The organism is Sphingomonas benefaciens, assembly GCF_052907485.1.
In genome coordinates this window covers 220,477-278,147 of the sequence record NZ_JBREIC010000002.1, presented here as the reverse complement: position 1 = coordinate 278,147, position 57,671 = coordinate 220,477, and the positions used below count along the sequence as shown (strand labels likewise).

Below are 57,671 nucleotides of genomic sequence, written 5' to 3'. Positions count from 1 at the left end.
CCTGGTTCGCCGAAAGCCGCGCCAGCCGCGACAATCCCAAGGCGGACTGGTACGTGTGGCGCGACGCCAGGCCGGAAGGCTCGCCGCCCAACAACTGGCAATCGGTGTTCGGCGGGCCGGCCTGGACCTGGGACGCGCGCCGCGGCCAATATTACATGCACAATTTCCTGAAGGAGCAGCCGCAGGTCAACGGCCATCATCCGGACGTGCAGCAGGCCTTCCTCGACATCGCGCGCTTCTGGCTGGAGCGCGGCGTCGACGGCTTCCGCCTCGACGCGATCAACTTCATGATGTTCGACCCCGACCTGCGCGACAATCCGCCGGCGCCCGACGACGGCAAGGTCCGCACCCGTCCGTTCGACTTCCAGCTCCACGTCTACAACCAGAGCCACGACGCCATCCCCGGCTTTCTCGAACGGATCCGGGCGCTGTTCGACAGCTATGACGCGCGCTTCACCGTGGCCGAGGTCGGCGGCGCCGACAGCGATCGCGAGATGAAGCTGTTCACCGCGGAGGGACGCCGGCTCAACAGCGCCTATGGCTTCGACTTCCTCTATGCCGAGGCGCTGACCCCGACGGTCGTCGCCGAGGCGGTGGCGAAATGGCCGGAGGCCGACGGCCAGGGCTGGCCGAGCTGGGCGTTCGAGAACCACGACGCGCCGCGCGCCATCTCGCGCTGGACGGCGCCGGAGCAGGCGCATGCCTTCGCGCGCATGAAGATGCTGCTGCTCGCCTCGCTACGCGGCAACATCTTCCTCTATTACGGCGAAGAGCTCGGCCTGACCCAGGTCGACGTGCCGTTCGAGCAGCTGCAGGACCCGGAAGCGATCGCCAACTGGCCGCGCACCCTGTCGCGCGACGGCGCGCGCACGCCGATGCCCTGGGCCGCCGATGCCCCGGGCCTCGGCTTTTCCACCGCGACGCCGTGGCTGCCGATCGGTTCGGATCACGCCAGCCTCGCGGTCGACCGGCAGGAGCGCGACCCACATGCGCTGCTGCACTGGACGCGGGACGTGCTCGCCTTCCGCAAGGCGCATCCCGCGCTGCTCACCGGTGACATCCGCGTCGTCGAGGCGGGCGAGGCGATGCTCGCGCTGGAGCGGCGCGGCGAGGGCGAGTCCTTGCTCTGCGTCTTCAACCTGTCGCCCGAGCCGCAGCGCTGGGCGCCGGCCGACCCCAATCGCTGGCGCCCGCTGCGCGAGTCGGCGACACAGGGCTGGCATTTCGACGGATATGGCGCATTGATCGCGCAAAGCATTGGAGAGGCACGATGAACCCCTGGACACTCGGCGCCGCGATGGCGCTGGCACTGGCCACCACGGCGGGTCATGCCCAGACCGATACCAGCGTCGTTGCGCAGAATCCGAATGGCCAACTGAAGCCGGTCGCCACCGCCACTTCGCCGAACGGTCGCATCGCGCTGGCCATCGCCTTCGACAATGACGGGCGCCCGACCTATGCCGTGACCCGCAACGGCAAGCCGATCCTCAATCCCAGCCGTCTCGGCATCATGTTCACCGACGCGCCGAAGATCGAGCGCAACGTCGAACTGATCGGCCAGTCCAAGGCGTCGTCCGACAGCAGCTGGAACCAGCCCTATGGCGAGTGGAAGACGATCCGCGACCGCCACAACGAGCTGACTTTGCGTTTCCGCGAGAAGACCGGCCTCAAGCGTGAAATGGACGTCGTCTTCCGCCTGTTCGATGACGGCATCGGCTTTCGCTACAGCTTCCCCGACCAGCCCAATTTGCACATTGCCAACATCGCCGACGAACTGACCGAATTCGCCTTCGCGCAGCGCGGCACGGCGTGGTGGAAGCCGGCCTATCAGTGGAACCGCGAGGAATATCTCTACAACAAGACGCCGCTCGATGCGGTCGGCACCGCGCAGACGGTGATGACGGTCAAGCTCGCCGACGGCACCCATGCCGCGCTGCACGAGGCGGCGCTGGTCGACTATGCGGCGATGAATCTCGCCCGGTCGGAAGGGAATACGCTGAAGGCGTCGCTGACCCCCGGCGCCGGTGCGCCCAAGGTGACTCGCACCGCGCCCTTCGCCTCGCCATGGCGGACGATGATCCTGTCGGACGACGCGCCCGGCCTGTACATGAGCCACATCGAACTCAACCTCAACGAGCCCAACAAGCTCGGCGACGTCAGCTGGATCAAGCCGGCCAAGTTCGTCGGCGTGTGGTGGAAGATGATCAAGGGCGACTGGACCTGGGCGACCGGACCCAAGCACGGCGCGACCACCGCCAACGTCAAGACGTACATCGACTTCGCCGCCGCCAACAAGATTCCTGGCGTGCTGGTCGAGGGCTGGAACGTCGGCTGGGACGGCGATTGGCTGGGCAACGGCAACGACATGCAGTTCGACACGCCGACGCCGGATTTCGATGCGGCGGAGCTGACCCGCTACGCCAAGGCGAAGGGCGTCCACCTGGTCGGCCACAACGAGACCGGCGGTTCGGTGAGCCATTATGACGCGCAGCTCGACCGCGCCTTTGCCTTCGCGCGCGACCACGACATCCCGGTGGTGAAGACCGGCTACGTCACCGACGCCGGCCAGATTGAGCGCGTCGATGCGGACGGCACCAAGAAGCGCGAATGGCACGAGGGCCAGTGGATGGTGAACCACTATCTGCGCGTCGTGCAGACCGCCGCCAAGTACAAGGTCGGCATCGACAGCCACGAGCCGGTCAAGGACACCGGCCTGCGCCGCACCTATCCCAATTGGCTGAGCCGCGAGGGCGGCCGCGGCATGGAATATAACGCCTGGCCGGGCAAGAACCCGCCCAACCACGAAGCCAATATGTTCTTCACGCAATGGCTCGGCGGGCCGATGGACTTCACCCCCGGCATGCTCAGCCTGACCGGCCAAGGCGGCAGCACGCTGATGTCGACCGAGGCGAAGCAGCTGGCGCTCTACGTCGTCATCTATTCGCCGGTGCAGATGGCGGCCGACACGCCGGAGAATTACGCGCAGCACATGGATGCCTTCCAGTTCATCCGCGACGTGCCGGTCGACTGGTCGGACACGCGCGTGCTGAACGGCGAGGTCGGCGACTATGTCACGGTGGCGCGCAAGGATGCGGCGAGCAACGACTGGTATCTCGGCAGCATCACCAACGAGGCCGGCCGGACGCTGACCGTGCCGCTCGACTTCCTCGACGGCGGCAGGAGCTACACCGCAGAAATCTATCGCGACGGCGACGGTGCGGACTATCGCACCGAGGCGCGCCACGCGATCGCCATCGAGAAGCGGCCGGTGAAGAAGGGCGACACGCTGACCCTCACCCTCGCCCCCGGCGGCGGCCAGGCGATCCGCTTCGTCGCGGCCGGCAAGGGGAAGAGGTGAGCGGGAGGCATCCCGTGCCTCTTCCTCGAGCGCGGCGGAGAATCGCGCTCGGCTGCCGCATGTTCTTTCGTCATGCCGGACTCGTTCCGGCATCCACCCCGCCACGCTCGCAACGCGCGTGGCGTCTGCGGCACGGTGGACCCCGGAACGAGCCCGGGGTGACGAAGGCAGGGGACCTACCGGCACCGTCGTCCCGGCGCAGGCGGGGATCCAGACACGCGGAGGTCACGGCTGGAAGCGCAACCGCAGCCTCTCTGGATTTTCGCCTGCATGGGCATGACTTGGGAGGGCAGGGGTGACCGACGCGGCCGCCACTTCCGCGCCCACCATCGCGATCGTCGGCGGCGGCACCGCCGGGTGGATGGCGGCCTGCCTGATGGCCACGGCCTGGCCCGACGCCGCGATCACCCTGGTCGAATCCCCCGACGTCGGCATAGTCGGCGTCGGCGAGGGCTCGACGCCGCAACTCAAAGCATTGTTCGACGGGCTCGGCATCGCAGAGGCCGACTGGATGCCGGCCGCCGATGCGACCTACAAGGTCGGCATCGCCTTCCACGGCTGGGGCGAGCCGGGCAGTGCCTACTTCCACCCCTTCGCCGGCGCGGTCGACCTCCACACCCAGCCCGCCTTCCACGCCAGCGCGCACGCCCGCCGCACCGGTGCCGACGTGCCTGCGCATCCGGATCGCTTCTTCCTCAACAGCCGCCTCGCCGCCGCGGGCCGTGCGCCCGTCGCACCGCCGAACTTCCCGTTCCCGGTCGGCTACGGCTACCATTTCGACGCGCACAAGGTCGGCGAGGTGCTGCGCGCCGAGGCGATCCGCCGTGGCGTCCGCCATGTCCGCGCGCATGTGGAAGCGGTGGTCGTCGCCGACACGGGCGACATCGCCAGCCTGACCCTGCGCGACCAAGATCCGCTCGCCGCCGATCTGTTCGTCGACGCCAGCGGCTTTCGCAGCCTGTTGCTGCAGCAGGCCTTGGGCGTGCCCTTCCGCCCCTTCGCCGAGAATCTGTTCAACGACCGTGCCGTGGTCATGCCGACCCCACGCGGCGCAACGCTCGACGCCCATACCAGCGCCACCGCGCTGTCGGCCGGCTGGGCCTGGGCGATCCCGCTGACCGCGCGCACCGGCAACGGCTATGTCTATGCCTCCTCCTACCTGTCGCCGGACGAGGCGGAGACGGAACTGCGCCGTCACCTCGGCCGGCTCGACGATCCGACGCCGGCGCGCCATCTGATGATGAAGGTCGGCCGCGTCGAACGCAGCTGGGCGGGCAATTGCCTCGCCATCGGCCTCGCGCAGGGGTTCATCGAGCCGCTCGAGGCGACCGCGCTGCACCTCGTCCAGGCGACGGTGGAGGGCTTCCTCCGCGCCTATGAGGCGGGCGGCCGCTCGCCGCGCGACCGCGATGGCTTCAACGCGCGCATCGCCCGCCGCTACGAGGGGATCCGCGACTATATCGTCGCGCATTATCGGCTCAACCGCCGCATTGACACGCCCTATTGGCGCGACAATGCCGGGCATGACCGATTGTCCGACGATCTCAAGGCGATCATGACCGCCTGGTTCACCGGTCGCGATGTCGCCGCCCTGGTCGAGAGCCGCGATCTCGCCGGCTATTATGCGCCGATGTCGTGGGAGGTGCTGTTCGCCGGTTACGGCACCTTCCCGCCCGCCGGCCGCCTGCGCGCCGCGGCGCCGGTCGCCGACCTCGCCGCGATCGACGCGCTGCTCGACGGCTGCCTGCTCAATTTCCCGCCGCATGCGGCGGCGCTGAAGGACCTTGCATGACCGATACGTTCGCCCGCCGTCCGCGCCAGAGCTGGGCGGGGCTGTTCAACATCTCGTTCGGCTTCTTCGGCATCCAGATCGGCTTCGCGCTGCAGAACGCCAACATGAGCCGCATCTTCCAGTCGCTCGGCACCAGCCTCGACGATCTGCCGGCGCTGTGGATCGCCGCGCCGCTGACCGGCCTGCTCGTCCAGCCGATCATCGGCCATATGAGCGATCGGACTTGGCTCGGCCGGCTCGGCCGGCGGCGGCCCTATTTCCTCGCCGGCGCGCTGCTCGCCGGCCTCGCGCTGTTCGTCATGCCGGAAAGCCCGTCGCTGCTCGTCGCGGCGCTGATGCTGTGGGTGCTCGACGCCTCGCTCAACATCTCGATGGAGCCGTTCCGCGCCTTCGTCGGCGACATGCTCGACCGCGACCAGCACGCCGCCGGCTATGCGGTGCAGACCGCCTTCATCGGCGCCGGCGCGGTGTTCGGCTCGATCTTCCCCTGGTTGCTCGAACATCTCGGCGTCTCCAACCAGGCGGCGGCGGGCGGCATCCCCGACACGGTGCGCTTCGCCTTCTGGTTCGGCGGCGCGGCGCTGGTCCTGGCGGTGCTGTGGACGGTGCTGACCACCCGCGAATATGCGCCGGACGAGATGGCGCGCTTCCATGGCGCCGCCGATCCCGACGAGGCGGATCATGTCGTCCGCATCCTCGCCGCGCGCAATCCGCTCGCCAGCCTGCGCTGGATCGCCGCCGGCGTCCTGATCGTCGCGATCGTCGCGACGCAGCGGCTCGAGAAGGAGGTCTATGTCCTCGGCGGCCTGTTCGTCGCCTACGGCCTTGCCGGCATGATCGCGGTGGCGCGCGCGAAGGCGGGGCGCAGCCCCGGCCTGCTCGGCCATATCGTCGGCGATTTCGCCGGCATGCCGGTGCTGATGAAGCGGCTGGCGGTGGCGCAGTTCTTCAGCTGGTCGGCGCTGTTCATCATGTGGATCAACACCACGCCGATCGTCGCCGGCCGCTTCTTCGGCGCGCCCGATGCGGCGAGCCCGCTCTATCAGGAAGGCGCCAATTGGGTCGACGTGCTGTTCGCCGCCTATAACGGCATCGCCGCGGTCGCCGCGCTGACCCTGCTGCCGCTGCTGTCGCGGCGGATCGGCCAGGCGCGCACCCATATCGTCGGCCTCCTGTGCGGGGCCGCCGGCTTCGCCAGCTTCTTTCTGGTGACCGACCCCAAATGGCTGCTGGCCAGCGAGATCGGCATCGGCATCGCCTGGGCGTCGATCCTCGCCATGCCCTATGCGATCCTCGCCTCCAGCCTGCCGCAGCGCAAGCTCGGCATCTACATGGGCCTGTTCAACGTCTTCGTCGTCGTGCCGCAATTGCTCGTCGCGACGGTGATGGGCTCGATCACCAAGCACTTCTTCCCGACCGCGCCGATCTGGACCCTGGTCTTCGCCGCCGGCGCGCTGCTGCTCGCCGCGCTGGCGATGACGCGGGTGCAGCCCGGGCGGGATTGAGCATCCTGCCGCTGGTTCAGCGCGGCGGAGATCGGTTCGCGCGGAGGCGCGGAGGCGTGGCGAAGGACACCCTCGGCGGGCGTGCAACGTAACCGGCCGTACGCTCTCCTGCACGGACCCTGCACATCATCCCCATCGACCGGTGACGCCGTCACCGGCACGCCCTGAACGCTGCGCCTTCATCACCGCACGATCCCGCCCCTTTGACGGAGCCTCGTGCCTTGCCCCAATCCCGTCCCATCGCCGCGCGCGGCGGCTTCCTCGCCAAGATCGCCGCCGCCGGCGCGCTGGCGCTCGTCTTCGACCTTGTGTTCTTCGATCGCGGCTTCGGTGCGACGCTCGGCGGCTTCGCGCTCGCCTGGTGCCTGCTCGCCGCCGCCTGCGTCCCGGCGCTGCGACGCGGCGCGCCGTTGATGGCGCTGGCGCTTGCCGGCACGATGGCGCTGGTGCTGGTCGACGCACCGGGGCCGATCGCCTGGTGCCTGTTCTGGACCGCGCTCGCCAGCGCGGCGCTGCTGCCGCGTCATCGCTTCGACGATGCCGCGCGCTGGGCGACCCGGCTCGCCAGCCAGCTCGTCTTCGCCGTCCCGGCGCCGCTGCACGATGCGGCGCGGGCGCAGGCGGGGCGTAGCGGCCGCGCGCCGCTGCCGATGTCGCTGATCGTCCTGCCGCTGGCCGGCGGCGCCGTCTTCCTGCTGCTCTTCGCGCTCGCCAATCCGCTGATCGGTGCCGCACTCGAGGCGATCCAGCCGCCCGCGATAGACCGGCTGGTCGGCCATGCGGTGACGCTAGCCGCGATCGCGACGCTCGCCTGGGCGACGCTGCGCCCGCGCAGCCTGCGCTGGGTCGGCAGCGGCCGCGCGCGCCCTCTGGACCTGGCATTGCCGCTGGCCACGCTCACCGTCTCGCTGGCGGTGTTCAACCTGGTCTTCGCGATCCAGAATGCGCTCGACCTGCTGTTCCTGTGGAGCGGGGCGCCGCTGCCGGCCGGCGTCACCCTGGCCGGCTATGCGCATCAGGGCGCCTATACGCTGATCCTCGTCGCGCTGCTCGCCGCCGCCTTCGTCACCGGCGCGCTGCGGCCGGGCAGCGCCGCCGCGGCCAGCCCCGCGATCCGGCGGCTGGTGCTGCTCTGGCTCGCCCAGACCCTGCTGCTCGTCGCGTCCAGCATCCTGCGCCTGCTCGACTATGTCGATGCCTATATGCTCACCACGCTGCGCCTCGCCGCCTTGGTGTGGATGGCGCTGGTCGCCTGCGGCGTCGGCCTGATCGCCTGGCAGTGGCTGGCGCGACGCTCGCTCGGCTGGCTGGTCAATGCCAATGCGCTCGCCGCGCTGCTCGTGCTCGCCGCCTCCACCCTGGTCGACTACGGCGAGCTCGCCGCCGGCTGGACCGTCCGCCACGCCACCCGCGCCGACCAGGTCGACCTCGCCTATCTCCACGATCTCGGCCCCTCGGCATTGGCGCCACTTCTTGTCCTCGAACGGCGCGCCGGTCCGCGGCTGCGGCCGCAGGTGACCGCCCTGCGCGACCGGGCGGTGGCGACGCTGGCCTGCCGCCAGGCCGACTGGCATCGTTGGACCTGGCGCGGCGCCCGCCGCCTCGCCGCCGCGCGCGCCGCGATCGGTCGCGATGCGCCGCCGGCGCCGCTCGGCCGCGATTGCGGCAATTGACGGAAAGGAGCGTTCGGATGATCCCCTGTCCCATGCCCCGTACCATCCTGGTCGTCGATGACGATCCGCACATCCGTCACCTGCTGGTCTTCGCGCTCGCCAAGGCGGGGCTCGACACGGTCGAGGCGGCGGATGGCGAGGCGGCGCTCGCCGCCGCGGTGTCGGTGCCCGCGCCCGATCTCGTCGTGCTCGACATCAACATGCCGCGCCTCGACGGACTGGAGGTGTGCCGCCGCCTGCGCAGCACCGGGGGCGAGGTGCCGATCCTGTTCCTGTCGAGCCGCGACGACGAGATCGACCGCATCCTCGGCATCGAGCTCGGCGCCGACGATTATGTCGTCAAACCCTTTTCCCCGCGCGAAGTGGTGGCGCGCGTCATGGCGATCCTGCGCCGCACCGCCGCGCGTCCCCCCGCCGTGGCGGGCGCCGCCGGACCGATCCGCCACGGCCGGCTCAGCCTCGATCTCGACGGCTGGCGCGCCTGCTGGGACGGGATTGAGGTGCCGCTGACCGTCAGCGAATTCTCGATCCTGCGCACGCTCGCCGCGATGCCGGCTAAGGTGTTCGGCCGCGACGCGATCATCGACCGGCTGCACGGCCCCGGCTTTGCGATCACCGACCGCACGATCGACAGCCACGTCCGCAACCTGCGCGCCAAGTTCGCCGGCGTCGGCGGCGGCGACGTGGTCGAGACGCGGCCCGGCATCGGCTATCGCCTTGGGCCGTGCGCCGGTGCGCCCGGATGATCGCCGCGCTCAAGGACAGGGTGAAGCGCCATTGGCCGCGCCTGCACCTGCGCACCATCCTGTTCGCGACCCTGTTCCTGGTCGCGGCGCTGCCCGGGTTCGGCGCGATCTTCCTGCGCGTCTACGAGAACACGCTGGTCCGCCAGACCGAGGCGGAGCTGGTCGCGCAGGGCGCCGCGCTGGCGGCGGCCGCGGCGGTGGACTGGCCGGCCGCACCCGCCGCGTCGCCGTGCTCCTGCGGACGCAGCAGCCCAGAGTCACAGAAGGTGCCGCCCGAGGCTCTTGGTTCCTGCCTGCGTAGGACCGCATGCGGGACAATGGTCGCCGATCCGCCCGACCCCGCCGAAGTCGACCTGTCCACCGCAACGATCCTCCCCGAACGGCCCTCCCCCGCGCCGGCCCCGCCGCCGGCCGCCGATGCACAGGCCGCCGCCGGCCGTCTCACGCCCGTCCTCGCACAGACCGGCGCGACCACGCTGGCGTCGATCCTGCTGCTCGACCGCAACGGCCGCCTCGTCGCCGGCCGTGCCCCGGCGGGCAGTTATGCCGCCCTGCCGGAGGTCGCCGCGGCGCGGGCCGGAATCCCACGCACCGTGCTGCGCCGCAACGGTGGCTATCAGGCGGTCTATCGCTTCGAATGGCTGTCGCGCGCCGCGGCGATCCGCATCCACCATGCCCGGCCGATCGTCGTCGACGGCCGCGTCGTCGGCGTGCTGCTGCTGTCGCGCTCGGCGCGTGCCTTGTTCAAGGGGCTGTACGAGGATCGCGGCAAGATCGCGTTCGGCATCCTCGTCATCTTCGGTCTGCTCGTGCTGCTCAGCGGCGTCATCTCGCGCGGCATCACGCGGCCAATCGAGCGGCTCGGCGCCGCCACCCGCGCGGTCGCCGGCGGCCATGGCAGCGTGCCGGAGGTGCCGCCAACCGCGGCGATCGAGATCCAGGGCCTCTACGCCGATTTCGCCACCATGGCCGCCGCGATCGAGCGTCGCTCGCGCTACCTGCGCGACGTCGCCTATGCGGTCAGCCACGAATTCAAGACGCCGCTCGCCGGCATCCGCGGCGCGATCGAGCTGCTGCAGGACCATGGGCCGACGATGACCGCGGCGGAGCGCGCCCGTTTCCTCGCCCATATCGATGGCGATGCCGGGCGGCTGGCGCAGCTCGTCACCCGCCTGCTCGATCTCGCCCGTGCCGACATGACCGCCGCGACGCCCAGCGCGGCGGCGGCGATCGGGCCCATCCTCGGCCGTATCGCCGATGCGCAGCAGCGGATCGTGGTGGAGGTCGGTCTTGCCCGCGCACTGCCACCGGTCGCCCTGCCGGCCGCCGCGCTCGAGACGGTGATCGCGACCTTGCTCGACAACAGCCGCCGTGCCGGTGCCGGCCGGGTGACGATCGGTGGCGAGGCTGCGAACGGCCGTGTGCTGCTCCGCGTCGCCGACGACGGACCCGGCATCGCCGAGGCGGATGCGGCGCGGCTGTTCGAGCCGTTCTTCACCACCCGTCGCGCGGAGGGCGGCACCGGCCTCGGCCTGACGATCGCCCGCTCGCTGCTCGACGCCCATGGCGCGACGATCGCCCTCGCCGCCGCGGAAGGGGGGGCGAGCTTCGTCCTCGACCTGCCCGCCACGGGCTGACCCGGCCGAGGCGGTTTCCGCTGTCCTACAACGGCTGTCACGCTTAGCCTTGCTACGGGGCGCCGCTCGATCGCCGCGTCGCGCCCCGCGGGATGAACAGGTGCGATGAGTGCGACCTTTGCGACTTTCCGGATCGGTTCAGCCGCCGACGCGCGCAACGCTAGGCCGTTCGATCAGGGCATAGGGCAATTCGATGCACGGCGCCTCGCCATCGCGGGCCGCACCCGGACCGATCAGCAGGTCGACCGCCGCCGCCGCCATTTCCGCGTTGGGCTGGCGGATCGTCATCAGCGGCGGCCAGGCCATACGCGCGATCGCGGCATCGTCGAAGCCGACCAGCGACAGGTCGCCCGGCACCGTCAGCCCGTGTCGCATCGCCACGACCAGCACCGCGAAGGCCATTTCGTCGTTGCTGGCGAACACCGCGCTCGGCCGATGCGCCGCCGCCAGGATCGCCTCCGCCGCGGCGAGGCCGGACCGGAAGGTGAAGTCGCCCTGCAGCACGCGCGCCGTCGGCACCGCGATCCCCGCTGCCGCCATCGCATCGCTGAACCCGTGCCAGCGTCGCGCGCTCGCCTCGTGCATCGGATTGCCCTTGATAAAGGCGATGTCGCGATGGCCGAGCGCGATCAACCGCTCGGTCAGTTCGCGTGCAGCAGCGCGGTCGTCCATTCGCACCTGTGGCGTGCGATCCAGCGCCTCGCCGGGCGCGATCCGCACGACGCGCACGTCATGCGCGGCGAACAGATCGAGCAATTCGGGCCAGTCGCCGATCGGCGGGGTCAGGATCGCGCCCGCCAGCCGCACCGCGCGCAGCGCCGAGTCGAGTCGTGCCATCCAATCCGGCTGCGCGCGGTCGACCTGTTCGATCAGCAGGTGGTGCGCGACCTCGCGACATCGTTCCAGCGCACCGCGTTGCACATCGCCGGCATAGCTGGACGCGGGATCGTCGAAGAACAGCCCGACCAGAAACGACCGGGCGCTCGACAGCCCGCGCGCGAAGGCATTGGGGCGGTAGCCGAGCTCGGCGACGACGCGCAGCACCGCCTCGCGCACCTCGGCACGGACATGCGCCTCGTCGTTGATCACCCGCGACACCGTCTTGGGCGAGACGCCGGCCCGCGTCGCGACGTCCTTGATCGTGATGATCGTCATGCCGTTCCTCGTCGTCGAGTCGGCACGGCAGGCGGCCGGGCTGCGGCGACCGGATAACGGGGCGGCGCAACAGGCTCCGCGCGCAGCGACCGGCGCCGGGTCGACCGCCGGAACAGACGGCGCGCGCGTAAGGAATCGGCGTTAGGCAGGGTCTGCGTCACCACCCGACCTTAACCGCTTGCCCTGCCTGCGCAACGGCGGGTCGGTCAGCGGCAGTCGACCAGCCCCTCACCCGGCGAACCGAAGCGCATGGCGGAAATCGTCACGTCCAGCGTCCCCGCGGTGGTCAGCGCGAACGGCGCCGTCACCTTGCCGAGATCCGTCTTTCCGAGGCAGCGCAGTGGCACGGCGATTTCACCCCACGTCTTGGCGTTCGCCAAAGCGGCGAGGCGCGGTGTGACCGCGACGCCGTCCAGCGTCACCGGCGCCGCCGGCCCGGCATCGACGCGAAGCTCGATGATCAGCGCGACATCGCCATTCGCCTCGCGGGTCAGGTCGATCGGCGGACCGACCAGTGCCGCCGTCGCCTCGCCCGCACCAGTCCAGGCAAGGCGGACCGAATCCTCCTGCGCGCGCCGGTCGGCGGGACGCTGGCTGATCCGTTCGGGACCGGGATTGGCGGCGAGCTGGCCGGGCGCGCCGATCAGCAGCCGCCGCCCGCCGGTGGCCTTGCCGCGCGCGAACAGCGTGTTGCGATCGCCTCCCCCATCAGCCCGCCGCTCGTCGAGCCGCGGCAGCTCGCCCGGCTGCCCGGTCTTCAGGCCGAAGCCGTAGGCGAAGAGCGGGTCGTAGCCGGCGTCGCCGACGTTGAGCGGGCTCTGGTCGGAGCGCTTCGGCCAGCTATAGGGCAGGGTGCCACGGAAGGGCCGCGCGCCGAACAGCGCGTCGGCGACCCCCGCGCCTTCCGACCCCGGCAACCAGGCGGCGACAAAGGCGTCGGCGGCGTTGAGATAGGGGTTCACCCACAGGGGCCGCCCCGACAGGAAGACCGCGACCACCGGCACGCCGGCCGCGCGCAGCCGCTTCATCGTCGCCAGATTGTCCGTCGTGGCGGGATCGTCGAAAGCGACGTCGCTACGGTCGCCCTGGAACTCGGCATAGGGATTCTCGCCGAACACCACGATCGCGGCGTCGGGTCGGGCGGAGAAGGCGCCGTCGGCCGCGAGGGTCGCGGTGCCGCCGGCGGCGCGCACCGCCGCGTCGATCCCCTGCCAGATCGTCGTCGCGCCGGGGAAATCGGCAGGCTTCGTCCCCGTGCCCTGCCACGACAGGGTCCAACCGCCGGATTGTTTGGCGACGTCGTCCGCGCCGTCGCCGGCGACCAGGATGCGCGCGCCCGGCTTCAGCGGCAGCAGGCCGCCCGCATTCTTGAGCAGCACCAGCGATTCGGCGACCGCCTGGCGTGCAATAGCGCGATGCTCCGGCGATCCGAGCATGTCGTAGCGGCCGGCAAAGGGACGCGACGACGGCCGCCCGGCCTCGAAGATGCCGGCCCGGAACTTCACCCGCAGCACCCGCCGCACCGCATCGTCGAGCCGGGCCATTGGGATCGCGCCCGACTGCACCTCGCGCAGCGTCGACTGCCAGATCCCCTTCCAACTGTCTGGCGCCATATAGATGTCGAGACCGGCGTTGATCGCCTGCGGGCAGTCGGTGGTCGAGCAGCCCTCGACTTGGCCATGGGCGTTCCAGTCGCCGACCAGGAATCCATCGAAGCCCCAACGCCGCTTGACGACCCCGGTCAGCAGGCTGTCGTTGCCCGTCATCTTGCGGCCGTTCCAACTCGAGAAGCTGACCATGATCGACTGCACGCCGGCGTTGATCGCGGCTCCATAGGGCGGCGCGAAGAGGTCGCGCAGCTGGTCCTCGCCGATCTGCGCATCGCCCTGGTCGCGGCCGTTCCTGGTGCCGCCGTCGCCCAGGAAGTGCTTGGCGGTGGCGATGACATGCGGCCCTTTCAGCCAGTCACGGTCGCCGATCCGGCCCTGCAGCCCCTCGATCAGCGGACCGGCGTAGCTCGCGGCGATCGCGGGCGTCTCGCCGAATCCTTCATAGGTGCGGCCCCAGCGGTCGTCGCGCACCACCGCGATCGTCGGCGCAAAGGTCCAGTCGATGCCGGTGACGCGCATCTCCACCGCCGTCGCCGCGCCGATCCGCCGCATCAGCTCGGGATCGCGCATCGCGGCGAGACCGACATTGTGCGGGAACAGCGTCGCGCCGACGATATTGCTGTGGCCGTGCACCGCGTCGATTCCCCAGATCGCCGGAATGCGCGGCAGCTTGGGATCGTCGCTGGTCGATGCGTCCCAGAAGGCATCGGCCAGCGCCAGCCAGTCCTTCGCCGGGGCGTTGTAGCGACCGCCCGGATCCGAATTGCCGCCATTGAACACCGAACCGAGATGGTAGCGGCGCACGTCGTCGGGGGTGATCGAGGCGATGTCGCCCTGCACGACCTGGCCGACCTTCTGCTCCACCGACATGCGGGCGATCAGCTGGTCGATCTTGCGCTCCATCGCCGGATTGGGGCGGACGGGCGAGCGAAGCGCCGGCCAACGATCGGGATGGGCAGTATTCGCCGGCGTCGACGGGGTCGGGGGAGCCACTTGCGCGACTCCGACCGTCGCCGTGCCGACCGTCGCAACCGCAAGAATCGCCATCATCCGAGACCGACGCATAACCCCTCCCTTTCGATTCCGGTCGCGCCGGTGTTGACACCGTTGTCGGAATTGATGATCCTTTGTCAAGCGCGGGCGCACTGCGACAGCGATGGGAAGCGGCAGGCTGACCATCCACCACCTCGTGGTCGCAGCTCGTCCGGTTCGTACCGTTCCCCAACCGGCCGGCGGTGCCGACCGGTCTCACGGCTGCCGCGTAAGGCGCGGCAGCCGTTCTTTTTGCCGAACGCGGCCCTGAGCGGCGCTGCCATCCGATCGTGCTTTCGCGACCCAAACCTCCGCCGTCGCCGCGACCGTCAGCATGACTGCCATTGACATCGTTGTCGGCTACGGTAGAACCACATCATGGCGAGACGACATCGCCAGGTTCAGGTTGGCCGGCCTTCCGCCGGCAGTGGAGGAGGATGATATGAGGGGGATCGATCTCGCCCGTGTGCTGGCGCGTTCCGCGTCGACGCTGGCTCTGGCCGGCGCCATGGCGATGCCGGTGGCGGCCTTGGCACAGACCGCGCCCGCGGCAGATCCGCAGGCGGGCACGCCGCAGGCCGATACGGCACGCGGCGCACCGGTGACCGAAGGCGGCGCCACCGCGACCAATCCCTTGCCCGACACGCAGGCGGGCGACGACATCGTCGTCACCGGCGTCCGTGCCTCGCTGGAACGGTCGATCGCGATCAAGCGCGATTCGAGCGGCATCGTCGATGCGATCAGCGCCGAGGATATCGGCAAATTCCCCAACACCAACCTTGCCGAGTCGCTGCAGCGGATCACCGGCGTGTCGATCGACCGGGTCAATGGCGAAGGCTCGACCGTCACGGTCCGCGGCTTCGGCGCGCAATACAATCTCGTCACGCTCAACGGCCGCCAGCTGGCGACGTCGGACATCGTCGCGGTCGGCGGCGATCAGGGTGGCGATGGCGCGGGCGGCTTCGGCCGCTCGTTCGATTTCGCCAATCTCGCCTCCGAAGGCGTCAAGACGCTGGAGGTCTACAAGACCGGTCGCGCCGCGGTGCCGTCGGGCGGCATCGGCGCAACCGTCAACATCGTCAGCCGCCGCCCGCTCGACGCGCGGCAAAGCGGTTTGACCGGCTCGATCGGCGCCAAGGCGAGCTATGACAATGGCGCCGACGCCTGCATCAGCTGCGGCAGCCATGTGACGCCGGAAGTGTCGGGCGTCGCCAGCTGGAGCGATCCCGACCAGAAGTTCGGCGTGTCGCTGTTCGGCAGCTACCAGAAGCGCAACTACAGCTATGCCAGCCAGGCCAACGACGATTGGAATATCCGGACGCTGTCGGATTTCCTCAATCCCGCCAATGGCTTCGTGAATCAGGCGACCAAGATCAACAACGCGCCGGCGAACGGCAGCACCCTGGTTTCGGTACCCAACGACAGCCGCTACCATTTCTCCGAGGCGAGCCGCGAGCGGCTCAATGGCCAGGGCATCATCCAGTTCAGGCCGGTCGACAATCTAACCATCACCGCCGACGCGCTCTACGCGCAGCTGCGTGAATCCGAGCGCCGCTCGACCCAGTCCAACTGGTTTAACCGGCCGTTCGACGAGGTGACCTTCGACAGCGCCGCCGACGGCATCGCGACGACGCGCTACCTGCACGAAACGATCAACGGCGTGAAGGACGAGGCCTTCGAACAGGCCTATCGCGCGCAGAAGAACCGCCTGTACGACTTCGGCGGCAACATCGCCTGGCAGGTGACCGACCGGTTCAAGCTCGCCCTCGACGGCCATATCGGCAAGGCGGAGAGCCTGCCCGACAATCCGAACGGCCAGACGTCGACCACGGTGGCGTTCAACGCGCCGGTGGTCACCGCCCATTCGGTGGATTGGGGCACCGACGGCTTCCCGCGTCAGACGCTGTCGATCAACGACGGCACGCGCAGCGTGACGCCGACGGGCCAGTCCTTCATCAAGGGCAACAACAACGGCATCATCGACGTCGGCGACCTGTCGGGCGCGGTGCAGCGCCAGTTCGCCTCAACGCAGACGCAGCGGATCAAGGAATTGCGGCTCGATGGCGGCTACGATCTCGGCGGCGGCAGCCGCTTCGACTTCGGCGGCGACTATCGCGAGACCGATACCCGCCAGACGCAGTATAATACGCGGCAGGTACTCGGCGACTGGGGCAATTCGCTGCCGCCGGAGATCGCCACGGTCGCACCGGGCCAGGTCTTCCAGTTCTGCACCGTCTGCCAGTTCACCCACAACAGCCCGAACCCGGACGCCAACACCAAGATCGCCTTCCGCACCGAGGATGCGACCAAGCTCTACAACTCGCTGTACAATTACTACATCGGCATCACCAACGACGGGGTGAACCACCAGAACAACATCGACGCGAACAACGACAATCGCGTCCAGGAAAAGATCTGGGCGGTCTATGGCCAGGTCACCTGGAACGGCCAGCTCGGCGACATGAACGCGCAATTGGTCGCCGGGGCGCGGTTCGAGAGCACCCGCGTCAACGCGACCTCGCTGCAGCCGATCCCGCTGGCGATCGTCTGGCAGGCGGACAACGACTTTACGGTCCTCAACTCGACCGATCGTCAGGCGGTGACCTCGAAGGGGCGCTACAACAATCTGCTGCCGGCGATGGACTTCTCGGTCGACCTGACGCGGACACTGAAGGGGCGCCTGTCGTACAGCAAGACGATCGCGCGCGCGCCCTATGGCAGCCTGTTCGCGTCCAGCGGCGTCAGCCAGGCGCCGCCGCGTCCGACCGCGATCGGCGGCGTCGCCACCGGCTACGCCAACAACACCGATCTCGATCCGCTCAATTCCGACAATTTCGACGTGTCGCTGGAATGGTATCCGCGCAAGGACGTCTATCTGTCGCTCGGCTTCTTCGACAAGCGGGTGAAGAACTTCATCGGCAACACGTTGGTCAATCGCCAGCTGTTCGGCCTGCGCGATCCGACCTCGGGCCAGGCGGGGACGCGGTCGGGGACGGCGAAGACGCAGCTGACCAACACGTTCGCGGCGGACATCACCGACGTCAATCTGTTCACCTATACCGCGCTGTTGCAGCAGAACAGCGGCAACGTCGCCGCCGCCAATGCGCAGTTCGCCGCCCATTACAACACGCAGACGCGATCCCTCGATCAGGGCTTCGTCGACCAGACGCTGGCTGCCGTCGACATTACTGCGGACGCCAATGATCCCTTGTTCAATTTCTCGGTCAACACGCCGATCAACAACAAGGAAGCGGAGATCTACGGCTTCGAGGTCGCGGGCCAGTATTTCCTCGGCGACACCGGCTTCGGCGTCGCGGCGAGCTATACCCTTGTGCGGGGCAATGTCGGCATCGACACGGCGGCCGATCCGAACGTCGACCAGTTCGCTCTGGTCGGCCTGTCGGACACCGCAAATGCGACGCTGATCTACGACAAATACGGCCTGTCGGCACGGCTGGCATACAATTGGCGGGCGAAGTTCCTCAGCCAGTTGAACCGCGACACCTACCACAATCCGGTGTTCACCGCGCCGTACAGCCAGCTCGACCTCAACATCAGTTACGATGTCACGCCGCACCTCGCGGTGACCTTCGAAGGCATCAACCTGCTGGAGGAGGGGGTGCGGACCTACGGCCGGGACTATATCAACACGTGGTACCAAACGGAGGGTACCGCCCGCTATCTGGTCGGCGCGCGGCTGCGCTTCTGATCGCGAGGGGAGGGCCGGGCCGTACGGCGCGGCCTTCCCCCGCGACGTTCTTACGGTATGTTGCTGATATGACGGCCTCCACGCCCCAGCCGCTCAACAATGTCGATCATGCGGGGCTGCGCGTGCGGCTGGAACGCGGCGCCGGCTTCGGCGATGCGGTCAATCAGGTCGCGGTGTTCGCCACCGAATTCGAGGATGTCGCCCGCGAATATCCGATCGTGTTCCGCGCCAGGGCGGATGGCGGCTATGACGCGGTCGCGCTGCTCGGCTTCGCGCGCGACCAGAACCTGTTCCTCGACGACGATCGCTGGGACGCCCATTACATCCCCGCCCTGTTGCAGCGGGGGCCCTTTTCGATCGGCGTGCCGGCAGACGGCGGCGCGCCGACGATCCATATCGACCCCGCGCATCCGCGGGTCAGTGATGCGGAAGGCGCGCCGATCTTCCTGCCGCACGGCGGCCAGGCGCCGCTGCTCGATCGGATCGGCGGCGTGTTGCGGCGGATCTATGCCGGGACGCAGATCGCGCCGCATCTGTCCGCGGCCTTGCTGCGCCACGATCTGCTCGAACCGGTCGAACTCCAGGTCGAGACCGCCGGCGGCGCCTCCTTCCGCGTGCCCGACTGCCATGTCGTCGCGGAGGCCCGGCTGGCAACGCTGGATGCCACCGCCCTTGCCGCGCTGCACCACGACGATTTCCTGCGACCGGCGATCTGGGCGGCCTCGTCGCTCGGCACATTGCCGTGGCTCGCCGAACGGGCGGTGCGCCGTGGTGCGTGACGATGCGTCGCCGTTGCGCGTGACCCGCCGCACCCGCGAGATCGACGGTCGTGGTATGGCGCCCGATCTCGCGGCGATCGTCGAGGCCGGCGTGCCGACGATCTTGCGTGGCGCGGTGGCGCACTGGCCGCTCGTCGCCGCCGGACGTGGCGGGCCCGAAGCGGTCGCCGACTATCTCGCCCGCTTCGATGCCGGGCGACCGCTCGTCGCCTATCTCGGCGACCCGGCAATCCGTGGGCGCTTCCATTACGATCGCGCTGGCACCGGCATGAACTTCCGCACCGAACGCCTGCCGCTGCCGATGGTCATGGCGCGGCTGGCGAAGGGGCAGCGGAGCGATGACGGCGCCGCGCTCTACGTCGGTTCGACCGACCTCGACCATTTCTTCCCCGGCCTGCGCCACGACAATCCGCTCTTACCCGCAGACGGTCTCTTTGCTGCCCATCCGCCGCTCGCCAGCATCTGGATCGGCAATCGCACCGTCGCCGCCGCGCATCACGACATGTCGGACAATGCCGCCGCCTGCGCCGTCGGCCGGCGCCGCTTCACGCTCTTTCCGCCCGAGCAGATCGCCAACCTCTATCCCGGACCGCTCGAACCGACGCCGGGTGGCCAGGCGGTGACGATGGTCGATTTTGCCGCTCCCGATCTCGACCTCTATCCGCGTTTCGCGGAGGCGGTGGCGGCGGGGGAGATCGCCGAGCTCGAACCGGGCGACCTGCTCGTCTATCCGGCCCTGTGGTGGCATCAGGTGGAGGCGCTGGACCCCTTCAACGTGCTGGTCAATTTCTGGTGGAACCGGGTCGCCGACCATCACGATACGCCGATGACGACGTTGCTCCACGCCTTGCTGGCGCTGCGCGATCGGCCGGCGCATGAGAAGCGGGGCTGGCAGGCGCTGTTCGACTATTATGTCTTCGGCCCGGCCGATGCCGCGGCGGCGCATCTGCCGCCGGCGATGCAGGGGCCGCTTGGCCCGATCGACGCCGATCTCGCCCGGCGCCTGCGCGGTGCGGTCGCGCACCGGCTCAATCGATGAGGCAGGTGCGACGCGTCGTCGTCGCGGGCGGCGGTACCGCCGGCTGGCTCGCCGCGGCGGCGCTGGTTCGCCAGCTGTCGCCGTTGATCGAGGTGGTGCTGATCGAATCTGATGCGATCGGCACCGTCGGCGTCGGTGAATCGACGATCCCGACGATCCGCACCTTCCACGACTTCATCGGCGTCGACGAGGCGGCCTTCGTCCGCGCGACGGGGGCGACGTTCAAGCTCGGCATCAGCTTCGAACACTGGCTGCGCGAAGGCGCGCGCTACTTCCACGCCTTCGGATCGGTCGGCCGGTCGATGTTCGTCGCCGACTTCCAGCATTTCTGGCTGGAGGCGCGACGGCAGGGTTTCGGCGGCGCCTATGGCGACTATTCGGCGGAATCGCGCGCCGCGGCGGAGGGGCGCTTCTCGACCGATCCGGCCGCCGGCCTCGCCTATGCCTATCATCTTGATGCCACCGCCTATGCCGCCTTCCTGCGCGGCCATGCCGAGGCGGCGGGGGCCAGTCGCATCGAAGGGCGTATCGTCGCCGTCGATCGGGACGCGGAGACGGGCGACCTGCGTGCCTTGCGGCTCGCCTCCGGCGCGGTGATCGACGGCGACTTTTTCATCGATTGCACCGGCTTTCGCGCGCTGCTGATCGAGGATGCGCTGACGACCGGCTATGACGATTGGAGCCACTGGCTGCCGACCGATACCGCGCTGGCGGTGCAGACGGACAGCGTCGGGCCGCCGATGCCCTATACCCGCGCGATCGCGCACTGCGCAGGCTGGCGCTGGCGCATCCCGCTGCAGCATCGGGTCGGCAACGGCATCGTCTTTTCCAGCCGCGACATGACGGAGGAGGAAGCGCGCGCGACCCTGCTCGACGGGATCGAGGGCACGCCGCTGTTCGATCCACGACCGATTCGCTTTACCACCGGCATGCGGAAGCGTGCCTGGCACCGCAATTGCCTGGCGCTCGGATTGGCGAGCGGGTTTATCGAGCCGCTCGAATCGACCAGCATCCATCTGGTCATGATCGCGGTGACGCGTTTCGTGCAGAGCTTCCCCTTCGCCGGCGACGACGGCGCGCTCGCCGATCGCTTCAACGAGCGCACGCGGGCGGAGTGGGAGCATGTCCGCGACTTCGTCATCCTCCACTATCATCTGAACGACCAGGCGGAGCCGTTCTGGCGCCGGATGGCGGCGATGGACGTGCCGGACACGCTGGCGGCGCGGATCGCGCTGTTCCGCGAGCAGGCGGCGGCGTTCCAGGACCAGGATCAGATCTTCCGCATCGATTCCTGGGTGCAGGTGATGCTCGGTCAGGGACTGGAGCCGCGCGATTACCACCATCTTGCACGCATGCTGCCGGCGCAGGACCTGCAACGGGCGCTCGGTGGGCTCGACGCCGGCATCCGCCACCGCTTGCAGACCGTGCCGAGCCATATCGACTTCCTGCGCCGGTTCGCCTAATATGAAATCAGGATGAGTTTTGTGGGATTTTGCTGTCTTTGATCTGTCACGGCACCGTCCCGACTCGCGGATAACGCGCCCCGAGAAGCCGAAGTGGCTGATCAAGGGGACTTTACGACATGTCGATCCATTCGCGTATGCGGTTGCGTCTGCTCGCGGGCGCCGCTCTGCTCGTGGCGTCGGGCGCGGCCGAGGCGAAGACGACCAACGACACGGCCAAGCCGGCGCAGACGCAGGCGACCGCCGATGCGCAGGCGACCACTGCCGATCAGCCCGCGACGGAAGAGGGCGGCTCGCAACTCGGCGACATCGTCGTCACCGCGACGCGGCGCGAAACCAATTTGCAGAAGACGCCGATCTCGATCAGCGTGCTCAACACGCAGGCGCTCGCCGACCGCCACGTCCTCAGCCTGTTCAACCTCGCCGACGGCACGATTCCGTCCCTGCGCGTCGCCACTTTCGAGGCGCGCCAGTCGGCATTGACGATCGGCATCCGCGGCATCGTCCCCTACGACCAGAACCAGACCGCGCGTGACGGCGGCGTCGGCGTCTACATCGACGGCGTCGCTCTGGGTAAGACGCAGGGCCTCAATGCCGCGCTGTTCGACATCGAGCGGATCGAGGTGCTCAAGGGCCCGCAGGGCACGTTGTTCGGCCGCAACACCGAAGGCGGCGCGCTGTCGCTGGTCTCGCGCGCGCCGACCGGCGTGTTCGGCGGCCGCATGACCGCGGGCGTCGGCAACTACGGCAGCCGAAACGCGGACGTGCACCTCGACCTGCCGGCCTTCTACGACATCTCGCTGAAGTTCGACGGCGTCTACCAGCATCAGGATCCGACGGTGAAGGATCCGCTGACGGGTTCGACCGGCTGGAATTATTACGACCGCAAGGGCGGCCGCGTCGCCGCGCGCTGGAAGCCGGTCGACGGCTTCACCGCCGACTTCGCCTATGATTATGCGAAGGACGACAATACGCCGCAGTTCAGCCAGCTGATCAGCTACAACCCCAACAACTATCCGGTCGGCACGTTCAACAGCAGCGGCGTCCTCCAGCTGAATGGCGTGAATTGCGGCGGCACGATCACCGCAGCGCAGGCGGCTGCCGGCCGCCCCGTCTGCATCGCGCCCAAGGCGCCGCTGGTCGGCGTGCATCCGGATCGGCAGAAGGTCGCCGACGTCGGCGTGCCGCAGCAGCCCAGCGTCGACATCACGCACGGCTTCTCGTCCAATCTGCGCTATCAGGTCGCGCCTGCGGTTGAATTGCGGTCGATCACCGCTTGGCGCGGCGTCAGCACGGACCAGTGGGACAATTCGGGCGGTCCGGAGCGGAGCAGCTTCGCGCCCAACTCGAACTTCAGCCGCTACAGCCTGTCGTTCCTGCACCAGCACCAGTTCAGCCAGGAGTTCCAGGCGGTCGGGAGCGCCGACCAGCTCGACTATGTCGTCGGCGCCTATTATTTCACCGAGCACGCGACCGAATATGCCGCGACGCCGCTCAGCAACCTGTGGAACGCGGACGGTACCGCCTATACGATCCGCAGCCCGATCCCGGGCAATGCGAATGCGATCACCAGCGCCAATTCGGGCTATCAGCAGTACGATCCGTCGTGCAACAACACGCTGGCGACGACGGTGCCGCAATTCGCCAACAGCTGCCAGTTCATCACCCGCGCTAGCCAGGCGAGCGACCACAATTACTCGCTGTTCGGCAATCTGACCTTCACGCCGTCGGCGTTGGGCGACGTGTTGCACATTACCGCCGGTGGCCGCTGGACCAAGGACAAGCGTCACGGCACGCTGTACGTGGTCAACAATCGCGCCGATCTGGTCACCGCCGGCACCGTCTCGCCATTCAGCTTCCGCAATAGCATCAGCCGCTTCGACCCGATGGTCAACGTCGCGTTCGATGCGACGCCGGACGTGCACCTCTATGCCAAATATGCCACTGGCTTCCGCGCCGGCGGCGCCAACGACCGTTCGCTGCAGTTCAACGCCTTCGGTCCGGAAGCCGTCAAGTCGTATGAAATCGGCTCGAAGATGGACTTCTGGAACCACAAGGCGCGGCTCAACCTCGCCGGCTACATCATGAACCGGTCGAACACGCAGTTCGACTTCGACTATTTCGACACCAACGGGTCGAGCCCGACCAACGGCAGCCACATCGAACAGACGATCAACGCCGGCAAGAGCAAGATCCGCGGCATCGAGGCCGATCTGACGGTGGCACCGGTGCAGGGGCTGACTCTGACTGGTTCCTATGCCTACACCTATTGGAAGGCGCCCTCGGCGGTGAACCCGCTGACCCCGGGCGCTCCGGCGCAGCAGCTCTACATCGTCTACACGCCGCGTAATGCGGCATCGGCGGCGATCGATTACGCCGTTCCGATTAACGTCGGCGATGCCAGCGTCCGCCTGCACCTCGACGGCAATTACGCGAGCAGCCAGTATAGCTTCCAGCTCGAGCCGACCAAGACCGACGCCAGCTTCATCATGAACGGCCGCCTGTCGCTCGCCGACATTGCGGTGTCGCCCACCAACAAGGTGACGTTTGCCTTCTGGGTGCGCAACTTGCTCGATACGACCTACATCTATCGTCGATCGTCGGCGAACTCGGTGCCGGTGTACAATTACGGCGCCACTGGCCAGCTGATCTCGACCAGCTATGGCGGCATCCTCGGCGATTACGCCAACTTCAATCCGCCGCGGACCTGGGGTGTGGAAGCGACGATGCGCTTCTGATCCCCGGTCACGGCCGACGACAAACGCCTGGTCCCCCGGGGCCGGGCGTTTCCGTTTCTCCGGAATGTCGCTGGCTCCGGATCAGACGGGGGTCTCCGTCTTGCGCCGCTCCCATTGCCACAACGGGGGCGGGCAAAGGGCTAGGAGGGCTGGATGCCGCGATCAGGCGCTGTTCCCGGCACAGGGCAAAGCGAGCGTCACGCTGAGCCCCGGCTCGGCATCTCCCAGGATCAGTGTACCGCGGTGTAGCCGCGCGATCGCGTCGACCAGCGGCAGACCCAGGCCATGTCCCTCGCTATGGCGGCTCGTGTCGAGCCGCCCGAAGCGGCGCAATGCGGTGCCGCGGTCCGCGACGGCGATGCCGGGGCCGCGATCCCGTATGGCGACGCAGGCGATGTCGCCGTTGCGGGCCACGTGCAGCGTGACCGACGTACCCGCCGGCGTATGGCGGAAGGCATTCTCGATCAGGTTGATCAACGCCTGGGCCAGCAATTGCCGGTCACCCTCCACCGGCAGCGCGACGCCTGCGTCGACGCTGAGGCGATGGCCGGTGTCGGTGGCGACCTCCGCCATCGTCTCGCCGATCTCCGCCGCCAGCGCGCCCAGATCGAGCCGGGCGAAGCCAGCGCGGCGCCGGCCTGCCTCGACCTCGCTGATCCGCAACGTTGCAGCGAACATCGCGAGCAGGGCATCGCACTGCTGCAAAGCGTGGTCGAGCTCCGTTCGCCACGCGGGGCTTGGCGCGCGTGCGGCGATCAGCGCGAGCTGGCCGCGCAGCCGGGCAAGCGGCATGCGCAGATCGTGGGCGATGTCGTTGCTGACCCCGGCGACCTCGGCCATCAGCCGCTCGATCCGGTCGAGCATACGATTGAACGTCGCCGCCTCGCGCGCGAAGGCGCCACCGCCCGCCGCGACGGGCAGGCGTGCGCGCAGATCGCCGTCGATAATCGCTTCGGCCGTGTCGCGCACCGCGGCGATCCGGCGGCCGATCAGGAATGCCAGCAACGCGGTGCCGGCCAGTACGACGACGACGATCGCCCCGAAACCCAGCAGATAGTTGCGCAGCCGCAGCGACGCATAATCGTCGAACGGTTCGGTTTCGCCGACGGTGGTCAGCCATAATCCGCCGCCAAGCGGGCGGACCAACGCTCGGCCGGCGGACAGGCCGGTGATCCGGTCATGGCGGCGGACCGTTGAGAACCCCGGCGGCAGCGGCCGTTTCAGCATGATATTGCCGCCGAGGCGATGGCCCGATGCATCGCGCAGCTCGAGCCCGATATCGCCCGTATCGCGCTGGTGGCTGAGCCGATCGATCCGCGCCAGGACCGCGGCGGCGTCGCCGGGGCGAACATCGTCGTCGATCTCGTCGCTGACCGTCGCGATACGCCGATCGACGAGATGCGCAACCGCCGCGCGCGAAGCGGCGAAGGTGGCGTAACCGGTGGTCAGCGTCGTGCCGAGAAACAGCAACAGGAAGATCGTGGTCAGCGCGCGCAGCGACAATGACCGCCACCAACGCGGCCGATAGGTCAGGACGCGCGGCGCCGTCATCCGCGCAGCATATAGCCCAGACCGCGCTTGGTGACGATCGGATCGTCGTCGCCCGCCGCGATCAGCTTCCGGCGCAGCATCCGCACCTGCGCATCGACGATGTTGGTTGCGGGTTCGAAATCATAGCCCCAGACGCGTTCGAGCAGCATCGCCCGGGTCAGGATCGTCCCCGGCTGGCGGGCGAGTTCGGTCAGCAGGCCCAGTTCGAGCTTGGTGAGGTCGAGCGGCTGATCGTTGCGCCAGGCGCGCAATTGCGTCGGGCTGACGGTGATATCGCCGGCACGCAGCGTATCGCCGCCGCTGCCGCCCGCGGTCCAGCCGCGCGCCCTGGCGAGCGCCTTCAGCCGTGCATCCAATTCGATCGCGGGCGTCGGCTTGACGACGTAATCGTCGGCGCCTGCGTCCAGCCCCTCGACCTTCTCGACCGACCGGCCGAGCGCGCTCAGCATCACGACGGGCAGGGTGTTGCCCGCCTCACGCAACCGCTGCAGCACGGATGTGCCCTCCAGCTGCGGCAGCATCCGGTCGAGGATCATCGCGTCGAAGCGGGCTCGCGCCACCGCCTCGAGCGCGGAGATCCCCGTTGGCGCGATGGTCACCGCATGATCGAGCGCGCGCAATTCCGCGGCCAGCGTCTCGGCATAAACCGTATCATCCTCGACCAGCAGCAGGTCCATCGTCGTGTCCGGGCTCCGTGATGGGCCCGATCCTTAGTGTGCGTCCGCTTCGGGCGGAAGTGCCTTGCTGGCCGCGTCATTCCGCGCGATCGGGCAAGGCAGGTCAGATGCGACGGCGCGCCGCAGCGTCACCTGCCTGTGAGATCGACCTCTACCGGAGCGGCTCCGAGCGGGATGGTGTAGCCACCCCGCTCCAGCCGGCCTGTCGATGGCCGGTAGGCCGCACCGGCACCCGTAGTGCGGGTGACGAACAGCCGTGCCGATGTCGTGCCGCGGCGGGCCGGATCGAGCGTCAGCGCGATGCGGCCGCTCGCCGGGGTATAGACCGCCTTCGCGATCTTGCCGGCCTCCAGCTCAATCCATTGTCCGGCCGGCGCGACGAACAGCCGCGAGCGCGCACCGTCCTTTGGTACGATCGATACCGTGCCGCGCTCCTCGCGCACGTCGCCGCCGAAGCCAATCCAGCCGAAGGTCGGATCGTTCGCCAGATAGCTGCCCGCTGCATAGGCATGGCCGAAGAAGCCCATCCCATAGTCGCCGCTATACGGATCCCAGCGCATCATGTCGGGCGCGCTATGGAAGGCGGCGGAGGAAAAGCCGTCCCAATCGATATTGGTGATGCCGCCCATCATCCCGCCATAGGCGACGCGCAACAGGTGCAGGTCCGCCGGATTGGCACGATAGGCGTCGAACAACGGCACGGCATTGAGCGCCGAGCCGTAATGGTGGATCTGCCGCTCGATTCGCGGATATTTGCCGCCGTACAGAAAGTCCCAATACCGGCGGGCATTGCCGTTATAGCCCCAGCTCGGGATCGTCGGATCGTAGCCGAGGATCACCTCGCGCGTGATGTCCGCCTGCGGCTGGAAACCGAAATAGCGCATCCAGGCATAGACCTCCGGCTGACCGGTCGAGTCCCACGCCATTTCGGAACCGAAGGGATATTTCAGGCTGCGCCAATGGTCGGCGCGATGGCGCATCAACCGTTCCATCTCGGTCGCCTGCGCGGTCATCCCCTCGCGCTGGAGATCCTTGAGGATGTCGACGAACACGTCGCCCTCCATCAGGCCAAATTCGGTATAGTAAGGCGCATCCCGCATCATCGCCACGACGGTGAGGTACGCATGGTCCAGGTACCAGCGCCAATCATGCCGCGTGACCAGGTCGGGGTGATTGCGTGCGGTGCGGTAGAGCACCCAATGACCGATCGCGACATGCGGGTAGTTGTAGGCACGGCCGAGGTCGTTGGCGTCCTTCTCCTTCCAGGACGTCCAGCTCTGCCATTGCCGCGGATCGCCGGTATAGAAATGGGGGAATTTGGCGGGGTCGTAGTAGAAGAGACTCTTCTTGACCGCGCCGGCATGCGGGCCGTCGGCGACCTGAAGATTGCCGACGACGGTAGCGTCGATCAGGCGCTCCAACTTGGCGATCTCACCCGCGTCGGGATTGTCGAGCTGTTTCATCACCGCCGCGACCCAGCTGCCGCCGCCGCCCTCGTCGCTCATGCCCGCGATCCAGACGCGCGGTTCGACGTCGACGATCTTCTTCGCCTCATTGTCGTACGTCAGGATCGCCGGGCTACGGCCGAACGGGTCGCCCTCGCCTTCATACCATTGGCGGGTGGTGGCGAAGCGGCCGAGGTCGGCCATCGTCTGATCGAGCGGCTTGGTGACGACATAGCTGACCGTCTGTGCCTGGCCATCGGCATAGGTCAGCGTCAGGCGGGCGCGGCCCCATTGCGCGCCGCGGATCGACAGACGGGTCCAGCCCTTGACGGTGCCGGCAGGCGTCGCGGTGATGGCACCGGCCGGCCAGCTGTCGATCCGCACGATCGGCGTCGGCGCCTTGACGAAGAGGGTCGCATTCGTGTCGGTTGGCACGACATAGCCAGGGATGCCGACGGCGACTGGACGGCCGGCGGCGGCCAATGTGGTTTCGATCGCGCGAATCGTCGGTGCCGGGGTCAGGCGCACGCCGACGGTCGTCGTCTCGCCCGGCGCCAGCGTGCGGGCGGTCGGCGCGTTCCACGGTTCGCCGCCGTTCTTCCACTCGCGCTCCACGTAACCGGCGGAATGGACGGTCCAGTCGTAGAAGCCTTCCGACGTCTGCCCGCGCGGGCTCTTGTCGGCGAAGCTGCTCGCCCCGTCACGCTCATGTGGTCCGAGCAGCGGCACATAGGCTTCGAGCGGTGTGCCGCGTTCCGGGAGAACGAGCAGCGCCGGCCCCTTGCCGTTCAGGCGCGTGACCTGCAGATAGCCGGCGTCCCGGCCGATATAGGGGTCGGTGAAGCTCGCCTGCGCATGGGCCTGATCGAGCGTGCGGTCGGTGATGATGTTGTCGAACACCATCGGCAGCCCGAGCACACCGATCTCCACCGGCGTCGCCGAGACGTTGCGGAGCGTGAAGCGCAGCGCGAGCTGTCCGTGCTCGTCGACCCAGCGGCGCTCGACCGACAGCGGGCTGTCCGTACCCAGGCTCGCGGTGATGTCCGCGGCGGCGATCACGGTCTTGGCGGCGGGCAGGGCGCGGATCGGCCGCCGCGCCGCCGCCGAATCGAGGTCGCGCCATTCGCTGCCCGGCGCCCGCACGCGCAGGTGGATGTCGCCGATATGGTTGTAGCCATCACCGGCACGCTCCGCTTCGCGGCCGGTCGGCACGAAGCTGAACCCCGGTTCCGCGGCCGGCGACAGGCGCGCGAGCGTCTGCGTGTCGCTGCGCAAGGCCAAGCGGAACGGTCCGACCGCAAAGTCGCGGGTCGCGATGGGCGCATATTGCGGCTTGGCGGATTGCTGGGCGTCTGCGGCGATCAACGCGGGCGCGGCAAGCAGGAGAAGGGCGGCGCAGCGTCGGGCGTCGGTCATCACGGGTCCCCAGGAACGGCCCCCGTTCGACGAGAACGGGGGCCACATTGTTACGCGATTTGCCTGATCCGTATACAGTTCAGAATTTGACGGTCGCGCCGGCGAAGATCCGGCGGCCGAGCACGTCGTAGACACCCGGATAGGTATTGCCGTTGCCGAACAGGTTGAGCACGCCCGAAGCGAGCGCCGGCGGGCTCTTGTCGAGCAGATTGTTGGAGCCAAGGCGAAGGGTGAGGTTGCTGTTGACGGCCACCGCCGCGGTCAGATCGAAGTAGCTGTACGGCGCGATACGCTCGTCGATCGGATCAGGCGCGCCGGTCAGATAGCTGTTGCTCGACGTCGTCGACAATTTGGTCTTCTCGATGAACCGCCAGTTGAACGACAGGCTGGCGATCTCGTCCGGCTGCCAGGTCAGGCGCAGATTGTGGCGCCACACCGGGTTGGGCTGGCCACAGGAATAGCCGAACAGGCCCTTGCAGTCATAGGAGTCGCCGCCGGGCAGCGGCTGCGTCGCCTGTTCGAACAGATAGGTGCCGATGAAGTCGAGATTGACCTTGCCGAAACGGCCGACCGGAACGGTGGCATTGGCGGCCAGATCGAGCCCCGACGTCTGCAGGTAGCCGGTGTTGAGCGTCGTCGACACGACATAGCCGGTGCCGAAGATCGATCCGGTCAGCGGATCGCGATGGAACAGTCCACAGAAATAGGGGCTGCCGGTCGAGAAGCACTGGCTGATCGTCGTATTCGGATCGATGCTGCCGATATAGTCCTTCACCTTGATGTGGAAGTAATCGACCGACAGCGACAGATTGCGTCCGCCGCGGGGCGCCAGCACGATGCCGGCGGTGTAGGTATCGGCCTTCTCGGGCTTGAGGCCGCGGTTGCCGCCGAACTGGCCGGTGCATTGGTCGGCGGGGCATTCGATGACGAGACGGTTGTTGTACTGCGCCGCCGTGACGCCGGTCAGCTGGCAGGCGGCGAGCGATGCGGTCGGGCTGGCCCCGGCACACGGATCGGTGGCGTTGACGTTGCCCAGCGACAGGTTGGAGAAGAGCTCGGAGATGTTCGGCGCTCGGATCGCGCGATTGTAGCTGGCCCGCAAGCGCAGCGGCTCGGCGACCTGCCAGCTCAATTCGCCCTTGTAGGTAAAGGCGTTGTAGCCGGAGCGAAAGCCGGTCGAATCCTGCCTGTTCTTGTAGTCGGAATAGCGGAAGCCGCCGTTGACCGTCAACGACCGGAAGAACGGCTTGTCCTGGACCAGCGGCACCTCGATCTCGCCGAAACCTTCGGTCACCGCGATGATGCCGTCCGAATTTTGGGTGCCCGCTTCCAGCGCCTGCGCGTCGCCGGTGAACAGCAAGGTCTCGCGGCGATGCTCGCCGCCCAGCACGATGCCGACACCGTCGCGGGCGAATGGGCTGGTGATGCCGAGCTTGCCGAGATCGCCGGTCACGCTGCCCGAAATGACGTTGAGCCCGTAGCGTCCGCGCGTTGACTTGGGAGCGTAAAGATAATTGGCCGCGGCGGTGGTGATCGCATTCGCCTGGAACACGTTGACCGGAACGCAGGATTTGTCGGTGCCGTCGAGCACCGATTGGCAGACCGCGCCGCCATTGCCGTCCGGCACCGCGAGCAGGGCGCGTTGCGCCTTGGCGACGCTGACGTCGTTCAGATAGGTCTCGTCGTAATGCGCGGCGGAGCGCAGCACGCCGACGTCGTAGCTGAAGCCGCTGCCGAGATCGCCGCGGACGCCGACCATCGAGCGGAAATCCTCATGCTGCAGGCTGTCGCGGCGGGGCAGCGCGCCACTGCCGCTGAGCCGGTAGCCGATCAGCGTGTTCTGCGTCGTCGCGGTGCCGGCGGCGGTGCCGCACAGCGCCTGCGCCTGACTGGCGCTGAGCAGCGGGTTGTTGCAGGTGACGGCGTAGGTCTGGCCGAAATAGAGTGCCGAGGGCGCCACCTGCGAGAAGCTGTTGTCCTTCATGTACATGAAGCTGCCGTAGATCTCGGCCTGCGGCGCGATCTTCAGGTGCAGGAAGCCGCCGGCATTGTAGCGCTCGTCGGAACGCTGGATGTAGTTGGCCGGGGCATAATTATAGGCGTAGATCGAAGAGACGTAGGGGACCCAGGTCTTGCTGCCGTCGATGCTGTTGGTCAGCTTCATGCCGGCGTCGGGACCGGCAAGCGGGGTGAAGGTGCCGTACGGCGTGTTGCTCGAACCGCCGCAGGAAAAGGTCGTGGTCGCGCTGTTGAGAGCGCAGGCGGAGACGTCGCGGGTCGACTGCAGCACCGGATCGGTGTGGCGATAGCCACCGTAGACGGTGATGTTGAGCCGGCCGTCGAGCATCGTCTTGCCGAACGAGGCATTGATGTCCTGCTTGGCACCGTCGAACGTGTGCGGCGGCGCCGTCTGATAGCCACGCGCCGAGACGATCGATCGAACGAAGCTGTTGTCGTTGGTGTGATCAGCGATGCTCGACTGGGCGTCGAGGCGGAAGCCGTCGAGGTGGTCGCGCAGGATGAAGTTGACGACGCCGGAGAGGGCATCCGAGCCGTACACCGCGGATGCGCCGCCGGTCACCACATCGACCCGTTCGACGATCGCCGAGGGGATGAAGTTCACGTCCATCGCCTGCGTCGGCAGCATCCGCTGACCGTTGATCAGCGTCAGGACGCGGTTGGAGCCGAGATTGCGCAGGTTGATGTTGGCCGTGCCGTCCGATCCGTTCGACACGTTCTCGTTCGCGTCTGGCGTGAACTGCGGCAGACGGTTCAGCGCGTTCTCGATGTTGTTGGTGCCTTGCAACGTCAGTTCCTGGGCGCCGACGCTGGTCAGCGGGCTGTTGCTGACGAGATCCGCCCGACGGATGCGGGTGCCGGTGACGATGACGTCGTCCCCGCCCGATTGGGACACGGGAACGTTCGTCGCGATCGTCTGGTCGCCGGGCGCGGCCGTTTCCTGCGACGGTTGGGACGACGTGGTCTGCGCCTGCGCGGCGGCAGTGGTTAGTCCAACCGCCATGGCCATCAGGCAAGCCGACTGAGCAAAGCGGAATGTCGTTTTCTTCATGTCGCCCCCAGAGAAATAAAATTACGTCAGCCTTCCGGAAGTCGACAGATCAATATCATATACTGTATTACGTCAATGGTGGAGTTGTTGACATGACGCCTTTTTTAGAATGTATACGATCTGAAGGAGACTGAATGTGGTGACGATCAGCCGGCGGGCAGCTCTGGCGAGTGGCGCGGCGATGGCGTTCGTGGGTTTTCAGCGCAGGTCGATTGCCGCCATCTCGAATGGTGTGCGCGCGACCGCCTGCCCGCTTCCCCTGTCGGCAGTACGCCTGCGGCCGTCGGACTATCAGCGGGCGGTGGAGGTCAACCGCACCTATCTCCTGCGGCTGCAGCCCGATCGGCTGCTGCACAATTTCCGCAAATATGCAGGGCTGGAGCCGAAGGGCGAGATTTACGGCGGCTGGGAAAGCGACACGATCGCCGGCCATACGCTCGGCCACTATCTGTCGGCGCTGGTGCTTACCTGGCAGCAAACCGGCGATGCTGAGATGCGGCGTCGCGCCGATCACATCGTCAGCGAACTGGCCGCCTGCCAGGCGAAGCGCGGCACCGGCTACGTCGGCGCGCTGGGCCGCAAGCGCAAGGACGGGGCGATCGTCGACGGGGAGGAGATCTTCCCCGAGGTCATGAAGGGCGATATCCGCTCCGGCGGGTTCGACCTCAATGGCAGCTGGTCGCCACTCTATACGGTACACAAGCTGTTTGCCGGCCTGCTCGACGTCCATGCCGCCTGGGGCAATGCGCAGGCGCTGAAGGTCGTCGAGGGGCTTGCCGGCTATTTCGAGCGCGTCTTCGCCGCGCTGACGCCGGAGCAGGTGCAGACGGTGCTGGGCTGCGAATATGGCGGGCTCAACGAAAGCTATGCCGAGCTGTACGACCGCACGCACGACCCGCGCTGGCTGAAGATGGCGAACACGCTGTACGACGATCGCGTGCTTGATCCGCTGGCACGCGGCGAGGACAAGCTCGCCAACTTCCATGCCAATACGCAGGTGCCCAAGCTGATCGGCCTCGCCCGCATCCACGAAGTGTCGGGCGGCGCCCCCGCCAAGGCAAGGGCGGCGCGCTTCTTCTGGGAGGCGGTGACGCGGCACCACAGCTACGTCATCGGCGGCAACGCCGACCGCGAATATTTCAGCGAGCCGGACAGCATCGCGCAGCACATCACCGAACAGACGTGCGAACATTGCAACACCTACAACATGCTCAAGCTGACCCGGCATCTCTGGTCGTGGCAGCCGGACGGCGCTTTGTTCGACTATTACGAGCGCGCGCATCTCAATCACGTGATGAGCGCGCAGGATCCGGCGACGGGCGGCTTCACCTATATGACGCCGCTGATGAGCGGCGCCGGCCGCGACTATTCGACCACCGCGGACGATGCCTTTTGGTGCTGCGTCGGGTCGGGGATGGAGAGCCACGCCAAACACGGCGAGAGCATCTTCGCCGACGGTGACGACGGCACCTTCTACGTCAACCTCTACATTCCGGCGGACGCGCAATGGGCGCGGCGGCGGGCGGCGGTGACGCTCGACACGCGCTATCCGTTCGAGGGGACGTCGACGCTGACCTTCACCAAGGTACGCGGCGGCCGCTTCCCGGTAGCGCTGCGCGTGCCCGGCTGGGCGACGGGCAAGGCGGTGGTAACCGTCAACGACGCGCCGGTGCAGCCGGCGACGGCACGCGGCTATGCCGTGGTGACGCGCGACTGGAAGGCGGGCGACCGCGTCGCGATCACGCTGCCGCTCGACCTGCGGCTCGAATCGACACCCGGCGATGACAGCACGGTCGCCGTGCTGCGTGGGCCGATGGTGCTCGCCGCCGATCTGGGCGCGGCGGACGCCAAATGGGACAAGGCCGATCCCGCTTTGGTTGGTGCCGACCTGGTGGGCGGGTTCGCCGCGCGCGACGCGGCGGCTGGCCGCTATGCGACGCGTGGCGTGGTACGGCCGGGCGATCTCGACTTCGTGCCCTTCTATCGTCAGTATCGACGGCAGAGCGCGGTCTATTTCAAGCGCTTCTCGGACAGCGCCTGGGCCGCGGAAGAGGCCGCCTATACCGCCGAACAGGCGCGGCTGAAGGACATCGCCGCGCGCTCGGTCGACGTCATGCACCTAGGCGAAATGCAGCCGGAGCGCGACCACAAGCTGACCAGCGAATTGTCCTATCCGACCACCTATCGCGGCCGGCAGGGTCGTGATGCAAGGTCGGGCGGTTTCATCGAATTCGACATGAAGACGCGCCCGGGCCCCTTGCTGTTGCAGGCGACCTATTGGGGCGGCGAGCGTGGGCGCGACTTCGACATCCTGGTCGACAATGTGAAAGTCGCGACGCAGCGGCTCGACAACGACCGGCCGGGCAAGTTCTTCGACGTCGATTATCCGCTGCCGGAACCGCTGACTCGCGGCAAGGCGAGCGTCCGTGTGCGGATCGTGCCGCATGACCGGAGCAGCGCAGGGCCGATCTTCGGCGTGCGGCTGTACACGGCCAAGCCGGGGGCGGTCGCTTGAGCGCTGCCGACACGGAGGGGGGCGTCCATCTGACGCTCGACGCGTTGCGCGCACTGGCGCGGGCGAAGCTGGCGGCGGTCGGCCTTGCGCTCGATCATGCCGCGGCGGTGGCGGAGACGATGGTGGCGGGCGAGCGCGACGGCTGCGCCAGCCATGGCATCTATCGCCTGCTGGTCGCGGCCAACAGCATCGCCAAGGGCGTGGTGGTGCCCGATGCGGTGCCGGTGGTGAGCGAGCCCGCGCGGGCGCTGGTGCGGGTGGACGGCGGTGGCGGCTTCGCGCAGCTGGCGTTCGAGCGCGGGCGGCCGCTGCTGGTCGACAAGGCCAGGGCGTTCGGCATCGCAGCGCTGGCGCTCAACCATGTCGTGCATTTCGCGGCCTTGTGGCCCGAGGTGGAAGCGCTGGCGAGCGAGGGGCTGGTCGCGCTCGCCTTTACCCCCAGCCATGCCTGGGTCGCCCCGGCGGGGGGCACGAAGCCGGTGTTCGGCACCAACCCGATCGCCTTCGGCTGGCCGCGGCCGGGGCGCGACCCGTTCGTGTTCGACTTCGCGACCAGCGCGGTGGCGCGCGGCGAGATCGAGCTGCACCGGCGCGCCGGCAAGCCGGTGCCCGACGACTGGGGGTATGACGCGGACGGCCAGCCGACGACAGAGGCGGAGAAGATGCTCGCCGGCGCGATGCGCACCTTTGGCGGGCACAAGGGATCGGCGCTGGCGGCGATGGTCGAGCTGGTCGCGGGGCCGCTGATCGGCGACATGACCAGCGCGGACTCGATCGCCGCGGACGGCGGGCGTGGCGGATCGCCGATCGGCGGCGAACTGGTGATCGCGGTCGATCCTGCCGGCTTCCTGGGCGAGGCGGTGGCCGAGCATCTCGCGCGCGCCGAGGCGATGTTCGCGAGCATCGAGGGGCAGGGCGCGCGCCTGCCGTCGAGCCGGCGCTACGCCGCGCGGGCGCGCAGCCTGGCGGAGGGGGTGACGATCCCGCAGGCGCTCTACGACGACATCATGAGGATCGGCGCATGAGCCTGATTGTGGCCGCCCTGTTGCTGGCGGCGCCGGCGGCGGTGCCGGGGAGCGCGGATGCGCGCCTCAAGGCGCTGTATACGCAGGAATACGACTGGCGGAAGACGATGCTCGCCGCTGGCGACGCCAACCCCGGCGGCGAGGCGCGGCATCTGCCCGACGTCGGGCCGCAGGCGCAGGCGGAGAAGCTGGCGCGCTGGACTCGCACCGCGGCGGTGCTCGCGGCGATCCGGCCCGGCGACCTGTCCCCTGCGGAGCGCACCAATTACCTCGTCTACAAGAGGCAGATCGACGCGCTGCTCGCCGAGCAGCGGTTTCGCGAATATGAGAAGCCGCTCAATTCGGACACCAGCTTCTGGGGCGATGTCGCCGAGGCGTCGCGCGGCAGCTTCGTGCGCGAACAGGATTATCGCGACTATCTGGCGATGCTGCGCGAGATGCCGCGTTATTTCGACCAGCAGATCGCCAACATGCGCGCCGGGCTGAAGCGTGGCTTCACGCCGGCGCAGGTGACGCTGAAGGGCCGCGACATCGGCGTCGCGCAGGTTGTCGAGGCGCGCAGCCCCGAAGAGTCGCTGTTCTACGCCCCCTTCCAGAAATTCCCCGCTACCATTCCGGCGGCGACGCAAAGCATGCTGAAGGCGCAAGCCGCGGCGGCGATCCGCGAAGCGGTGGTGCCGGCGCACGCGCGGCTGCTCGCCTTCCTGCGCACCGAATACATTCCGGGTGCACGCAAGACGCTCGCCGCCTACGACCTGCCCGACGGCAAGGCCTATTACCGGTCCAAGGTCGCGGAATTCACCACGCTCGACCAGTCGCCGGAGGACATTCACCGCATCGGCCTCGCCGAGATGGCGCGTATCCGCGCGCGGATGCAGGGGGTGATGGCGCAGGTCGGCTTCAAGGGCGACCTGCCCGCCTTCCTCGCCTTCCTGCGCAGCGATCCGCGCTTCTATGCCAAGACGCCGCAGGATCTGCTCGATCGCGCCGCCTGGATCGCCAAGACGTTCGACGGCAAGGCGAGCCAATATTTCGGCCGGCTGCCGCGCGCGCGCTTCGCGATAAAGCCTGTGCCGGCGGACCTTGCGCCCTTCTACACCGGCGGGCGCGGCGGGCCGGGCATCTATCTGGTCAACACCTACAATCTGCCGGCGCGGCCGCTCTATTCGCTACCCGCACTGACGCTGCACGAAAGCGCGCCGGGCCATGCCTTCCAGATGCCGCTGGCGGCGGAGAACAATGACCTGCCGGCGTTCCGGCGCGACGGCTATCTGTCGGTCTATGGCGAGGGCTGGGCGCTCTATTGCGAGGCGTTGGGCGAGGAGATGGGGATGTACGACACGCCCTATGACCTATTCGGCATGCTCAGCTACCAGGCGTGGCGTGCGTCGCGGCTGGTCGTCGATACCGGCATCCACGCCAAGGGCTGGAGCCGCGAACAGGCGCAGCGATACCTGCACGACAATACCGCGCTTGCCGACCACGAGATCGAGACGGAGGTCGATCGCTACATCGCCTGGCCGGGTCAGGCGCTGAGCTATTATACCGGCGAACTCGCGATCCAGGCCGCGCGAGCGCGGGCGGAGGCGGCGCTGGGGACGAAGTTCAACGTACGCGCCTTTCACGACGCGATCCTGTCGCTCGGCTCGGTGCCGGTGTCGGTGATCGACGCACGCACCGACCAGCTGATCCGGGACGGCGGCAAGGGGCCGTATCCGGACGAGGAACGGTGAGGCGGTTGCTCGCGCTGGCGGGGCTCGCCACGATGGGTCAGGCCGCACCGGAGACGGTCACGCGGCCGGGCAATCCGATCCTGGCGGACGGCCGCTACTATTCGACCGACCCGGCGCCGATCGTCGTCGGCGACACGCTCTACATTCTCGCCGGGCGCGACGAGGCGCCGGATGGCGTCAACGACTTCATCATGAACGAATGGCAATTGCTGTCGACCAAGGATCCAGCGTCGGGCCGCTGGCAGCATTATCCCGCCGTCGCCCGGCCTGAGGCGGTGTTCGCCTGGGCGGAGAAGGGGCGCGCCTATGCCGGCCAGATCGTGCGCGGGCCAGATGGCCGCTTCTACCTCTACGCCCCGGTGATGCAGCGCGTGTCGGACGCGGACGACAAGTTCGCGATCGGCGTCGCGGTAGCGGACGACGTGCGCGGCCCGTGGCGGGACGCGCATCCCGCGGGGCCGATCATCTCGCAGACCGTGCCGGTCGCCAATCGCATTCAGAACATCGACCCGACCGTGTTGGTCGAGGGGCGCAAGGTGACGATCATCTGGGGCACGTTCGGCCAGCTACGCGGCATGAGGCTGGCGCCCGACATGGTGACGCCGGCGGGGCCGGAGATGACGCTGACCGGCGCCACCGGCTTCTTCGAGGCGCCGTGGCTGATGGAGCGGCGCGGCACCTATTATCTGATCTACGCCGCCAACACCGCCGGGCCGGACAGCCCGTGCACGCCGGCGGTCTATTATGCGTGCCAGGCCTATGCCTCCGCGCCGTCGCCGCTGGGGCCGTGGACCTATCGTGGCGTTATCCTGCCGCCGGTGTCCTCGACCACGTCGCATGCGGGCGCGGCGGAGTTCAAAGGCCAATGGTATCTCGCCTATCACACGGCGGATGCGGTCGGCGGCGGCCATTTCCGCCGCTCCGTAGCGATCGATCGGATGGCGTGGGACGACAGCGTCACCCCGGCCGCGATCCGCCCGGTGGTGCCGACCCGCGCGCCCCAGCCGGTACGGCCGAGCCGCAACGTCGCGCCCGCCGCCGTGGCTTCCGCATCGAACCAGCCGGTGCCGGTGCAATTCTGGCTGGGCGCGCTCAACGACGGCAAGGTACGCGCTGCGCCGTTGCCCCCCGACATGTGGGGCACATGGCGCGGCGCCGATACGCCGAGGCAGGCGTGGATCGCGTATCGCTGGCCAGCGCCGGTGACGCTGAATGCCAGCCGCATCCGCTTCTTCGCCGACCATCCCGCCGGCGCGACGGAGGGGGTCGCACCACCAGCGGCGTGGCGGTTGGATTATTGGCGCGACGGTGGCTGGCAAACGGTACCCGGCCTGCGGCATGAAGCGGCGGAGCGCGACGGGTTCGAAACCGTCACCTTCCCGACGATCACCACCCGCTGCCTGCGTGCCGTGTTCGATGCCTCATACGATGCGAAGGGCAGCGCCGCCGTCGCGGTCGAAGAATGGGAGGCGTTGACGCCGACGATGCATGTCGTGACGCCCGTTCCGTCACCGGTGTCAGTGCCCCCTTGTGCAGCGCGATAAACAAACGTATACGATTTGGCGTAATTGGAAGGAATGCTGACATGACGGTGGCCTGGAAGGGCGTGTTTCCTGCGGTGACCACGCAGATTCGCGAAGACATGACGATCGACCTCGCCGATACGCAGCGCGTCGTCGACGACCTGATCCGCGATGGCGTCACCGGCGTGATCGCGCTTGGCACGGTCGGCGAGAACAACTCGCTCGATTACGACGAGAAGGTTACCGTGCTGTCGGCGATCGTCGAGGCGGTCGGCGGCCGCGTGCCCGTCGTCACCGGCGTGTCGGAATATGACACGCGCCGCGCGGTGCGCTATGCGCAGGCGGCCGAGAAGGCGGGCGCCGACGGCCTGATGCTGCTGCCGCCGATGGTCTATGTGCCCAAGGCGCACGAGCTGGTGAACCATTTCAAGGGCGTCGCCGAGCAGACCGGCCTGCCGATCATGCTCTACAACAACCCGCCGGCGTACCGGACAGTGATCGACCAGGAGGTGCTCGCCGCGCTGGTCGACGTGAAGAACATCGTCGCGGTCAAGGAAAGCGCGCCGGACACCCGCCGCTTCACCGACTTCCGCAATGCCTTCGGCGACCGCTACGTGCTGTTCGCCGGGCTGGACGACGTCGCGCTCGAGGGCCTGTACCTCGGCGCGCAGGGTTGGGTGTCGGGCCTGACCAACGCCTTTCCGAAGGAGTCGGTCGAGCTGGTCCGCGCGTTCGAGCGTGGCGACCATGCCAAGGCGATGGAAATCTATCGCTGGTTCATGCCGCTCCTCCACCTCGACGCCGAGCATGACCTGGTCCAGTCGATCAAGCTCGCCGAGCAGGTGATGGGCCGCGGTTCGGAGCGCGTGCTGCCGCCGCGCTACGTGCTGGAGGGCGCACGCCGCGCCGAGGTGATCGCGATGGTCGAGAAGGCGGCGGCGACGCGGCCGACGCTCGGCACCACCGAGGACCTGATCGCCGCCTGATGCGCCACACCTTCTTCTGCATCGACGGCCACACCGCCGGTAACCCCGTCCGCCTGGTGGCGGGCGGGGCGCCGCTGCTCAAGGGCGCGTCGATGTCGGAGCGGCGGCAGGATTTCCTTAGCCGCTTCGACTGGATCCGCACCGGGCTCTGTTTCGAACCGCGCGGGCACGACATGATGTCGGGCGGCTTCCTCTATCCGCCGACGACGCCCGACGCCGATATCGGCATCCTGTTCATTGAGACCAGCGGCTGCCTGCCGATGTGCGGCCACGGTACGATCGGCATGGTAACCTTCGGGCTGGAGCACGGGCTGATCCAGCCCGCGACGCCGGGGCGCTTGAAGGTCGAGGTGCCGGCGGGCGTCATCGACATCGCTTATGAGGTCGATGGGCCCAAGGTGACCGCGGTGCGCATCACCAACGTCCCCGCCTATGTCGCGGCGAAGGGCGTCGAGGTCGATGTCGAGGGCATCGGGCCGCTCAGCATCGACGTGTCCTATGGCGGCAATTATTACGCGATCATCGAGCCGCAGGGGCAATATACTGGGCTCGACGCGATGGGCGCGAGCCGGCTGGTCGAACTGTCCGGCCGTATCCGCGAGGCGGTGCGCGCCAAGTGCGAGCCGGTGCATCCGCTCGACCCGACGATCCGCGGCGTCAGCCATATTCTATGGGCGGACAAGCCGCGCGCCAACGACGCCGACGGGCGCAATGCGGTCTTCTACGGCGACAAGGCGATCGACCGCAGCCCTTGCGGCACCGGCACCTCGGCACGGTTGGCGCATCTCGCCGACCGCGGCACGCTGAAGGTCGGTGACCGCTTCGTCCACGAAAGCTATATCGGCAGCCGGTTCATCGGCCGGGTTGAGGCGGAAACGACCCTCGGCGGTGTGCGGGGGATCGTGCCGTCAATCGAGGGATCGGCGGTCACGACCGGCTTCAACACGATATGGATCGACCGCGCGGATACTTTCTGGGAGGGGTTCCAGGTGAAGTGAGCCAGGCAACGCCTCACCGCAAAGAAAGGGGTGGCAGTCCGCAGGGCTGACGGAGAGGGGCATTCACGCCCCTCTACCATCCTGCGTATGGTCCCCTCCCGGCGTGCGGGGAGGCGTTGCGGAATGAGGGAGGGCGAATGTTCGGACCGAGGAAGAGCCTCGACGCGGTGACGCAGCACGAAGCCGGCAAGGCGCTGGCCAAGACGCTGTCCTGGCCGCATCTGATCGCGCTTGGGGTCGGCGCGATTGTCGGCACCGGCATCTACACGCTGACCGGCGTCGGGGCGGAGCGCGCCGGGCCGGCGGTGATCCTGGCCTTTGCGATCGCCGGCGCGGTCTGCGCCTGTGCCGCGCTGGCCTATGCTGAGCTCGCCACGATGATCCCGGCGGCGGGCAGCGCCTATACCTTCAGCTACGCCGCACTGGGCGAAACCATCGCCTGGGTGGTCGGCTGGAGCCTGATCCTCGAATATTCGCTCGCCTGCTCGACCGTCGCCGTCGGCTGGTCGGGGTATCTGGTCGGCTGGATCCAGTCGGCGGGAATCCATCTGCCGCATGTGTTGCTGACCGGGCCACATGACGGCGGCGTCGTCAACCTGCCGGCGGTGCTGGTCGCGCTGGCGGTGATGGGCATGCTGGTCGCCGGCACGCGCGAGAGCGCGACGCTCAACATCGTCCTCGTCATCATCAAGCTGGTGGCGCTCGGCATCTTTATCGCCTTCGCGCTGCCGGCGTTCAACGCCGACAATCTGCACCCGTTCATGCCCTATGGCTTCGCGTCGGTGGAGAATGGCGGCGAAAAGCGCGGCGTGATGGCGGCGGCGGCGATCGTCTTCTTCGCCTTCTACGGCTTCGACGCAGTCGCGACCTCCGCCGAGGAAGCGAAGCGGCCGGGGCGCGACCTGACGATCGGCATCGTCGGGTCGATGCTGGTCTGCACGTTGATCTACATGGCGGTCGCGGTCGCCGCGATCGGCGCGCTGCCGTTCCAGCAACTCGCCAATTCGTCCGAGCCGCTCGCTTTGGTGCTGCGCAGCCTGGGCCAGCCCGCCGCCGGCCATCTGATCGCGCTCGCCGCGGTGATCGCGCTGCCGTCGGTGATCCTGGTGATGATGTACGGCCAGAGCCGCATCTTCTTCGTCATGGCGCGCGACGGCCTGCTGCCACGCGCCCTTGCCACGGTCAGCCAGCGCACCGGTGCGCCGACGCGGATCACCGTGCTGACCGGCGTGTCGATCGCGCTGGTCGCCGGCATCTTCCGCCTCGACGAGATCGCCGAACTTGCCAATGCCGGTACCTTGCTCGCCTTCATTGCGGTCGGCGCCTGTCTGATGGTGCTGCGCAAGACCGCACCCGACCAGCCGCGGCTGTTCCGCTGCCCGGCACCCTATCTGGTCGGCACGTTGGCGATCCTTGGCTGCCTCTATCTGCTGACTAGCCTGCCGTCGGCGACGCTGGTGCGCTTCGTCATCTGGAATTTCGCCGGACTGGTGTTCTATTTCGCCTATGGCCGACGACGGAGCCTGGCCGCCGCCTGATGCGTTGGCACCGCCTGGATCTGTCTGTTCAGGTGTGTCGATGCGTTGGATGCTCGCCCTTCCCCTCGTTGCGGTCGCGATGCCGGCCGGCGCTATCGACCGGACACCCGCCGATGCGCGGGCGGTGGTGCAGCGTTATTATGCGGCGATCGATCGCGGGGCGTATCTTAGCGCCTATGCGCTGTGGGATCGGGGCGGGCAGGCAAGCGGGCAAAGCTATGCCACCTTCGTCCGCGGCTTCGCCCGCACCGCCCATAGCCGGGTGGTCGCGGGCCCGCCCTTCGACCAGGAGGGCGCGGCCGGCTCGTCGTACATCACGGTGCCGGTGCGTGTGTATGCGACGCTGAAGTCGGGTGCGGCGCAGCGCTTCGTCGGCAGCTACACGCTCCGCCGAGTCAACGACGTGCCGGGTTCGACTGCGTCACAGCGTAACTGGCACCTGGCCTCGGCAACGCTGAGGCCGGCGCGGTAAGCCATACGGCGTGTCATTCCAGCGAAAGCTGGCTTCTCCGATCGTATCTGGGTGGTTCCGCAACTGGGCGTCAGCAGTCACGACGGCCCCGGTGGACGTTCGCGCCGGCTGCGTTTTCGCCAAGCTTCACTCCTTCAAGTTCCTCCCCGCCCTAGAATGACCCCGTGGGGTCAGGCTTTCGCGTCAGCGCTTTGATTCACGGTGGCGCGGTCGCAATTTGGGGAAATTAGATGTTTCGTATGCATATCCGGATCGTGTCCGGTCTGCTCGCGCTCGGTGCCGTCTCTGCGGCGTCGCCGGCGTTGGCACGCGGCGAGCCGGCGAAGATTGCCGTCGGCGTGACCGCCGGCACACTTGGCGTCGGCCCGGAAGCCAGTTTCGCGCTCAGCCCGGCGTTCGTTGTGCGCGGCAACGCCACCTTCTTCACTCTGTCGCATGACTTCGACTCGGACTACGTTCATTACGACGGCAAGGCGAAATTCGGCTCCGCTGGGCTGATGCTCGACTATCACGTTGCCGGCAGCGGCTTCTTCCTGTCGGCCGGGGCCCGTCTCAACAAAAACAAGGCGCGCGCCACGGCCACGCCGACCGACGCGGTCACCATCGGCGACGGCGAATATACGCCGGCGCAAGTCGGTACGCTCAAGGCGCGCGCCGATTTCACGCCCATCGCGCCGGTGGCGTCGCTCGGCTATTCGGGACACCTGACCAAGGGGTTCAAGATCGGCATCGAAGCCGGAGCGATGCTTCAGGGCTCGGCGCGGGTCGAGCCGATCAGCTATACCGGCACGTTGATCGATCCCCAGGATTTGGAAGACGAGCGCAAGAGTCTTCGGGACGATCTTCATAAGTACAAAGTCTTTCCAATCCTCCAGCTGTCGGCGGCCTATCACTTCTGAATTCTGCCTGGGCCCTCCTCGCTCGCGCGGGGAGGGCCTTTCCGATCCGTCCAGCCGACCCACTACCGCGACCCACGCGTCGTCCAAGCCCGGCGCAACAATCGATCGCCCCGCCGTTATCCTCTTGCGCGCCGCCGCCCAGCCTGCGAACGGACAGGCAAGAGCTGCGACAGAGCGGCAAGGAGGATAGAGGATGCGTACCATCGATCATCTGATCGTCGGGGCAGGTGCGGGCGGAGCGAGCGGCTCCGCGGCCCGCAGCGGCGATGTGTTCGACCCCAATACCGGCCAGGTTCAGGCGCGCGTCACGCTCGGCACGCAGGCCGATCTCGACCGTGCGATCGCCGCCGCGCAGTCCGCGCAGCCGGGCTGGGCGGCGACCAATCCGCAGCGGCGCGCGCGTGTCATGTTCCGCTTCAAGGAACTGGTCGAACGCGAGATGGACAGCCTCGCGCATCTGCTGTCCTCCGAACACGGCAAGGTGATCGCCGACGCCAAGGGCGACATCCAGCGCGGGCTGGAGGTGATCGAATTCGCCTGCGGCATCCCGCACGTGCTGAAGGGCGAATACACGCAGGGCGCCGGTCCGGGCATCGACGTCTATTCGATGCGTCAGCCGCTCGGCATCGGCGCGGGCATCACCCCGTTCAACTTCCCGGCGATGATCCCGATGTGGATGTTCGGCGTCGCCATCGCCTGCGGCAATGCCTTCATCCTCAAGCCGTCGGAGCGCGATCCGAGCGTGCCGGTGCGCCTCGCCGAACTGATGCTGGAGGCCGGCGCGCCGGAGGGTATCCTGCAGGTCGTCCATGGCGACAAGGAGATGGTCGACGCGATCCTGGATCACCCGGCGATCAGCGCGGTCAGCTTCGTCGGTTCGTCCGACATCGCCCATTATGTCTATCGCCGCGGCGTCGACGCGGGCAAGCGCGTCCAGGCGATGGGCGGCGCCAAGAACCACGGCATCGTCATGCCCGACGCCGACCTCGACCAGGTGGTCGCCGACCTCGCCGGCGCGGCGTTCGGGTCGGCTGGCGAGCGCTGCATGGCGCTGCCGGTGGTGGTGCCGGTCGGCGAGCAGACCGCCGATCGCCTGCGCGACAAACTGGTGCCCGCGATCCGGGCCTTACGCGTCGGCGTGTCGACCGATGCGGAGGCGCATTACGGCCCAGTGGTCAACGCCGCGCACAAGCAGCGCGTCGAGAACTGGATCGGCACCGCGGTCGACGAGGGCGCGGAACTGGTCGTCGACGGCCGCGGCTTCACGTTGCAGGGGTATGAGCAGGGCTTCTTCGTCGGCCCTACCCTGCTCGATCGCGTCACGCCGCAGATGCAATCCTATCAGGAAGAGATCTTCGGCCCGGTCTTGCAGATCGTCCGCGCGCCCGATTTCGAAACGGCGGTGCGCCTGCCGAGCGAGCACCAATATGGCAACGGCGTCGCGATCTTCACGCGCAACGGCCATGCCGCGCGCGAGTTCGCCGCGCGCGTCAATGTCGGCATGGTCGGCATCAACGTGCCGATCCCGGTGCCGGTCGCCTATCACACCTTCGGCGGCTGGAAGCGCAGCGCGTTCGGCGACGTCAACCAGCACGGCACCGAAGGCGTGCGCTTCTGGACCAAGGTCAAGACGGTGACGCAGCGCTGGCCCGACGGTTCCGCCCTGCCCGGTGGCAGCGAGGATGGCGGCCCGAGCCGCATCCAGGACGCCTTCGTCATCCCGACGATGGGGTAACGATCATGCGCAGTCTTGTCCTCGCCGCCCTCGCACTGCCGCTCGCCGCCTGTGGTGGCGGCGGCAAGGAGAGCGCCGGCAACAACAGCCAGCAGGCCGCGACGATCCAGGAGCAGGTGCCCGCCAATCTGACCGACGATCCGCAGAACATGATGGTGCCGATCATGCCGCCGTCGCCCAGCCCGATCGCCGCGATCCCCGCCGCCTTCCAGGGGCGCTGGGGCATGGTCGCCAACGATTGCGACCCGACACGCGCGGACAACAAGGGGCTGCTGACGATCGCCGGCAACCATTTGTCCTTTTACGAATCGCGCGGCGATGCCGCCAGGATCCGTACGACCGGGCGCAATCGCATTGCCTTCGACCTGCCGATGAGCGGCGAGGGCATGACCTGGTCCGAACCGACCGTGCTGACGCTGGAAGGCGACGGTCGCACGCTGATCCGCGAAACCACCGGCCCGGCCGACCGCGCCGGCTCCAACCGCTACCAGAAGTGCCCGGCATGACGAACCAATTCGACCTCACCGACGATCAGCGCGAGATTCAGGAACTCGCGCGCCGCTTCACCGCCGACCGGATCACGCCGTTCGCGGGCGAGTGGGACGAGAAGCACCATTATCCCGTCGACGTGTGGAAGGCGGCGGGCGAGCTCGGCTTCGGCGCGATCTACGTCAGCGAAGACTCGGGCGGCATCGCCCTCGGCCGGCTCGAGGCGGCGCTGGTGATGGAGGCGATGGCCTATGGCTGTCCGGCCACCAGCGCGTTCATCTCGATCCACAATATGGCGGCATGGATGATCGACCGCTTCGGTTCGGCGGACCTCAAGCAACGCTACCTGCCCGGCCTCGTCACGATGGAGACGATCGGCAGCTATTGCCTGACGGAGCCCGGATCCGGCTCCGACGCGGCTGCGCTGAAGACGACCGCGCGACGCGATGGCGACCATTTTGTCGTGAACGGGACGAAGCAGTTCATCTCAGGGGCCGGCTACAACGACGTCTATGTCTGCATGGTGCGGACCGGGGAGGAGAAAAGCCGCGGGATCAGCGCGATCGTCGTCGAGAAGGGCACGCCCGGCCTGTCGTTCGGCGCACCCGAGAAGAAGCTCGGCTGGAACGCCAGCCCGACCGCGCAGGTGATCTTCGAGGATTGCCGCGTACCCGTCGCTAATCTGCTCGGCGGCGAGGGCGAGGGCTTCCGCATCGCGATGGCAGGGCTGGACGGCGGGCGGCTCAACATCGGCGCCTGCTCGCTGGGCGGAGCGCAGCGCTGCCTCGACGAGTCGATCCGCTACACCCGCGAACGCCAGCAGTTCGGCCAGCCGATCGCCGACTTCCAGAACACCCAGTTCATGCTCGCCGACATGGCGACCGATCTGGAGGCGGCGCGCGCCCTGCTCTATCTGGCGGCGGCGAAGGTCGGCGCGGATGCGCCCGACAAGTCGCGCTTTTCCGCGATGGCGAAGCGACTGGCGACGGACAACGGCTCGGCGATCGTCGATCGCGCGCTGCAGTTGCACGGCGGCTACGGCTATCTGAAGGATTATCCGATCGAGCGTTTCTGGCGCGACTTGCGCGTCCATTCGATCCTCGAGGGGACGAACCAGGTGATGCGGATGATCGTCGGGCGCGACCTGACGCGGCAGTAAGCCCGACGCCGCGCCCCCTCTGCGCGTCATTGCGAGCGCAGCGAAGCAATCCAGGGCGGCGTGCGGTACGCTGGATTGCTTCGCTGCGCTCGCAACGACGAAAACGACAGAGGATACTGACATGGCACGGGTCGCGTTCATCGGGCTGGGCAATATGGGCGGCGGCATGGCCGCCAATCTGGCGAAGAAGGGGCATGACGTACGCGCCTTCGACCTCAGCGCCGAGGCGCTGGACAAGGCGAAGGCGGCAGGCTGCCTGCCCGTCGACAGTGCCGCCGCTGCGGTCGAGGGCGCGGAGGCGGTCGTCACCATGCTGCCCGCCGGCGCCCATGTCGAAAGCGTCTATGCCGATGCGGTGTTCGGCCGCGCCGCGCCGTCGGCGATCCTGATCGATTGTTCGACGATCGACGTCGCGACCGCGCGGCGGCTGGCCGAGCAGGCACGCGCGCACGGTTTGGCGGCGGTGGACGCGCCCGTGTCCGGTGGCATCGCGGCCGCGGCGGCGGGGACATTGACCTTCATGGTCGGCGGCAGTGCGGAAGGCTTCGAGCGGGCGCAGCCGTTCCTCGCCAACATGGGCAAGACGGTGATCCACGCCGGCGCCAGCGGTGCGGGCCAGGCCGCGAAGATGTGCAACAACATGCTGCTCGGCGCGACGATGGTCGCGACCTGCGAAGCGTTCAAACTCGCCGAGCGGCTCGGACTCGACCTGCAGACCTTCTACGACATTTCGTCGGTCAGCTCGGGGCAGAGCTGGTCGATGACCACCTATTGCCCGGTGCCTGGAGTCGGGCCGGAGACGCCGGCGGATCGCGACTATCAGGGCGGCTTCGCCGCGGCGCTGATGCTCAAGGATTTGCGCCTGGCGATGCAGGCGGCCGGCGACACCGGTGCCGCGACGCCAATGGGCGCGCGGGCGGCGGAATTGTACGAGGCGTTCGTCGCCGACGGGCAGGGCGGCACCGACTTTTCGGGCATCATCAAGACACTGTGATTCCGGTCGTCGACCCGGCTTGCGCCGGGGCGACGTTCATCGAAGCCGTTTACTGCGCTGCGACCTGCTGCAGCTGGCCCGTATTGGCGCTGGCGGTCTCCGCCGCCATCGCCTGGGCGTCATAGGCGGTCGGCGGAGTCCAACCCTCATCCGCGCTCGCGTCGGTGACCAACACGGGCGTGCCGACGCTGGTCACGCTGAACAGTTTCTTGGCGAAGGCGGTCGGCACCCGGATGCAGCCGTGCGACGCGGGAAAGCCGGGGTTGTTGCCGGCGTGGATCGCGACGCCGTCCCAGGTCAGCCGCTGCATGAATGGCATGGGTGCGGCGTTGTACAGGTTGGACTTGTGCGTCTCCGCCTTCTGCAGGATGGTGAAGGTGCCGACCGGCGTCTCCTTGCCATCCTTGCCCGTGGAAACGGCCGATGCCGCGACCAGCGTCTCCCCTCGATAGACATAGGCCTTCTGATCGGCGATCGAGATGACGATGCTGAGCGGCTGCGTCGCCATCGACGGGGCGGTCAGATCGTCGCTCCACACGAAGCGGTTGGGTGCGAGTACGGCAGCCTCGTTCGCGAGGGCGGCGCCGTTCGACGCAAACGCCTGGCCCGGGGCGAGGGCCAGAAGTACGGCGCCAGCAAGGGCGAGCATGTCCTTCATTTCGGGTCCCTTTCGTCTCTCCCCCTTCGCCGGTTTCAACGCGCACTTCGGCAAATCGTGCCGTGTCAAGTGAGAAAATCAGTTTCTTCCGGCTACGCCGAACTGTGCGTGCAAGAGGCCAAGTCGCGGGAACCGCAGCAGAAAATTAAACGCCGATCCGCTATATGGGGTGAGTAAGCGGGATAGATGACCGGGGCTTGTCACCTTTGATGATCGACCAGAATGACGACGCGGTGCGCGGTCGGCGCGCCTTCCTGAAGAACGGTCTGGTGCTCGGCGCGACGCTCGCCGTACCGGGTGCGGTGTCGGCGGCGCAGCGCAAGCTGACGCAGGCCGACCTGCGTCCGCTGGCCGAGCCACCGGTGCCGGCGTCGGCAGGGCGGGTCGTGGCAGCGCAGCCGGTCACCTCGCCGCGCGTCGTGCGGCCGGAGCTGCTGCGCCGCGCGATGGCTGCGCTGGATACGCATGGCAGCCGCGTCGCCAACCGCGACCGGATCGCGATCGCCGACATGGCGGCGCCGTCGGCCCAGCCGCGCTTCCACATCGTCGACCTCGCCAGCGGGCGCAGCCAATCGTTCCTCGTCGCGCACGGCAGCGGGTCGGACCCGTCGCACACCGGCTATCTGAAGCGCTTCTCGAACGATCCGGGCTCCAATGCGAGCTGCGAGGGCGCATTCCTGACGTCAGACTATTATGTCGGCAAGCACGGCAATTCGCAGCGGCTGATCGGCCTTGACGCCACCAACGACAATGCGTTGGCCCGCGCGATCGTCGTCCATTCGGCCTGGTACGCCAATGCGGATATGATCCGCAGCCACGGTATGCTTGGCCGCAGCCAGGGCTGTTTCGCGGTCGGCGAGGGCGAACTGGCGAAGGTGTTCGCGGCGCTCGGGCCGGGCCGGATGATCTATTCGGCGAAGATCTGAGGGGATCGTGCCTGCTTGAACCGGCGGGCGGCACCGATGCCGCCCGACATCAGCAGTACGTCGAGGCCGGCATAGCCCAGGCCGAGGTGCGCCGGCCGGGTGGCGACGAGGTCGCGAAGCGACAGCGAGCCGGACCGCAGGGCCGCGCGCCCGACCGCGCCCCAGCGCCGTGCCGTTTCCCAGCGGATCAGCTTGCGGCTTTCTCGGTCGGGTGCGTGCCGTGCGCAGAATTCGCTTTGCAGCCGCGTCATCGCCTCGCCCAGCCGGCGCAAGGTCGCGCGGTCGGTGACCGGCTCCCCGCCCATATTGTGCACGACGAGCAGCCGCGCGATCGCTTCCGCCGCGTCGCCGAACACGTCGCCGTGCGCCTCGGCCAGCACGCGGGTCGCGCTCGCCCGCATCGTCTCGGTAAAGCGCTTCGACGCGCCGCCGGCATGCTGACGATAGACCAGCAGCGGTTCGTCGAGGCGGGCGATCCGGCCAATCCGCGCCATGCGATGGTAGAGGTCGAAGTCCTCCGCGTAGAGGATCTCCGGCCGGGTGAAGGGGACGAGCCGCCGCGCCGCCTCGGCACGCACCATCACCGTCGACCAGACCAGGGGATTTTCGATCCAGCTCAACCAGTGGATCAGCGCCGGCGTGGTGTGCGGCGCATAGGCCATCGGCCGGACGCGACTGTCGAGCAATTGCTCCGCCTGAGTACCGAGCAGGGCGACGTCCGCATGCGCGTCGAGATAGGCGACCTGCTTCGCCAGCCGCTCCGGCCGGCATAGATCGTCCTGGTCGAGCCCCGCCCAGTAGCGGCCGCGTGCCTCGGCGAAGCCGCGGTTGCGGGTGTGCACCGGGCCGCTATTCACCTCATTCTCGATCAGCCGGACGCGCGGGTCGGGCCAGTTGCGCACCAGCGCGCGTGTATCGTCGGCAGAACAGTCGTCGACGACCAGGGCTTCCCAGGCGGTCAGGGTCTGCCGCGTCAGGCTGTCCAGCGTCTCGCCGATCAGCGCGGCGCCATTGTAGCCGGGGATGACGACGCTGACGATCGGCGGGGCGGTGGCGTCGATCATGCCGCAGCGCGATCCGCCTGCGACAGGCCGGGCGCGTCCGCCTCGTCCTCGACCGGCGCGCCGAGCAACTGGTCGACGATCATCTGGCCGACGTCGTTCTGCCACAGCCACAGGCCGTTGGCCTGGCCGCGGAAGCTCTTCTCGCCGCCCAGCCGGCCCCAGGGGACGAAGCCCGCCGACAGGCCGATGCCATAGGCGCCGGGCACCGGCCGGCCGCGCGTGTCGAGGATCCGGCAATGGCGATCGACCATCGGCCGCCCGCTGTGATGGGCGAGTGCGATCGGTGCACCTTCGGCATCGAACATCGGCAGCGCGCGCGGGCGATAGCCAAGCGCGCCGACGACCAGATGCGCCTCCGTCAGGACCGCGCGCGCGGCGGGATCGTCGTCGCCGGTGATGACATGCACGGCGACGCGCGGATCGGGCACGCGGCCGCCGAGTCTGAGCATGCGCAGCACCAGCTCGCGCGATTCGAGTCGCAAGCCGGCGAGACGCAGGACGAAGCCGCTGACCGGGCAGATGTCGTCTTCGTCAAAATCGGTGAAGCCGTCGGCATGGGCAGCGGCGATCGTCGGGTAGAAAGGCTTGGGGTGGTTGCGGACGAGCAGGGTGATGCCGCCCGCGCCGAAGGCGAGGTCCGGTGACTTGAGCAGCAGCACCGCCGCGGCGAGCGCGCTGGTCGAGGCGCCGACGATCGCGATCCGCGGTGCGGGCACGCCGACGAGCCGCGCGATGACCTGCTCGACGCCGCCGATCCGCAGCAAGGCGTCCGACCGGAGCAGTCGCATGCCCGCGGTCTGCGCCAGCGGCGCGCCGGCGACGACGGTGGCGGCGACCTGCGCATCGGTCTGATAGCCGCCGGTCGCGACGACGATGCTGCGCGACAGCAGCTCGCGCTCGCCGCCCGAGCCACGCAGCGTGGTGCGCCAGCGGCCGTCGCCGGTCTGACGCGTGTCGAGCGCCTCGGTGCCGGTCAGCACCGTGCCGCCCTCGGCGACGAGGATGTCGCGCAGCCGCTCCGCGGTGACGGCAAGCAGGGGTGCGGTATCGGCGAGCGGCGCGCCAAGCTGACCGCAATAGCCCTCCATCAGGCGCCCGGCGGGATGATGTTCGAGGGCGGCGAGTTCGGGATGGGGGTTGTTTCTTACCGCGGACAGGAAGGTTTCCGCGGTCGTGTCGGACCGGATCGCGTAGCCGCCGAGATTGCCGGGACCGATCCGCTGGCCCCGTTCGACCAGGGTGAGGCCGTCGCGGGCGAGCGGAGCCAGCTTGCCCTGCTTGCTCGCCGCGGTCAGCATCGCGGTGCCGGCGGGGCCGCCGCCGATCACCAGGCAGCCGCGCGTCGTCGCGTCCATCTCGTCTCCCAGCGTCCGCGCCGCGGCCTCGGCGACGCGATCGATCGCGCCGATCAGCCGCTCGGCGATAATCCCGGCATCGGCGGCGTCCATCGCATCGGTGATCGGCAGGCTGAGCATGCGCGCCGACAGATCGTCGGCGACGGGGGTCGGCTCGATCAGCGCGACGCCCTGGAACAGCGGCTGTTCGCCGAGATGAGGACTGAAATACCGGCCAATCGCCACACCGTCCTCGGCAAGCGCGCAGGTGATCGCGTCACGATGCGCGGCGAGGGCGGACGGCAGCAGCACGGGCATGAACTGCGTCGCCTGGCGGCGACCCTGCGCACGCTGGAAGGTGAATCCGGGCAGGGCCGCGCGATAGGCGGCGTCGATCGCCGCGCGCGCGGCGCAGATCGCGTCGATCTCCGCCAGCTTGGCGCGGGCCATCAGCGCCAGCACCTCGGGCAGCTTGGCATTGATGCCGGGTAGGGTGGCGCTGCGCCCCTGTTCGAAGCCGAAGTTAATCATGCTGCGCAATTGGTCGATCCGGGCGACGTCGCCGCTGTAGATCAGACCGCCCTCCGCCACCGAGAAGGTCTTGGTGGCGTGCATCGAATAGACGAGGGTGAAGGGCGCGCCGCTGCCGAAGCCGCGGCCGGCCGCATCGAGCGTACCGAGCGAGGCGGCGGCGTCGATCACCACGCCGACGTCATAATGCCGCGCCAGCCAGGCGTAGCGGTCGAGGTCGATCGCCGTGCCGAAGGTCGCATAGGGGACGATGACGCCGATCCGTTTGCCGTGGCGGGCGAGCATCCGCTCCTCCGCCGCCGGATCGGCGCTCCAGCCGTCCGCATCGACATCGACGATCAGCGGGGTCAGACCGGCCCAGATCGCCGCCTGCGCCGTCGCTGCGAAGGTCATCGCCGGCATCAGTGCCAGCGTACCGGGCCGCGGCTGCATCCCTGCCGCCTGTCGCATCGCCACCATCAGGCCCAGCGTCGCATTGGCCACCGCCAGGCTGGCGCCGGTGCCGCCGAACAGCTGTTCGGTAACCTCCGCCTCGAATGCACGGACTTCGGGCCCGTTGTTGCTGAACACGCCAGATGCCTCGATACGCTCGAGGCCGTCGCGCATCGTCGACAGGCGGGGCGGGCGGGGAGCGATCAGCGGGAAATTCATCGGGCGCGGTCCTGTGACACGATGCGCCGTCGTACGTGGGCGGTCCTAAGAACCGGTTATCGTTAGGGAATGCAGGCAACGCACGCAGCATGACAAAAATGTCAATTGATTGCCCGGGCAATGGTTGCCAAGGCAACGATATGCCGTTCTATGATGAGTCGAACTACACACCTGAGCAGTCGCTGGGCTATCTGGTGCGTCGGATACACCAGCTCGGCACCGCCTTGCTGGATCCGGTCTTCACGGCCGAAGGGCTGACCCATGCGCAATGGTCTGCGATGATGTCGATCCAGTTCGGCCGCGCGACCAGCTGCGTGGCGATCGCCCGTGACATCGCCCATGACAAGGGCGCGACCACCCGCCTGATCGATACGCTGGAAGAGCGCGGCTTCGTCGTACGCACCCGCGCCCCCGACGATCGCCGGACGATCAACCTCGCCTTGACTCCGACCGGGACCGAGGTCGCCACGCGGCTGCTCCACCAGTCGATGCAGCTGCTCAACGGCTGGCTGGACGGCTGGTCGCAGGAGGAGGTCGCGACCCTGATCGGCCAGCTGCAGCGCCTGCGCGACCGGATGCAGGCGGTCGCCGATGGTACGGTCGGCCTGCCCGGTTTCGTCACCGTTCGCCCCGAAGAGGCCAAAGCATGACCCGTTTCGCCCCGATCCTCGTCGCCGCGCTGCTCGCCGGCTGCGCCGTGCCGCATAGTCCGCCGGTGGTGGCGCCGGTCGCCCCGGCCGCACTCGGCCTCGGCACCGCCGCCGCGCCGCTGATCGCGGACGATTGGTGGCGCGGGTTCGGCGATCCGCAGCTCGACCGGATCGTCACCGACGCCACCGCCGGCAATCCGACGCTCGACGCCGCGCTCGCCCGCGTCCGGCAGGCGGAGGCTGTGCTCGCCAGCCGCCGTGCCGACGACGGTCCGAACGTGACCCTCGACGGTTCGGTGCAGCCGCAGCGTCTGTCGGGCCGCTACATCATCCCGCCGCCTTATGGCGGCACCGTCCGCACGATCGGCCAGGTGCAGGGCAATCTGTCGTGGAACCTCGATCTGTTCGGCCGTCAGCGCGCCGCGATCGAAGGCGCGCGCGCCTCCGCCCGTGCGGCGGCGCTCGACGTCGCGGCGGCACGGCTGGCGATCGCCGGTTCGGTGGTGCAGACCTACATCGACCTCGCCCGCGCCGAGGCGCAGGCGCGGCTCGCGCAGCAAACGGTGACGACGCGCGAACAGTCGCTGCGGCTGGTGCAGACGCGCATCCGCAACCGTCTCGCCAGCAATCTGCAGGCCGAGGCGGCGGGGACGTTGCTGGCCCAGGCGCGCGAGGCCGCGGTGCGCGCCGAGGGTGCGCGCGCCATTGCCGCCAACGCGCTCGCCGCGCTGGCCGGCAAGGGGCATGATTATGCGTTGGGCATCGCGCCGACGACGCTGAACCTCGATACCGCGCTGACCCTGCCGAAGACCTTGCCCGCCGACCTGCTCGCCCGCCGGCCGGATATCGCCGCGGCGCAGGCGCGCATCGAGGCCGCCGCCGCCGGCCGCCAGGTCGCCCGCCGCGCCTTCTACCCCAATATCAACCTGGCCGCCTTCGTCGGGCTGCAGGCGATCGGGCTTGGCAACCTCGTCGATCTCGACAGCAGCGCGGTCGGCGCCGGGCCGGCGATCCATCTGCCGCTGTTCGACAACGGCCGGCTGAAGGCGGATCTTGCCGGTGCCACCGCCGCGGTCGACATCGCCACGGCCGATTACAACGACCGCGTCATCGGCGCGGTCCGCGACGCGGCGGACGCGCTGGCGCTGATCGACAATCTCACCGCACAGCGCCAGCGCGCGGCCGAGGTCGTCCGCGGCCTGTCCGAAACCAACCGCCTCAACGCGATCCGCGTCTCCAGCGGCCTCGATAGCAAGCTCGACCTGGTCGACAACGATATCCGGCTGCTCGACGCACGTCTCGCCACCACCAACCTTGCCGCCGATGCGGCCCGCCAGCGCGTCGCGCTGGTGCTGGCGCTCGGCGGCGGCTTTTCGCCTGCGCAGGAAACCGCACGATGACCGATACCCGCACCCGCCCCGACACCGGCGCCGCCGGCCCCGACGCGGAAATCCAGCGGCCCGAGCCGCTCGTCCAGAAGGAGCCGGGCCGCCCGCGGGCGCGCCGCACCGGCTTCCTGATCCTCGCCGTGATCGTGGTCGTCGGCCTGGCGATCTGGGCGGTGATGCACTTCCTGCTCGCCAAGCCCGAGGAGGAGACCGACGACGCCTATGTCGCCGGTGACGTCGTCGCGGTCACCGCGCGCGATCCGGGCCAGATCGTCGCGATCCATGCCGACAATACCCAGACGGTAAAGGCGGGCCAGCCGCTGCTCGATCTCGACCCGGCGACCGCCGACGTCAATCTGGCCAGCGCCGCGGCCGAGCTGGCCCGCGCGGTTCGCGCCACCCGCGCCGATTTCTCCAAGGTGTCGGAGAGCGGCGCCTCGGTGGTGCAGGCGCGCGCGCAGCTGTCCGCCGCCACCGCTGACTACGCCCGCCGCCAGGGCGCGGCGGCGCAGGGTGCGATTTCGGGCGAAGAGCTGGCCCATGCCGCCGATGCGGTGAAGGTGGCGCGCGCCAACCTCAATCTTGCGACCAGCCAGCAGCAGCAGGCCCGGTCCGCGGTGCAGGGCACGGACGTCGACACCAACCCGGCGGTGCTCGCCGCGATCGCCGCCTACCGCCGGGCCGCGATCAGCCGCAGCCACATGCATCTGACCGCGCCGATCGACGGCGTGATCGCCCAGCGCACCGTGCAGATCGGCCAGCAGGTGCCGGCCGGGACGCCGCTGATGGCGGTGGTGCCGCTGACCCGCGTCTGGGTCGACGCCAATTTCCGCGAGACCCAGCTCAAGGATCTGCGGGTCGGCCAGCCGGCGACGGTGACCGCCGACATGTACGGCAAGGACGTGGTGTTCCACGGCCGTGTCGTCGGCCTGGGGGCGGGATCTGGCAACGCCTTCGCGTTGCTGCCGCCGCAGAACGCGAGCGGCAATTGGATCAAGATCGTCCAGCGGCTGCCGGTGCGCATCGCGCTCGACCCCAATGAGCTGCAGCGCAATCCGCTGCGCGTCGGCCTGTCGGTCAATGCCACCGTCGACACCGCCAACGTGTCGGGCGCGCGGCTCGGTCAGCCGGCGCGGCAGGCGTATAGCGGCCAGCCGACGGATGGGCGCGACCCCGCGGTCGAGGCGCGCATCCGCCAGATCATCGCGGCGAACCGGTAAGGCGCGCGGTCGTGGCTGGTCCTCCCGCTGCCGCCGGGCTGCCGCCGCTCGAAGGCGGGCGCCGCGCGCTGCTCGCCTTCGCGCTGGCGCTCGGCACCTTCATGATGGTGCTCGACAGCACCATCGCCAACGTCTCGCTGCCGACGATCGCCGGCAATCTGGGCGTGTCGAGCGACAATTCGACCTGGATCATCACCGCCTTCGCTGTCGCCAACGGCGTTGCGGTGCCGTTGACCGGCTGGTTAATGGGCCGGTTCGGCGTGGTGCGGACCTTCTGCGTCGCGGTCGCCGCCTTCACCTTCGCCTCCTTTCTGTGCGGCATCGCCTGGAACCTGCAGTCGCTGATCCTCTTCCGCATCCTGCAGGGTGCCTGTTCGGGGCCGATGATGCCGGGCAGCCAGGCGCTGCTGATCTCGATCTTCCCGCCCGACAAGCGCTCCACGGCGCTCGGCGTCTGGTCAATGACGACCCTGGTCGGGCCGGTGATGGGGCCGATCCTCGGCGGCTGGATCAGCGACAATTACCATTGGAGCTGGATCTTCCTGATCAACCTGCCGGTCGGCATCTTCTGCGCGCTGACCTGCTGGAACGGGTTGAAGATGCGCGAGACGCCGACCCGCAAGCTGCCGATCGACACGGTCGGGCTCGGCCTGCTGGTCGTCTGGGTCGGCGCGCTGCAGATGATGCTCGATCTCGGCAAGAACGCCGACTGGTTCAACGACACGACGATCTGCGTCATGGCGGTGATCGCCGCGATCGGCTTCGTCGCCTGGATGATCTGGGAACTG

At 68.3% G+C, this 57,671-nt stretch carries 39 protein-coding genes (2 of these 39 only partly in view); 30 read left to right on the top strand and 9 right to left on the bottom strand.

Annotated features, from left to right (window positions below):
• The 7 genes from ACU5AX_RS09765 to ACU5AX_RS09735 form a co-directional block, all read left to right on the top strand.
• Positions 1 to 1,274, top strand: the 3' portion of a protein-coding gene (locus ACU5AX_RS09765; RefSeq protein WP_446690724.1) for an alpha-glucosidase. 331 nt of this gene lie to the left of the window's left edge; the window shows 1,274 of its 1,605 coding nt (coding positions 332-1,605); its start codon lies off the left edge, out of view; its stop codon occupies positions 1,272 to 1,274.
• Positions 1,271 to 3,358, top strand: a complete 2,088-nt coding sequence (locus tag ACU5AX_RS09760) for a glycoside hydrolase family 97 protein (RefSeq protein ID WP_446690723.1) — start codon at positions 1,271 to 1,273, stop codon at positions 3,356 to 3,358. The genes ACU5AX_RS09765 and ACU5AX_RS09760 overlap by 4 nt, the downstream gene beginning before the upstream one ends.
• Positions 3,359 to 3,653: 295 nt before the next feature.
• On the top strand, positions 3,654 to 5,150 hold the full coding sequence (locus ACU5AX_RS09755; protein ID WP_446690722.1) for a tryptophan halogenase family protein: 1,497 nt from the start codon (positions 3,654 to 3,656) through the stop codon (positions 5,148 to 5,150).
• Complete coding sequence (locus ACU5AX_RS09750; RefSeq protein ID WP_446690721.1) at positions 5,147 to 6,655, top strand: MFS transporter; 1,509 nt, start codon at positions 5,147 to 5,149, stop codon at positions 6,653 to 6,655. Before ACU5AX_RS09755 ends, ACU5AX_RS09750 begins: the two co-directional genes overlap by 4 nt.
• Positions 6,656 to 6,876: 221 nt before the next feature.
• The gene (locus tag ACU5AX_RS09745; protein ID WP_446690720.1) at positions 6,877 to 8,328 is read left to right on the top strand and encodes a DUF4153 domain-containing protein; all 1,452 of its coding nucleotides are present in this window, start codon (positions 6,877 to 6,879) and stop codon (positions 8,326 to 8,328) included.
• A 32-nt stretch (positions 8,329 to 8,360) separates the two neighbouring features.
• The gene (locus ACU5AX_RS09740) at positions 8,361 to 9,074 is read left to right on the top strand and encodes a response regulator (protein WP_446690719.1); all 714 of its coding nucleotides are present in this window, start codon (positions 8,361 to 8,363) and stop codon (positions 9,072 to 9,074) included.
• Positions 9,053 to 10,711: a HAMP domain-containing sensor histidine kinase gene (locus ACU5AX_RS09735; RefSeq protein ID WP_446690718.1), complete on the top strand. Its 1,659-nt coding sequence runs from the start codon at positions 9,053 to 9,055 to the stop codon at positions 10,709 to 10,711. Before ACU5AX_RS09740 ends, ACU5AX_RS09735 begins: the two co-directional genes overlap by 22 nt.
• A gap of 138 nt (positions 10,712 to 10,849) precedes the next feature.
• On the opposite strand, the gene ACU5AX_RS09730 is transcribed toward ACU5AX_RS09735, so the two are convergent.
• Together ACU5AX_RS09730 and ACU5AX_RS09725 are read right to left on the bottom strand one after the other, a co-directional pair.
• Positions 10,850 to 11,866 carry a LacI family DNA-binding transcriptional regulator gene (locus tag ACU5AX_RS09730; protein WP_198353689.1) on the bottom strand — a complete coding sequence of 339 codons (1,017 nt, stop codon included), beginning with the start codon at positions 11,864 to 11,866 and terminating at the stop codon, positions 10,850 to 10,852.
• A 206-nt stretch (positions 11,867 to 12,072) separates the two neighbouring features.
• Positions 12,073 to 14,526, bottom strand: coding sequence for a glycoside hydrolase family 3 protein (locus tag ACU5AX_RS09725; protein WP_446690717.1), 2,454 nt, complete (start codon positions 14,524 to 14,526; stop codon positions 12,073 to 12,075).
• A gap of 424 nt (positions 14,527 to 14,950) precedes the next feature.
• Between ACU5AX_RS09725 and ACU5AX_RS09720 the strand changes: the two genes are divergently transcribed.
• The 5 genes from ACU5AX_RS09720 (at position 14,951) to ACU5AX_RS09700 (ending at position 24,236) form a co-directional block, all read left to right on the top strand.
• A complete protein-coding gene (locus ACU5AX_RS09720; protein ID WP_446690716.1) occupies positions 14,951 to 18,217 on the top strand; it encodes a TonB-dependent receptor in 3,267 nt (1,088 codons plus the stop codon).
• 68 nt (positions 18,218 to 18,285) lie between these two features.
• A complete protein-coding gene (locus ACU5AX_RS09715; RefSeq protein WP_446690715.1) occupies positions 18,286 to 18,996 on the top strand; it encodes a SapC family protein in 711 nt (236 codons plus the stop codon).
• Between the two features lie 55 nt (positions 18,997 to 19,051).
• Positions 19,052 to 20,035 (top strand): cupin-like domain-containing protein, encoded by a 984-nt coding sequence (locus ACU5AX_RS09710; protein ID WP_446690947.1) that lies wholly within the window; start codon positions 19,052 to 19,054, stop codon positions 20,033 to 20,035.
• Complete coding sequence (locus ACU5AX_RS09705) at positions 20,032 to 21,498, top strand: tryptophan halogenase family protein (RefSeq protein ID WP_446690714.1); 1,467 nt, start codon at positions 20,032 to 20,034, stop codon at positions 21,496 to 21,498. The genes ACU5AX_RS09710 and ACU5AX_RS09705 overlap by 4 nt, the downstream gene beginning before the upstream one ends.
• Positions 21,499 to 21,635: 137 nt before the next feature.
• Positions 21,636 to 24,236, top strand: coding sequence for a TonB-dependent receptor (locus tag ACU5AX_RS09700; RefSeq protein WP_446690713.1), 2,601 nt, complete (start codon positions 21,636 to 21,638; stop codon positions 24,234 to 24,236).
• A gap of 162 nt (positions 24,237 to 24,398) precedes the next feature.
• On the opposite strand, the gene ACU5AX_RS09695 is transcribed toward ACU5AX_RS09700, so the two are convergent.
• From ACU5AX_RS09695 to ACU5AX_RS09680, 4 genes are all read right to left on the bottom strand, one after another.
• Positions 24,399 to 25,787 (bottom strand): sensor histidine kinase, encoded by a 1,389-nt coding sequence (locus tag ACU5AX_RS09695; RefSeq protein WP_446690711.1) that lies wholly within the window; start codon positions 25,785 to 25,787, stop codon positions 24,399 to 24,401.
• Positions 25,784 to 26,464: a response regulator transcription factor gene (locus ACU5AX_RS09690; protein ID WP_446690710.1), complete on the bottom strand. Its 681-nt coding sequence runs from the start codon at positions 26,462 to 26,464 to the stop codon at positions 25,784 to 25,786. Before ACU5AX_RS09690 ends, ACU5AX_RS09695 begins: the two co-directional genes overlap by 4 nt.
• A 128-nt stretch (positions 26,465 to 26,592) precedes the next feature.
• Positions 26,593 to 29,325: a DUF5695 domain-containing protein gene (locus tag ACU5AX_RS09685; RefSeq protein ID WP_446690709.1), complete on the bottom strand. Its 2,733-nt coding sequence runs from the start codon at positions 29,323 to 29,325 to the stop codon at positions 26,593 to 26,595.
• Between the two features lie 79 nt (positions 29,326 to 29,404).
• Positions 29,405 to 32,395, bottom strand: a complete 2,991-nt coding sequence (locus tag ACU5AX_RS09680) for a TonB-dependent receptor domain-containing protein (protein ID WP_446690708.1) — start codon at positions 32,393 to 32,395, stop codon at positions 29,405 to 29,407.
• A gap of 136 nt (positions 32,396 to 32,531) precedes the next feature.
• Between ACU5AX_RS09680 and ACU5AX_RS09675 the strand changes: the two genes are divergently transcribed.
• The 13 genes from ACU5AX_RS09675 (at position 32,532) to mmsB (ending at position 48,461) form a co-directional block, all read left to right on the top strand.
• Complete coding sequence (locus ACU5AX_RS09675) at positions 32,532 to 34,910, top strand: beta-L-arabinofuranosidase domain-containing protein (RefSeq protein WP_446690707.1); 2,379 nt, start codon at positions 32,532 to 32,534, stop codon at positions 34,908 to 34,910.
• On the top strand, positions 34,907 to 35,935 hold the full coding sequence (locus ACU5AX_RS09670) for an Ldh family oxidoreductase (protein ID WP_446690706.1): 1,029 nt from the start codon (positions 34,907 to 34,909) through the stop codon (positions 35,933 to 35,935). The genes ACU5AX_RS09675 and ACU5AX_RS09670 overlap by 4 nt, the downstream gene beginning before the upstream one ends.
• Positions 35,932 to 37,668: a DUF885 domain-containing protein gene (locus ACU5AX_RS09665; RefSeq protein WP_446690705.1), complete on the top strand. Its 1,737-nt coding sequence runs from the start codon at positions 35,932 to 35,934 to the stop codon at positions 37,666 to 37,668. Before ACU5AX_RS09670 ends, ACU5AX_RS09665 begins: the two co-directional genes overlap by 4 nt.
• Positions 37,665 to 39,212: a family 43 glycosylhydrolase gene (locus ACU5AX_RS09660; protein ID WP_446690704.1), complete on the top strand. Its 1,548-nt coding sequence runs from the start codon at positions 37,665 to 37,667 to the stop codon at positions 39,210 to 39,212. The genes ACU5AX_RS09665 and ACU5AX_RS09660 overlap by 4 nt, the downstream gene beginning before the upstream one ends.
• A 41-nt stretch (positions 39,213 to 39,253) precedes the next feature.
• Positions 39,254 to 40,177 carry a dihydrodipicolinate synthase family protein gene (locus ACU5AX_RS09655; RefSeq protein WP_446690703.1) on the top strand — a complete coding sequence of 308 codons (924 nt, stop codon included), beginning with the start codon at positions 39,254 to 39,256 and terminating at the stop codon, positions 40,175 to 40,177.
• Positions 40,177 to 41,175, top strand: a complete 999-nt coding sequence (locus ACU5AX_RS09650) for a 4-hydroxyproline epimerase (RefSeq protein WP_446690702.1) — start codon at positions 40,177 to 40,179, stop codon at positions 41,173 to 41,175. The genes ACU5AX_RS09655 and ACU5AX_RS09650 overlap by 1 nt, the downstream gene beginning before the upstream one ends.
• 137 nt (positions 41,176 to 41,312) lie before the next feature.
• On the top strand, positions 41,313 to 42,713 hold the full coding sequence (locus ACU5AX_RS09645; RefSeq protein WP_446690701.1) for an amino acid permease: 1,401 nt from the start codon (positions 41,313 to 41,315) through the stop codon (positions 42,711 to 42,713).
• A 40-nt stretch (positions 42,714 to 42,753) separates the two neighbouring features.
• Positions 42,754 to 43,185, top strand: a complete 432-nt coding sequence (locus ACU5AX_RS09640; RefSeq protein WP_446690700.1) for a hypothetical protein — start codon at positions 42,754 to 42,756, stop codon at positions 43,183 to 43,185.
• A gap of 254 nt (positions 43,186 to 43,439) precedes the next feature.
• Positions 43,440 to 44,084 (top strand): hypothetical protein, encoded by a 645-nt coding sequence (locus tag ACU5AX_RS09635; protein ID WP_446690699.1) that lies wholly within the window; start codon positions 43,440 to 43,442, stop codon positions 44,082 to 44,084.
• A gap of 193 nt (positions 44,085 to 44,277) precedes the next feature.
• Positions 44,278 to 45,819 (top strand): CoA-acylating methylmalonate-semialdehyde dehydrogenase, encoded by a 1,542-nt coding sequence (locus ACU5AX_RS09630; RefSeq protein WP_446690698.1) that lies wholly within the window; start codon positions 44,278 to 44,280, stop codon positions 45,817 to 45,819.
• Positions 45,820 to 45,824: 5 nt separating this feature from the next.
• Entirely contained in the window at positions 45,825 to 46,325 is a 501-nt protein-coding gene (locus tag ACU5AX_RS09625; RefSeq protein ID WP_446690697.1) for a hypothetical protein, read from the top strand.
• A complete protein-coding gene (locus ACU5AX_RS09620; protein ID WP_446690696.1) occupies positions 46,322 to 47,467 on the top strand; it encodes an acyl-CoA dehydrogenase family protein in 1,146 nt (381 codons plus the stop codon). The genes ACU5AX_RS09625 and ACU5AX_RS09620 overlap by 4 nt, the downstream gene beginning before the upstream one ends.
• Positions 47,468 to 47,588: 121 nt before the next feature.
• Positions 47,589 to 48,461: a 3-hydroxyisobutyrate dehydrogenase gene (mmsB, locus tag ACU5AX_RS09615; protein ID WP_512701447.1), complete on the top strand. Its 873-nt coding sequence runs from the start codon at positions 47,589 to 47,591 to the stop codon at positions 48,459 to 48,461.
• Between the two features lie 49 nt (positions 48,462 to 48,510).
• On the opposite strand, the gene ACU5AX_RS09610 is transcribed toward mmsB, so the two are convergent.
• Positions 48,511 to 49,119: a L,D-transpeptidase family protein gene (locus tag ACU5AX_RS09610; protein WP_198353651.1), complete on the bottom strand. Its 609-nt coding sequence runs from the start codon at positions 49,117 to 49,119 to the stop codon at positions 48,511 to 48,513.
• A 209-nt stretch (positions 49,120 to 49,328) separates the two neighbouring features.
• Between ACU5AX_RS09610 and ACU5AX_RS09605 the strand changes: the two genes are divergently transcribed.
• Positions 49,329 to 50,045: a murein L,D-transpeptidase catalytic domain family protein gene (locus ACU5AX_RS09605; RefSeq protein WP_198353649.1), complete on the top strand. Its 717-nt coding sequence runs from the start codon at positions 49,329 to 49,331 to the stop codon at positions 50,043 to 50,045.
• Here ACU5AX_RS09605 and ACU5AX_RS09600 read toward each other — a convergent pair.
• A complete protein-coding gene (locus ACU5AX_RS09600; RefSeq protein WP_446690695.1) occupies positions 50,027 to 51,109 on the bottom strand; it encodes a glycosyltransferase family 2 protein in 1,083 nt (360 codons plus the stop codon). The two genes, ACU5AX_RS09605 and ACU5AX_RS09600, sit on opposite strands and share 19 nt — an antisense overlap.
• Positions 51,106 to 53,625, bottom strand: a complete 2,520-nt coding sequence (locus ACU5AX_RS09595) for a DegT/DnrJ/EryC1/StrS family aminotransferase (protein WP_446690694.1) — start codon at positions 53,623 to 53,625, stop codon at positions 51,106 to 51,108. Before ACU5AX_RS09595 ends, ACU5AX_RS09600 begins: the two co-directional genes overlap by 4 nt.
• A gap of 140 nt (positions 53,626 to 53,765) precedes the next feature.
• Between ACU5AX_RS09595 and ACU5AX_RS09590 the strand changes: the two genes are divergently transcribed.
• The 4 genes in view from ACU5AX_RS09590 to ACU5AX_RS09575 are tightly spaced (at most 11 nt apart) and all read left to right on the top strand, a layout consistent with a single transcriptional unit that may run on beyond the window.
• Positions 53,766 to 54,275 (top strand): MarR family winged helix-turn-helix transcriptional regulator, encoded by a 510-nt coding sequence (locus ACU5AX_RS09590; RefSeq protein ID WP_446690693.1) that lies wholly within the window; start codon positions 53,766 to 53,768, stop codon positions 54,273 to 54,275.
• Positions 54,272 to 55,675, top strand: a complete 1,404-nt coding sequence (locus ACU5AX_RS09585) for an efflux transporter outer membrane subunit (RefSeq protein ID WP_446690692.1) — start codon at positions 54,272 to 54,274, stop codon at positions 55,673 to 55,675. Before ACU5AX_RS09590 ends, ACU5AX_RS09585 begins: the two co-directional genes overlap by 4 nt.
• Positions 55,672 to 56,883 (top strand): HlyD family secretion protein, encoded by a 1,212-nt coding sequence (locus ACU5AX_RS09580; protein WP_446690691.1) that lies wholly within the window; start codon positions 55,672 to 55,674, stop codon positions 56,881 to 56,883. Before ACU5AX_RS09585 ends, ACU5AX_RS09580 begins: the two co-directional genes overlap by 4 nt.
• 11 nt (positions 56,884 to 56,894) lie before the next feature.
• Positions 56,895 to 57,671, top strand: the 5' portion of a protein-coding gene (locus tag ACU5AX_RS09575; RefSeq protein ID WP_446690690.1) for a DHA2 family efflux MFS transporter permease subunit. Its footprint extends 771 nt past the window's final position; the window shows 777 of its 1,548 coding nt (coding positions 1-777); its start codon is at positions 56,895 to 56,897; its stop codon lies beyond the right edge, outside the window.

Excerpts from the sequence above, each read along its gene's own strand:
- ACU5AX_RS09760 (WP_446690723.1), top strand. The coding sequence starts at position 1,271 with ATGAACCCCTGGACACTCGGCGCCGCGATGGCGCTGGCACTGGCCACC.
- ACU5AX_RS09750 (WP_446690721.1), top strand. The coding sequence starts at position 5,147 with ATGACCGATACGTTCGCCCGCCGTCCGCGCCAGAGCTGGGCGGGGCTG.
- ACU5AX_RS09740 (WP_446690719.1), top strand. The coding sequence starts at position 8,361 with ATGCCCCGTACCATCCTGGTCGTCGATGACGATCCGCACATCCGTCAC.
- ACU5AX_RS09730 (WP_198353689.1), bottom strand. The coding sequence starts at position 11,866 with ATGACGATCATCACGATCAAGGACGTCGCGACGCGGGCCGGCGTCTCG.
- ACU5AX_RS09725 (WP_446690717.1), bottom strand. The coding sequence starts at position 14,526 with ATGATGGCGATTCTTGCGGTTGCGACGGTCGGCACGGCGACGGTCGGA.
- ACU5AX_RS09720 (WP_446690716.1), top strand. The coding sequence starts at position 14,951 with ATGAGGGGGATCGATCTCGCCCGTGTGCTGGCGCGTTCCGCGTCGACG.
- ACU5AX_RS09715 (WP_446690715.1), top strand. The coding sequence starts at position 18,286 with ATGACGGCCTCCACGCCCCAGCCGCTCAACAATGTCGATCATGCGGGG.
- ACU5AX_RS09710 (WP_446690947.1), top strand. The coding sequence starts at position 19,052 with ATGGCGCCCGATCTCGCGGCGATCGTCGAGGCCGGCGTGCCGACGATC.
- ACU5AX_RS09705 (WP_446690714.1), top strand. The coding sequence starts at position 20,032 with ATGAGGCAGGTGCGACGCGTCGTCGTCGCGGGCGGCGGTACCGCCGGC.
- ACU5AX_RS09700 (WP_446690713.1), top strand. The coding sequence starts at position 21,636 with ATGCGGTTGCGTCTGCTCGCGGGCGCCGCTCTGCTCGTGGCGTCGGGC.
- ACU5AX_RS09695 (WP_446690711.1), bottom strand. The coding sequence starts at position 25,787 with ATGACGGCGCCGCGCGTCCTGACCTATCGGCCGCGTTGGTGGCGGTCA.
- ACU5AX_RS09690 (WP_446690710.1), bottom strand. The coding sequence starts at position 26,464 with ATGGACCTGCTGCTGGTCGAGGATGATACGGTTTATGCCGAGACGCTG.
- ACU5AX_RS09685 (WP_446690709.1), bottom strand. The coding sequence starts at position 29,325 with ATGACCGACGCCCGACGCTGCGCCGCCCTTCTCCTGCTTGCCGCGCCC.
- ACU5AX_RS09680 (WP_446690708.1), bottom strand. The coding sequence starts at position 32,395 with ATGAAGAAAACGACATTCCGCTTTGCTCAGTCGGCTTGCCTGATGGCC.
- ACU5AX_RS09665 (WP_446690705.1), top strand. The coding sequence starts at position 35,932 with ATGAGCCTGATTGTGGCCGCCCTGTTGCTGGCGGCGCCGGCGGCGGTG.
- ACU5AX_RS09655 (WP_446690703.1), top strand. The coding sequence starts at position 39,254 with ATGACGGTGGCCTGGAAGGGCGTGTTTCCTGCGGTGACCACGCAGATT.
- ACU5AX_RS09650 (WP_446690702.1), top strand. The coding sequence starts at position 40,177 with ATGCGCCACACCTTCTTCTGCATCGACGGCCACACCGCCGGTAACCCC.
- ACU5AX_RS09645 (WP_446690701.1), top strand. The coding sequence starts at position 41,313 with ATGTTCGGACCGAGGAAGAGCCTCGACGCGGTGACGCAGCACGAAGCC.
- ACU5AX_RS09640 (WP_446690700.1), top strand. The coding sequence starts at position 42,754 with ATGCGTTGGATGCTCGCCCTTCCCCTCGTTGCGGTCGCGATGCCGGCC.
- ACU5AX_RS09630 (WP_446690698.1), top strand. The coding sequence starts at position 44,278 with ATGCGTACCATCGATCATCTGATCGTCGGGGCAGGTGCGGGCGGAGCG.
- ACU5AX_RS09625 (WP_446690697.1), top strand. The coding sequence starts at position 45,825 with ATGCGCAGTCTTGTCCTCGCCGCCCTCGCACTGCCGCTCGCCGCCTGT.
- ACU5AX_RS09620 (WP_446690696.1), top strand. The coding sequence starts at position 46,322 with ATGACGAACCAATTCGACCTCACCGACGATCAGCGCGAGATTCAGGAA.
- mmsB (WP_512701447.1), top strand. The coding sequence starts at position 47,589 with ATGGCACGGGTCGCGTTCATCGGGCTGGGCAATATGGGCGGCGGCATG.
- ACU5AX_RS09610 (WP_198353651.1), bottom strand. The coding sequence starts at position 49,119 with ATGAAGGACATGCTCGCCCTTGCTGGCGCCGTACTTCTGGCCCTCGCC.
- ACU5AX_RS09605 (WP_198353649.1), top strand. The coding sequence starts at position 49,329 with ATGATCGACCAGAATGACGACGCGGTGCGCGGTCGGCGCGCCTTCCTG.
- ACU5AX_RS09600 (WP_446690695.1), bottom strand. The coding sequence starts at position 51,109 with ATGATCGACGCCACCGCCCCGCCGATCGTCAGCGTCGTCATCCCCGGC.
- ACU5AX_RS09595 (WP_446690694.1), bottom strand. The coding sequence starts at position 53,625 with ATGAATTTCCCGCTGATCGCTCCCCGCCCGCCCCGCCTGTCGACGATG.
- ACU5AX_RS09590 (WP_446690693.1), top strand. The coding sequence starts at position 53,766 with ATGCCGTTCTATGATGAGTCGAACTACACACCTGAGCAGTCGCTGGGC.
- ACU5AX_RS09585 (WP_446690692.1), top strand. The coding sequence starts at position 54,272 with ATGACCCGTTTCGCCCCGATCCTCGTCGCCGCGCTGCTCGCCGGCTGC.
- ACU5AX_RS09580 (WP_446690691.1), top strand. The coding sequence starts at position 55,672 with ATGACCGATACCCGCACCCGCCCCGACACCGGCGCCGCCGGCCCCGAC.